This window comes from Amycolatopsis sp. NBC_00348, from assembly GCF_036114655.1.
In the GTDB taxonomy this organism is placed as follows: domain Bacteria; phylum Actinomycetota; class Actinomycetes; order Mycobacteriales; family Pseudonocardiaceae; genus Amycolatopsis.
This window is the reverse complement of record NZ_CP107994.1, coordinates 6,299,195-6,355,522: the sequence shown is the minus strand read 5'-3', so window position 1 is coordinate 6,355,522 and position 56,328 is coordinate 6,299,195. Positions and strand designations below refer to the sequence as shown.

At 71.5% G+C, this 56,328-nt stretch carries 52 protein-coding genes (2 of these 52 only partly in view); 18 read left to right on the top strand and 34 right to left on the bottom strand.

Annotated features, from left to right (window positions below; genetic code table 11):
• Positions 1–696 carry the 5' portion of an aldo/keto reductase gene (locus OHS58_RS27405; RefSeq protein WP_328644473.1) on the bottom strand. It extends 147 nt beyond the left edge of the window, so only the first 696 of its 843 coding nucleotides appear in the window; its start codon is at positions 694–696; its stop codon lies off the left edge, out of view.
• Between the two features lie 100 nt (positions 697–796).
• Between OHS58_RS27405 and OHS58_RS27400 the strand changes: the two genes are divergently transcribed.
• Positions 797–1,642 carry a helix-turn-helix transcriptional regulator gene (locus tag OHS58_RS27400; RefSeq protein WP_328644472.1) on the top strand — a complete coding sequence of 282 codons (846 nt, stop codon included), beginning with the start codon at positions 797–799 and terminating at the stop codon, positions 1,640–1,642.
• A gap of 21 nt (positions 1,643–1,663) precedes the next feature.
• Here OHS58_RS27400 and bdeA read toward each other — a convergent pair whose 3' ends face one another.
• Positions 1,664–2,503 carry a bis(hydroxyethyl) terephthalate hydrolase gene (gene bdeA, locus OHS58_RS27395; RefSeq protein WP_328644471.1) on the bottom strand — a complete coding sequence of 280 codons (840 nt, stop codon included), beginning with the start codon at positions 2,501–2,503 and terminating at the stop codon, positions 1,664–1,666.
• Between the two features lie 292 nt (positions 2,504–2,795).
• Positions 2,796–3,383 (bottom strand): QsdR family transcriptional regulator, encoded by a 588-nt coding sequence (locus OHS58_RS27390; RefSeq protein WP_328644470.1) that lies wholly within the window; start codon positions 3,381–3,383, stop codon positions 2,796–2,798.
• Positions 3,384–3,513: 130 nt separating this feature from the next.
• Here OHS58_RS27390 and OHS58_RS27385 point away from each other — a divergent pair, with 130 nt between their 5' ends.
• Positions 3,514–4,149: a DsbA family oxidoreductase gene (locus OHS58_RS27385; RefSeq protein WP_442788289.1), complete on the top strand. Its 636-nt coding sequence runs from the start codon at positions 3,514–3,516 to the stop codon at positions 4,147–4,149.
• Between the two features lie 6 nt (positions 4,150–4,155).
• Here OHS58_RS27385 and OHS58_RS27380 read toward each other — a convergent pair whose 3' ends face one another.
• Together OHS58_RS27380 and OHS58_RS27375 are read right to left on the bottom strand one after the other, a co-directional pair.
• Entirely contained in the window at positions 4,156–4,341 is a 186-nt protein-coding gene (locus OHS58_RS27380; RefSeq protein ID WP_247056556.1) for a hypothetical protein, read from the bottom strand.
• Positions 4,342–4,469: 128 nt separating this feature from the next.
• Positions 4,470–5,456, bottom strand: a complete 987-nt coding sequence (locus OHS58_RS27375) for a LacI family DNA-binding transcriptional regulator (RefSeq protein ID WP_326951631.1) — start codon at positions 5,454–5,456, stop codon at positions 4,470–4,472.
• Between the two features lie 206 nt (positions 5,457–5,662).
• Between OHS58_RS27375 and OHS58_RS27370 the strand changes: the two genes are divergently transcribed.
• The 5 genes from OHS58_RS27370 to OHS58_RS27350 are packed head-to-tail and all read left to right on the top strand — an operon-like array spanning position 5,663 to position 11,903.
• Positions 5,663–6,487 carry a carbohydrate ABC transporter permease gene (locus tag OHS58_RS27370; protein WP_326960111.1) on the top strand — a complete coding sequence of 275 codons (825 nt, stop codon included), beginning with the start codon at positions 5,663–5,665 and terminating at the stop codon, positions 6,485–6,487.
• Positions 6,487–7,350, top strand: a complete 864-nt coding sequence (locus OHS58_RS27365; protein WP_328644469.1) for a carbohydrate ABC transporter permease — start codon at positions 6,487–6,489, stop codon at positions 7,348–7,350. Before OHS58_RS27370 ends, OHS58_RS27365 begins: the two co-directional genes overlap by 1 nt.
• 29 nt (positions 7,351–7,379) lie before the next feature.
• Positions 7,380–8,717, top strand: a complete 1,338-nt coding sequence (locus tag OHS58_RS27360) for an ABC transporter substrate-binding protein (RefSeq protein WP_328644468.1) — start codon at positions 7,380–7,382, stop codon at positions 8,715–8,717.
• Positions 8,714–10,174 carry an alpha-N-arabinofuranosidase gene (locus OHS58_RS27355; RefSeq protein ID WP_328644467.1) on the top strand — a complete coding sequence of 487 codons (1,461 nt, stop codon included), beginning with the start codon at positions 8,714–8,716 and terminating at the stop codon, positions 10,172–10,174. Before OHS58_RS27360 ends, OHS58_RS27355 begins: the two co-directional genes overlap by 4 nt.
• A complete protein-coding gene (locus OHS58_RS27350) occupies positions 10,167–11,903 on the top strand; it encodes a glycoside hydrolase family 35 protein (RefSeq protein WP_328644466.1) in 1,737 nt (578 codons plus the stop codon). The genes OHS58_RS27355 and OHS58_RS27350 overlap by 8 nt, the downstream gene beginning before the upstream one ends.
• A 190-nt stretch (positions 11,904–12,093) precedes the next feature.
• On the opposite strand, the gene OHS58_RS27345 is transcribed toward OHS58_RS27350, so the two are convergent.
• Together OHS58_RS27345 and OHS58_RS27340 are read right to left on the bottom strand one after the other, a co-directional pair.
• Positions 12,094–13,056, bottom strand: coding sequence for a sigma-70 family RNA polymerase sigma factor (locus OHS58_RS27345; protein ID WP_326943881.1), 963 nt, complete (start codon positions 13,054–13,056; stop codon positions 12,094–12,096).
• A gap of 13 nt (positions 13,057–13,069) precedes the next feature.
• Positions 13,070–13,807 carry an SDR family oxidoreductase gene (locus OHS58_RS27340; RefSeq protein WP_326943880.1) on the bottom strand — a complete coding sequence of 246 codons (738 nt, stop codon included), beginning with the start codon at positions 13,805–13,807 and terminating at the stop codon, positions 13,070–13,072.
• A gap of 126 nt (positions 13,808–13,933) precedes the next feature.
• On the opposite strand from OHS58_RS27340, the gene OHS58_RS27335 reads away from it, so the two are divergent.
• Complete coding sequence (locus tag OHS58_RS27335) at positions 13,934–15,139, top strand: metal-dependent hydrolase family protein (RefSeq protein WP_326958628.1); 1,206 nt, start codon at positions 13,934–13,936, stop codon at positions 15,137–15,139.
• On the opposite strand, the gene OHS58_RS27330 is transcribed toward OHS58_RS27335, so the two are convergent.
• From OHS58_RS27330 to OHS58_RS27320, 3 genes are all read right to left on the bottom strand, one after another.
• Positions 15,136–16,209 carry an aldo/keto reductase gene (locus OHS58_RS27330; protein ID WP_328644465.1) on the bottom strand — a complete coding sequence of 358 codons (1,074 nt, stop codon included), beginning with the start codon at positions 16,207–16,209 and terminating at the stop codon, positions 15,136–15,138. The genes OHS58_RS27335 and OHS58_RS27330 overlap by 4 nt on opposite strands.
• Before the next feature lie 105 nt (positions 16,210–16,314).
• A complete protein-coding gene (locus OHS58_RS27325; protein ID WP_328644464.1) occupies positions 16,315–16,578 on the bottom strand; it encodes a hypothetical protein in 264 nt (87 codons plus the stop codon).
• Between the two features lie 163 nt (positions 16,579–16,741).
• Positions 16,742–17,347, bottom strand: a complete 606-nt coding sequence (locus OHS58_RS27320) for a TetR/AcrR family transcriptional regulator (protein ID WP_328644463.1) — start codon at positions 17,345–17,347, stop codon at positions 16,742–16,744.
• Positions 17,348–17,402: 55 nt separating this feature from the next.
• Here OHS58_RS27320 and OHS58_RS27315 point away from each other — a divergent pair, with 55 nt between their 5' ends.
• On the top strand, positions 17,403–17,939 hold the full coding sequence (locus OHS58_RS27315; RefSeq protein ID WP_328644462.1) for a GNAT family N-acetyltransferase: 537 nt from the start codon (positions 17,403–17,405) through the stop codon (positions 17,937–17,939).
• Positions 17,940–17,988: 49 nt separating this feature from the next.
• Here the strand turns inward: OHS58_RS27315 and metK are convergent, their stop codons facing one another.
• Entirely contained in the window at positions 17,989–19,185 is a 1,197-nt protein-coding gene (gene metK / locus OHS58_RS27310; RefSeq protein WP_328644461.1) for a methionine adenosyltransferase, read from the bottom strand.
• 176 nt (positions 19,186–19,361) lie between these two features.
• Entirely contained in the window at positions 19,362–20,081 is a 720-nt protein-coding gene (locus tag OHS58_RS27305) for an LmbU family transcriptional regulator (RefSeq protein WP_326958638.1), read from the bottom strand.
• A 941-nt stretch (positions 20,082–21,022) separates the two neighbouring features.
• On the opposite strand from OHS58_RS27305, the gene rfbA reads away from it, so the two are divergent.
• The 5 genes from rfbA to OHS58_RS27280 are packed head-to-tail and all read left to right on the top strand — an operon-like array spanning position 21,023 to position 26,180.
• Positions 21,023–21,895: a glucose-1-phosphate thymidylyltransferase RfbA gene (gene rfbA, locus OHS58_RS27300; protein WP_247063580.1), complete on the top strand. Its 873-nt coding sequence runs from the start codon at positions 21,023–21,025 to the stop codon at positions 21,893–21,895.
• Between the two features lie 4 nt (positions 21,896–21,899).
• A complete protein-coding gene (locus OHS58_RS27295) occupies positions 21,900–23,006 on the top strand; it encodes a class I adenylate-forming enzyme family protein (RefSeq protein ID WP_326943872.1) in 1,107 nt (368 codons plus the stop codon).
• Positions 23,003–24,529: an aromatic amino acid ammonia-lyase gene (locus tag OHS58_RS27290; protein WP_326943871.1), complete on the top strand. Its 1,527-nt coding sequence runs from the start codon at positions 23,003–23,005 to the stop codon at positions 24,527–24,529. Before OHS58_RS27295 ends, OHS58_RS27290 begins: the two co-directional genes overlap by 4 nt.
• Positions 24,526–25,539 (top strand): hypothetical protein, encoded by a 1,014-nt coding sequence (locus OHS58_RS27285; RefSeq protein ID WP_328644460.1) that lies wholly within the window; start codon positions 24,526–24,528, stop codon positions 25,537–25,539. The genes OHS58_RS27290 and OHS58_RS27285 overlap by 4 nt, the downstream gene beginning before the upstream one ends.
• Positions 25,540–25,565: 26 nt before the next feature.
• Entirely contained in the window at positions 25,566–26,180 is a 615-nt protein-coding gene (locus tag OHS58_RS27280; RefSeq protein ID WP_326958646.1) for a hypothetical protein, read from the top strand.
• Between the two features lie 75 nt (positions 26,181–26,255).
• Here the strand turns inward: OHS58_RS27280 and OHS58_RS27275 are convergent, their stop codons facing one another.
• The 22 genes from OHS58_RS27275 to OHS58_RS27170 form a co-directional block, all read right to left on the bottom strand.
• A complete protein-coding gene (locus OHS58_RS27275) occupies positions 26,256–27,500 on the bottom strand; it encodes a nucleotide disphospho-sugar-binding domain-containing protein (RefSeq protein WP_328644459.1) in 1,245 nt (414 codons plus the stop codon).
• Positions 27,497–28,714, bottom strand: a complete 1,218-nt coding sequence (locus OHS58_RS27270) for a nucleotide disphospho-sugar-binding domain-containing protein (RefSeq protein WP_328644458.1) — start codon at positions 28,712–28,714, stop codon at positions 27,497–27,499. The genes OHS58_RS27275 and OHS58_RS27270 overlap by 4 nt, the downstream gene beginning before the upstream one ends.
• Complete coding sequence (locus OHS58_RS27265) at positions 28,711–29,973, bottom strand: nucleotide disphospho-sugar-binding domain-containing protein (protein WP_328644457.1); 1,263 nt, start codon at positions 29,971–29,973, stop codon at positions 28,711–28,713. The genes OHS58_RS27270 and OHS58_RS27265 overlap by 4 nt, the downstream gene beginning before the upstream one ends.
• A 56-nt stretch (positions 29,974–30,029) precedes the next feature.
• Entirely contained in the window at positions 30,030–31,256 is a 1,227-nt protein-coding gene (locus tag OHS58_RS27260) for a nucleotide disphospho-sugar-binding domain-containing protein (protein WP_328649865.1), read from the bottom strand.
• Between the two features lie 5 nt (positions 31,257–31,261).
• Positions 31,262–32,497: a nucleotide disphospho-sugar-binding domain-containing protein gene (locus tag OHS58_RS27255; RefSeq protein ID WP_328644456.1), complete on the bottom strand. Its 1,236-nt coding sequence runs from the start codon at positions 32,495–32,497 to the stop codon at positions 31,262–31,264.
• Positions 32,497–33,831 carry an activator-dependent family glycosyltransferase gene (locus OHS58_RS27250; RefSeq protein WP_326958658.1) on the bottom strand — a complete coding sequence of 445 codons (1,335 nt, stop codon included), beginning with the start codon at positions 33,829–33,831 and terminating at the stop codon, positions 32,497–32,499. Before OHS58_RS27250 ends, OHS58_RS27255 begins: the two co-directional genes overlap by 1 nt.
• Before the next feature lie 16 nt (positions 33,832–33,847).
• Complete coding sequence (locus tag OHS58_RS27245; protein WP_328644455.1) at positions 33,848–35,083, bottom strand: activator-dependent family glycosyltransferase; 1,236 nt, start codon at positions 35,081–35,083, stop codon at positions 33,848–33,850.
• A 70-nt stretch (positions 35,084–35,153) separates the two neighbouring features.
• A complete protein-coding gene (locus OHS58_RS27240) occupies positions 35,154–36,416 on the bottom strand; it encodes an activator-dependent family glycosyltransferase (RefSeq protein WP_328644454.1) in 1,263 nt (420 codons plus the stop codon).
• A 70-nt stretch (positions 36,417–36,486) separates the two neighbouring features.
• Entirely contained in the window at positions 36,487–37,728 is a 1,242-nt protein-coding gene (locus tag OHS58_RS27235) for a nucleotide disphospho-sugar-binding domain-containing protein (RefSeq protein ID WP_328644453.1), read from the bottom strand.
• A complete protein-coding gene (locus OHS58_RS27230) occupies positions 37,725–38,984 on the bottom strand; it encodes an activator-dependent family glycosyltransferase (RefSeq protein ID WP_326958666.1) in 1,260 nt (419 codons plus the stop codon). The genes OHS58_RS27235 and OHS58_RS27230 overlap by 4 nt, the downstream gene beginning before the upstream one ends.
• Positions 38,985–39,048: 64 nt before the next feature.
• The gene (locus OHS58_RS27225; protein ID WP_328644452.1) at positions 39,049–40,287 is read right to left on the bottom strand and encodes an activator-dependent family glycosyltransferase; all 1,239 of its coding nucleotides are present in this window, start codon (positions 40,285–40,287) and stop codon (positions 39,049–39,051) included.
• Position 40,288: 1 nt separating this feature from the next.
• On the bottom strand, positions 40,289–41,554 hold the full coding sequence (locus OHS58_RS27220) for an activator-dependent family glycosyltransferase (RefSeq protein ID WP_328644451.1): 1,266 nt from the start codon (positions 41,552–41,554) through the stop codon (positions 40,289–40,291).
• 14 nt (positions 41,555–41,568) lie between these two features.
• The gene (locus OHS58_RS27215; protein WP_328644450.1) at positions 41,569–41,808 is read right to left on the bottom strand and encodes a hypothetical protein; all 240 of its coding nucleotides are present in this window, start codon (positions 41,806–41,808) and stop codon (positions 41,569–41,571) included.
• Positions 41,805–43,061 carry an activator-dependent family glycosyltransferase gene (locus tag OHS58_RS27210; protein WP_328644449.1) on the bottom strand — a complete coding sequence of 419 codons (1,257 nt, stop codon included), beginning with the start codon at positions 43,059–43,061 and terminating at the stop codon, positions 41,805–41,807. The genes OHS58_RS27215 and OHS58_RS27210 overlap by 4 nt, the downstream gene beginning before the upstream one ends.
• Positions 43,062–43,129: 68 nt before the next feature.
• Positions 43,130–44,365 carry an activator-dependent family glycosyltransferase gene (locus OHS58_RS27205; protein WP_328644448.1) on the bottom strand — a complete coding sequence of 412 codons (1,236 nt, stop codon included), beginning with the start codon at positions 44,363–44,365 and terminating at the stop codon, positions 43,130–43,132.
• Positions 44,362–45,600 (bottom strand): activator-dependent family glycosyltransferase, encoded by a 1,239-nt coding sequence (locus tag OHS58_RS27200; RefSeq protein ID WP_328644447.1) that lies wholly within the window; start codon positions 45,598–45,600, stop codon positions 44,362–44,364. The genes OHS58_RS27205 and OHS58_RS27200 overlap by 4 nt, the downstream gene beginning before the upstream one ends.
• 95 nt (positions 45,601–45,695) lie before the next feature.
• Positions 45,696–46,964 carry an activator-dependent family glycosyltransferase gene (locus tag OHS58_RS27195; protein WP_328644446.1) on the bottom strand — a complete coding sequence of 423 codons (1,269 nt, stop codon included), beginning with the start codon at positions 46,962–46,964 and terminating at the stop codon, positions 45,696–45,698.
• A gap of 10 nt (positions 46,965–46,974) precedes the next feature.
• Complete coding sequence (locus OHS58_RS27190) at positions 46,975–47,979, bottom strand: NAD-dependent epimerase/dehydratase family protein (protein ID WP_328644445.1); 1,005 nt, start codon at positions 47,977–47,979, stop codon at positions 46,975–46,977.
• Positions 47,980–48,103: 124 nt separating this feature from the next.
• Positions 48,104–49,087 (bottom strand): aldo/keto reductase, encoded by a 984-nt coding sequence (locus tag OHS58_RS27185; protein WP_328644444.1) that lies wholly within the window; start codon positions 49,085–49,087, stop codon positions 48,104–48,106.
• A gap of 89 nt (positions 49,088–49,176) precedes the next feature.
• The gene (locus OHS58_RS27180; protein ID WP_328644443.1) at positions 49,177–50,733 is read right to left on the bottom strand and encodes a PH domain-containing protein; all 1,557 of its coding nucleotides are present in this window, start codon (positions 50,731–50,733) and stop codon (positions 49,177–49,179) included.
• On the bottom strand, positions 50,730–51,269 hold the full coding sequence (locus tag OHS58_RS27175) for a PH domain-containing protein (protein WP_326943850.1): 540 nt from the start codon (positions 51,267–51,269) through the stop codon (positions 50,730–50,732). Before OHS58_RS27175 ends, OHS58_RS27180 begins: the two co-directional genes overlap by 4 nt.
• Before the next feature lie 144 nt (positions 51,270–51,413).
• On the bottom strand, positions 51,414–51,764 hold the full coding sequence (locus OHS58_RS27170; protein WP_326943849.1) for a hypothetical protein: 351 nt from the start codon (positions 51,762–51,764) through the stop codon (positions 51,414–51,416).
• 398 nt (positions 51,765–52,162) lie between these two features.
• On the opposite strand from OHS58_RS27170, the gene OHS58_RS27165 reads away from it, so the two are divergent.
• The 4 genes in view from OHS58_RS27165 to OHS58_RS27150 are tightly spaced (at most 49 nt apart) and all read left to right on the top strand, a layout consistent with a single transcriptional unit that may run on beyond the window.
• Positions 52,163–53,272, top strand: a complete 1,110-nt coding sequence (locus OHS58_RS27165; protein WP_247056471.1) for a DegT/DnrJ/EryC1/StrS family aminotransferase — start codon at positions 52,163–52,165, stop codon at positions 53,270–53,272.
• Between the two features lie 36 nt (positions 53,273–53,308).
• Complete coding sequence (locus OHS58_RS27160; RefSeq protein ID WP_326943848.1) at positions 53,309–54,715, top strand: NDP-hexose 2,3-dehydratase family protein; 1,407 nt, start codon at positions 53,309–53,311, stop codon at positions 54,713–54,715.
• Between the two features lie 39 nt (positions 54,716–54,754).
• Positions 54,755–55,867: a nucleotide disphospho-sugar-binding domain-containing protein gene (locus tag OHS58_RS27155; protein ID WP_328644442.1), complete on the top strand. Its 1,113-nt coding sequence runs from the start codon at positions 54,755–54,757 to the stop codon at positions 55,865–55,867.
• A gap of 49 nt (positions 55,868–55,916) precedes the next feature.
• Positions 55,917–56,328: the 5' portion of a dTDP-4-dehydrorhamnose 3,5-epimerase family protein gene (locus OHS58_RS27150; RefSeq protein WP_326943846.1), read on the top strand. 257 nt of this gene lie beyond the right edge of the window; only the first 412 of its 669 coding nucleotides appear in the window; it begins with the start codon at positions 55,917–55,919; the stop codon falls past the right edge of the window.

The window sequence follows — 56,328 nt, the reverse complement described above, 5'->3', positions numbered from 1 at the left end:
CGAGACGGTCGCGCCGTGCCGCGCGGCGATGGGCTCGACCACGCGGCGGACCGCGTCCGGCCCGGCGGTGTCCGTCGGTGCGCCCGGGACGGACAACGACACCGGCTGCCACGGGACGAAGACCGCGCCGGCCTCGGTGGCGGCGTCCAGCAGCGGCTGCTCGTGGCGGTCCGCGACGTTGTAGTGCGCGGTGACGGCGGCGACGTCGACGATGCTCTGCGCGGTGCGGAGCTGCTCGAGCGTCACGTTCGACAGGCCGATGTCGCCGATCACGCCCTCTTCCCGCAGCTCGGCGAGGGTAACGACCTGCTCCTCGAACGACGCGTCCCGCGCCCAGCCGCTGTGCAGGTAATAGAGGTCGATTCGCTCGACGCCGAGACGCCGCGCGCTCAGCTTCGCGGACTGGCGGAGGTACTGGCGGTGGCCGAGCGCGGCGATCGTCGAGATCTCCGGGCCGCTGCGGACGAACCCGCCCTTGGTCGCGATCCGCAGGTGCTCCGGGTACGGGTGGAGCGCGTCGCGGATCAGCAGCTCGTTGGTGTGCGGGCCGTAGACGTCGGCGGTGTCGATGAGCGTCACGCCGGCGTCGGCGACCTGGCGCAGCAGCTTGACGCCGCCTTCGCGGTCGGGGTAGTCGCCCCAGTGGCCCGGCCCGGTGAGCCGCATCGCGCCGTAACCGATTCGTGGAGTGGTCATGACCCCACCGTCGGCCTTCCGGGGGCGCCTGACCAGGGAGGGTGCTGCCTATGCACGCGCGTACCAGGCAGCCGGCCGCCGACCGGCGGACACTGGAGGCATGGATGGCACCGAACTGGGCGAGTTCCTGCGGGCCCGCCGCGCCGCGCTCGACCCGCGCCGGGCGGGGCTGCCCGACGACGGCCGGCCGCGGCGGGTGCCCGGCCTGCGGCGGGAGGAGCTGGCCCAGCTCGCGCACGTGAGCACGGACTACGTGATCCGGCTGGAGCAGGGCCGCACCCGGCGGGTGTCCCGCACGATCCTGGACGCGCTCGCGGCCGCCCTCCGGCTGGCCCCGGACGAGCGCGCGTACCTGTTCACCCTCGCCGACGTCGCGCCGCGCACCTCACCCCGGCCGCCCACGGCGGATCGGGTCGCGGGCCCGTTGCGCCGCCTGCTCGACGGCATGCCCGACATCCCGGCGCTGGTGCTGAACCGCCGGCAGGACGTGCTGGCGTGGAACCGCGCGGCCGTCGCGCTGCTGATCGACTTCGGCGCGCTGCCACCGGCCGAGCGCAACCTGATCCGGCTGACGTTCCTCGACGCCGGTTACCGCTCCCGCTACGCGGACTGGCCGCGGGCGGCGCGCGCGTGCGTCGAGGTGCTGCGGATGGAGGCCGGCCGGGACCCCGCCGACCCGGTGCTGGCCGCGCTGGTCGGCGAGCTGGTGCTGAAGGACGCGGAGTTCCGGTCGTGGTGGAGCAGCCACCAGGTGCGCGGGCCGCGGGAGCTGACCAAGACCTACGTGCACCCGGTGGCGGGCGCGGTCACCTTGGACGTCCAGCAGTTCTCGGTGGAGACGCACCCGGGTCAGCGGCTGGTGGCCTACACCGCCGAGCCCGGGTCCGACTCCGAATCCGCGTTGCGGTTCCTGCTGCAGTGGGCCACCGAGCCCGCGCGGCGGTGAAGCGCGGGCCCGGCGGACCGGTCAGCCGGCGTGCGGGCAGTTGCCCCGGTAGTCGGAGATCGTCGTGCTGGTGCCCGGGATCGGGCACAGGAACTGCTCGTACCGGGTGTCGTCGTCGATGAACCGCTTGAGCCACGACAGCGTGTACTTCGCGATCGTCGTGTTCGCCGAGTTCGGCGCGAAGTGGCTGGCACCGCGCAGTTCCAGGTACGCCTTGTCCAAAGAGGACGGCAGGCTCGTGTAGAACGGGATCGAGTGCGACGCCACCGGCGCGACGGTGTCCGCCTGGGCCCCGACGACCAGCGTCGGCACCCGCACGGTCGACCAGCTCTTCGTCAGGTTCCAGCCGGTCAGCGGGATGGCCGCCTGCAGGGACGGCCGCGAGCGCGCCGCCTCCAGGGTGCCGCCGCCGCCCATCGAGTGCCCGACGACGCCGAGCCTGCTGCTGTCGATCCGCGACCGCACCGAGCTCTGCTGGGTCAGGTAGTCCAAAGAGGACAGCAGCTGCCTGCCCCGGCTGTCGGGCTGATCGCTCGTGGTCAGCGTGTCGATGGTGAACACCACGAACCCCTGCGACGCGAGCCGCGGGCCCAGCCAGGAGATGCTCGACTGGGTGGCCGTGAAGCCGGGGGCGATCGAGATCGCGCCGAACGTGCCGGCGGTCGTGCTGGTCGGGTAGTAGATGGTGCCGCCGCCGAAGCCGGAGACGGCCAGCCGGGACACCGTGGTGGTGCCGGTCGCGAAGCTGCCGCGGCTGGCTTCGATGCTGGACGTGGTCGGTGCCGGACCCCGTTCGTAGGGGTTCGCGGCGGCCGGGGCCGGCGCGACGACACCGGTGGTCAGCGCCAGCGCGGCCGCCACGACACCGGCGGCCTTGCTGCGCCAGCCGAGGCGGCGGGTTTCTCACCCGAGCCAGACGACGTCGGCGGGCTGGTGAGTACGGACATGGATCGCTCTCTTTCCCCGGGCAGGCGAAAGTGCGCCCGGATACGGACGGCGGATCGATGGAACCGTTGCACGGCAGGGGAACGCATGCCGCGTGCGAGGAGTCGGAGTGGGCCGCTCCCGTCGCCCATGAAACACTTCGTCGAAATGTTCCACAACGGCCGAACGGGTGAGGAATTGTCCGGTTGTTGGTGAATGAGCGTCAGACCTAGCGTTCGAGGGCGCCTTGGACGAGCTTGTCGAGCAGCGTCGTCGCCACCGCGAGGTCGACCGCGCGGGCGGCCAGGACGTCGGAGTAGAGGAACGACTCGCCCAGGCGGACCACGGCGAACGCCAGGTCGGGCAGCGGGACCAGCGGGGTGAGCCCGGCGGCCTCGGCGTCGGCGCGGAACAGGTCGACGTGCGCGTCGACCAGGGCGGGCTGGACGCCGCCGCGCGGGTCGGTCAGGACCCGCAGCGCGACCGTCGACTCGGTCGCGAACAGCTTGCGCATGCCCTCGTTGCCGGCGACCTCGCGGCGGTACTCCTCCATCACCCACAGGCAGCGCAGCCGCCCGTCCGGGCCGCGGACGTCGTCGCCGTGCTTCGCGTGCCAGCGCTCCAGCGCCTGCTGCCAGGTGCGGTCGGACAGCAGCAGGAGCCCGGCGCCCATCAGGTCGTCGCGGTTGCCGACGCGGCGGAAGAACGTCGTGCGCGAGATCCCCAGCTCGGCGGCCATCCGGCCGAGGTCGAGGCGGGTGCCGGCGAACAGCAGCCGGGCCGCGTGCCGGACGATGTCGTCGGTCGAGACAGTCACCGGGCGCAGCCTAGTACCCGCCCGGATCCCGCTGAGCGCAGGGAATTCCCCGCAGGTCGCCGACGGTTACGTTGAAGTGCGTGGCGCTCCGTGGTTACGGTGGTGGGAGTTCCCGATCAAGGAGTACGTCGTGCGCGTCGACATCTGGTCCGATCTCGTCTGCCCGTGGTGCTACCTCGGCAAGCGCCGGTTCGAGCAGGCCGTGGCCGAGCTCGGTGTGGACGTCGAGGTGGTGCACCACTCGTTCCAGCTCGACCCGTCGTTCCCGCGCGGGACGTCGCGGCCGACGCGGGAGCTGCTCTCGGAGAAGTACGGCCGGACGCTCGAAGAGGCCGACGAGATGGAGGCGCAGATGGAACAGCGCGCCGCGGCCGACGGGCTCGAGTACCACCTCGACGGTGTCCACATGGGAAACACCGTCGACGGCCACCGGCTGGTCCACCTCGCCGCCGATCGCGGCCTGGCCGACGAGGTCGTCGACCGCTTCTACCGCGCGCACTTCACCGAGCGGCGGTCGCTGTTCGACCGCGACTCGCTGGTCGAGCTGGCCGCCGAAGCCGGCCTGGACGCCGACGAGGCCCGCGCCGTGCTGGCGTCCGGCGCCTACGAAGCGGAAGTCGAGGCGGACGGCGAGCAGGCGCGGGCCCTCGGGGCGACCGGTGTGCCGTTCTTCGTGATCGACAGCCGGTTCGGCGTCGCCGGCGCGCAGACACCCGAGGTGTTCACCCAGGTGCTGCGCCGGGCCCTGGAGCCCGCGGCGGGCTAGCGGGGGTCAGCGGCGACGACGGCTCCGGCTGAAGCGCGAGCGGTCGGTGGCGACACCGGCCAGGTGCAGCGCGACGCACAGGAGCCCGGCGGTGGTCAGGGTGCTCGTGGTGATGACCGGGCCGAGGCTGAACCCGGCGAGCTCCATGATCAGGGCGATCCCGAACAGCACTGCGGCGACGATGGCGAGCATGACGTCCTCGTTTCCTTGGTGGACACCGCTGAATGGTCCACACCACTACGGCATTTGCGTTACCGGGCAACAAAATCGCCGTCCGGCTGGTGGCCAGTAGTTCCCCCTGGGACGCGGGGTGAAACCGGCTATTCCGGCGGCGGTGCCGTGCTGGCGCGCACGACCAGTTCGGTCGGGACGGTCACCGGCGCGCCCGCTTCGACGTCCGCCGCGATCTCGGCGAGCAGGGCCGCCACCGCGTGACGGCCGACCGCCTCGAACGACTGGCGGATCGTCGTCAACGGCGGCCAGAAGTGGGCGGACTCGTCCATGTCGTCGAAGCCCACGACGCTCACCTCGCCCGGCACGCTCCGGCCGGCCTCGTGCAACGCGCGCAGCAGGCCGAGCGCCATCTGGTCGTTCGCCGCGAACACCGCCGTCACCGCCGGGTCCGTGGCGAGCCACCGGCCCGCGCGGTAGCCCGATTCGGGGGACCAGTCGCCGGTCAACGCCGGCGGCACTTCCCGCCCGGCCCGCTCCAAGGTGGCCTGCCACGACTTCCGGCGCCGCTCGGCCGCGTACGACTGCGGCGGGCCCGCGATGTGCCAGACCGTGCGGTGCCCGAGGTCGAGCAGGTGCCGGGTCGCGGTCGCCGCGCCGTCGGCCTGGTCGGTGTCGACGACCGGGTAGTCGTAGCGGGCGCTGGAGTCGATCACCACGACCGGGAGGCCGTGCGGCAGCTCGATCTCGCTCTGGTCGAGCTGGTGCTGCTCGATGAGGATGACGACGCCGTCGACGGCCTGCTCGTTGAGCTTGCTGAACGCGCCGGTGACCTCGCCCTGCGTCGGGCGCGTCACCGGCATCAGGATGATCGAGAAGCCCTCCGCGACGACCGCCGCCGCGATGGCGTCGAGCGTGCGGCTGTTCCCGAAGGTCGGCAGCGCCGAGATGATCACGCCGATGCTGCGGAACGTCCCGTTGCGCAGCGCGCGGGCCGCGCTGTTGGGCCGGTAGCCGATCCGGCGCATCGCGGCCAGGACGCGTTCGCGCGTGGCGTCGTCGACGTTCGTCCGGCCGTTCGCCACCCGCGAGACCGTCTGGCCCGAGACACCGGCCTCGCGGGCCACGTCCGCCATCGACGGTCCACGGCGGGCGGGTGCAGCCGACACGGGTGACTCCTCGGTGTCCTGGACATGTTTACGTCAACACGTTACCCTCCCGATCGTCCATGTTGACGTAAACATCAGCACGAACCGCCGGAGGGACGATGACGTCCACAGTGGCTTCACTGCCCCGCAGGTCTCGGCGGCAGTGGCGTGGCTGGCTCTTCGTCGCCCCGTTCATGGTCGTGTTCGCGCTGACGTTCCTCGCGCCGATCATCTACGCGTTCGGCCTCAGCCTCTTCCGCGACCAGGCCTTCTTCGGCGGGACGACGTTCGTCGGCGCCGCCAACTACGCCGACGTGCTCGCCGACGCGAAGTTCTGGGCGTCCTTCCTGCGGGTGCTGCTGTTCCTCGCCGTCCAGGTGCCGGTGATGCTGCTGCTCGCGCTGGTCGCGGCGCTGGCGATCGACAGCGCCCGGCTGCACGCGGCCGGCTTCTTCCGGATCGTGATCTTCCTGCCCTACGCCGTGCCCGCGGTGGTCGCCGCGCTGATGTGGGGCTTCATCTACGGCGACCACTTCGGACTCGCGGCGGACCTGAACCACCTGCTCGGCCGCGACGTCGTGAAACCGTTGTCGGACCACTGGATGCTCGCCTCGATCGGCAACGTCGTCACGTGGGAGTTCGTGGGCTACAACATGCTCATCTTCTACTCCGCGCTGAAGGTGATCCCGAAGGAGCTGTTCGAGGCGGCGGCGATCGACGGCGCGGGCGCGTTCCGCACCATCACGAGCATCAAGCTCCCGGCGCTGCGGGGCGCGATCGTGATCGCCACGATCTTCTCGATCATCGGCAGCTTCCAGCTGTTCAACGAGCCGAACATCATGCGGACGCTGGCACCCAACGTGATCGGCACGTTCTACACACCGAACATGTACGCCTACAACCTCTCCTTCGGCGGCCAGCAGTACAACTACTCCGCCACGGTCGCGATCGTGATGGGCGCGATCACCGCCGTCATCGCCTACGTCGTCCAGTTGCGCGGCGCTCGGAAGGGGATGTGATGACGACGGTCTCCGTGACGCGCCCCCGCCGCTCGCGCGTGCTCACCACGGTCATGGCGCTGTACCTGCTCTACACCCTCGTCCCGCTGGTGTGGCTGGTGATCAACGCGACCAAGACGCAGGCCGCGCTGTTCACCAGCTCCGGCCTGTCGTTCGGCGGCCCGTTCGCGCTGTTCGACAACATCGGGCAGACGTTCACCTACGACAACGGGATCTTCCTGCGCTGGCTGGGGAACACGCTGCTCTACGTCGGCGCCGGGGCCGGCGGCGCAACGATCCTCGCCACCGCGGCGGGGTACGGGATGGCCAAGTACCGCTTCCCCGGCCGCAAGGCGGTCTTCGCCGTCGTCCTCGGCGCGGTGGCCGTGCCCGGGACGGCGCTCGCCGTGCCGACGTTCCTGATGTTCAGCAAGCTCGGCCTGACCAACACCCCGCTGGCCATCATCATCCCGTCGCTGATCAGCCCGTTCGGGCTCTACCTGATCTGGGTGTACGCCACCGAAGCCATCCCCGACGAGCTGATGGAGGCGGCGCGGATCGACGGCGCGGGGGAGCTCCGGATCTTCTTCACCGTGACGCTGCGCCAGCTGATCCCCGGCGTCGTGACCGTCGCGCTGTTCACCATGGTGTCCACCTGGAACAACTACTTCCTGCCCCTGATCATGCTCAGCGAGCCGAAGTGGTACCCGCTGACCGTCGGGCTGAACCAGTGGAGCGCGCAGGCCTCCGGCGCCGGCGCGCAGCCGGTGTTCAACCTGGTGCTCACCGGCTCACTGCTCACGATCATCCCGCTCGTCGTCGCTTTCCTGCTCCTGCAACGCTTTTGGCAGTCCGGGCTCAGTGCGGGCAGCGTCAAGCAATAAACCGTCACACCGTCGTGAAGGGACACTCGATGTCACGCACCCGTAGTCGCGCCAAGGCGTTCGGCGCCGTCGCGCTGGCCGCACTGCTGGCCGTCGGCTGCTCGTCCGGAAGCTCGTCCGGGCCGGCCGGCGCCACCGGTACCCAGGACTCCGTCGACGCCGCCCTGAAGGCCGGCGGCGAGATCACCTACTGGAGCTGGACGCCGTCGGCGAAGGACCAGGTCGCGGCGTTCGAGAAGGAGTTCCCCAACGTCAAGGTCAACTACGTCAACGCGGGCACGAACAAGGACGAGTACACCAAGCTGCAGAACGCGATCAAGGCCGGCTCCGGCGCCCCGGACGTCGCGCAGGTCGAGTACTACGCGCTGCCGCAGTTCGCGCTGACCGATTCGCTCGCTGATCTCGGCCAGTTCGGCTTCCAGGCGTTCGAAAAGGACTACAGCGCGTCGACCTGGGCCCAGGTGAAGAACGACAACGGGCTGTACGGCCTGCCACAGGACTCCGGCCCGATGGCGTTGTTCTACAACAAGGAGGTCTTCGACAAGTTCGGCATCACCGTGCCGAAGACCTGGGAGGAGTACGTCGCCGCGGCGAAGAAGCTGCACGCGGCCGACCCGACGAAGTACATCACCTCCGACACCGGTGACCCCGGCTTCGCGCTGAGCATGATCTGGCAGGCGGGCGGGCACCCGTTCACCACCGACGGCCGGAACGTGAAGATCAACCTGGCGGACGCGGGCGCGAAGAAGTGGACCGCGCTGTGGGACCAGCTGATCGCGGGCAAGCTGCTCGCCCCGGTCAAGGAGTGGTCCGACGACTGGTTCCGCGCGCTCGGCGACGGCACCGTCTCCTCGCTGGTCACCGGGGCCTGGATGCCCGGCAACTTCAAGTCCTCGGTCCCCGGCGGCGTCGGCAAGTGGGCGGTGGCGCCGATGCCGACCTACGACGGGCAGCCGGTCACCGCGGAGAACGGCGGCAGCACGCAGTCGGTGCTCAAGCAGAGCAAGAACCCGGCGCTGGGCGCGGCGTTCGTGCGCTGGCTCAACCACGGCAACGGCGTCAAGCCGTTCATCGAGAGCGGCGGTTTCCCGGCCACCACGGCGGACCTGACCTCGCCCGCGTTCGTCGACGAGGCCGTGCCGTACTTCGGTGGCCAGAAGGTCAACCAGGTGCTGACGCAGGCGTCGAAGGACGTCGCGAAGGGCTGGACGTACCTGCCCTACCAGACCTACGCGAACAGCGTCTTCACCGACACCGTCGGCCAGGCCTACCTCAACGGCACGAGCCTCGAGGCCGGGCTGGCCGCGTGGCAGAAGGCGCTGGTCGACTACGGCAACCAGCAGGGCTTCACGGTCACCGCGGGATGAGCGTCCGGATCGAAGGTGACGTGCGCGAGGCTGTCGGTCCGGTCCCGCGTCGCCTCTTCGGCTCATTCGTCGAGCACCTGGGCCGGGCCGTGTACACCGGGATCCACGAACCGGGACACGCCACTTCGGACAGTCGTGGTTTCCGCGGCGACGTCCTGGAGCTGGTCCGGGAGCTGGGCCCGACGGTGGTGCGCTACCCCGGCGGGAACTTCGTCTCGGCCTACCGCTGGGAGGACGGCGTCGGGCCCGACCGGCCGGTCCGGCTCGATCCCGCGTGGCACAGCGTCGAATCGAACCGGTTCGGGCTGCACGAGTTCGCGGCGTGGGCCGAAGCCGCGGGCGTCGAGGTGATGTACGCGGTCAACCTCGGCACCCGCGGGATCTCCGAGGCCGCCGACGTCCTGGAGTACTGCAACCACCCCGGCGGCACCGAGCTGAGCGAGCGGCGGCGCGCGAACGGCGCCGACCGCCCGTTCGGCTTCCGGCTGTGGTGCCTGGGCAACGAGATGGACGGCCCCTGGCAGATCGGGCACAAGACGGCCGACGAGTACAGCCGGCTGGCCGCCGAGACCGCGCGGCTCATGCGGATGATCGACCCGGACGTCGAGCTGGTGGTCGCGGGCAGCTCCCACGCCGACATGCCGACGTTCGGCTCGTGGGAACGCACGGTGCTGCGCCACACCGCCGGGCTGGTCGACCACATCTCGCTGCACGCCTACTACCAGGAGCTCGACGGCGACACCGACAGCTACCTCGCGAGCGCGTCGGCGCTGGACGCCTACATCCGGACGGCGGCCGGGATCATCGACGAGGTCGGGAGTCCCGTCGGGATCAGCGTCGACGAGTGGAACGTCTGGGACCTGCGCCGCTGGACCGAGACCGACCAGCCGCGGCTCGTCGCCGGAGGCTGGCGAGAGCATCCGCCGCTGCTCGAAGACACGTTCACCCACACCGACGCGGTGGTCGTCGGCTCGCTGCTGGGTTCGTTGCTGCGCAACGTCGACCGCGTCACCATGGCCAGCCAGGCGCAGCTGGTGAACGCCATCGCGCCGATCCGCACCGAGCCCGGCGGCCCGGCCTGGCGGCAGCCGACGTTCCACCCGTTCCGGCTGGTCTCGTCGCTGGCCCGGGGCGTGAGCCTGCGGTTGTCCGTCGGGGGCGACCGGATCCGCACCGCCCAGCACGGCGAGGTCGATCTTGTCGACGTCGCCGCGACTCTCGACGGGGCCGCCGGTGCGGTGTTCCTGACCAATCGCGCCACGAAGACGAGCACCGACGTCGAGATCCGGCTCCGCGGCGGGCGGTTCGCGGTCGCCGCCGCCGAAACCCTCGGTGCCGCGGGCCCGGTGCCGCTGCCCGGCCCGGGAGCGACGTCCGACGCGAAGGGAACCGTCATCACCGCGACGCTGCCGCCCCTGTCCTGGACCGTGCTCCGGCTGGCGGGCGCGGATGCCTGAGTTCGCCATCGGGGACACGGACTTCCTGCTCGACGGCCGGCCGTTCCGGATCCTGTCCGGCGCCCTGCACTACTTCCGGGTGCACCCGGACCTGTGGGCCGACCGGATCGACAAGGCGCGGCGGATGGGGCTCAACACCATCGAGACGTACGTGCCGTGGAACGCGCACGCGCCCGAGCCCGGCACCTTCGACGTCACCGGCGGCCTCGACCTCGACCGGTTCCTGCGCCTGGTCGCCGACGCCGGGATGTACGCGATCGTCCGGCCCGGCCCGTACATCTGCGCGGAGTGGGACAACGGCGGGCTGCCGGCGTGGCTGTTCCGGGACCCCGCGGTGGGCGTGCGCCGGTTCGAGCCGCGGTACCTCGCAGCCGTGCGCGAGTACCTGACGCGGGTGTTCGAAGTCGTTGCGCCGCACCAGATCGACCGCGGCGGGCCGGTGCTGCTCGTCCAGGTCGAGAACGAGTACGGCGCGTTCGGCGACGACAAGCGGTACCTGAAGGCGCTGGCCGAGTACACCCGCGAGGCGGGGGTCACGGTGCCACTGACCACAGTGGACCAGCCGGACATGCTCGAAGCGGGCGGCCTGGACGGGCTGCACCGGACCGCGTCGTTCGGTTCCGGCGCGGCGGCCCGGCTGGCGGTCCTGCGCGCGCACCAGCCGACCGGGCCGCTGATGTGCGCCGAGTTCTGGAACGGCTGGTTCGACGACTGGGGCACCCACCACCACACGACGTCCGCCCCGGACGCGGCGGCCGAGCTCGACGCGCTGCTCGCCGCGGGCGCGTCGGTCAACCTGTACATGTTCCACGGCGGCACCAACTTCGGCCTCACCAGCGGCGCCAACGACAAGGGCGTCTACCGGCCGATCGTCACGTCGTACGACTACGACGCGCCGCTCGACGAAGCCGGCGACCCGACGCCGAAGTACCACGCGTTCCGGGAGGTGATCGCCCGCTACCACGACGTTCCGGACGCGGCACCGCCCCCGGCGCGGGCCGCCCCGACGCCGTCGGCGGCGCTGGGTGACCCGGTGTTCCTGCTCGACGCCCCGGAGCGCTGGGGCACGTGGCAGTGGTGCGAAGAGCTGCCGGTGTTCGACGAGCTGTCCCCGGTGCCGCGGCTGGCGCTGCTGCGCACCTGGGTCGACGGGCCGGGTGTGCTGGTGTTCGGCGAGGTCCGCGACCGGGCGACGGTGTTCCTGGACGGCGTCCGCGTCGGCACGCTGCTGCGGGAGCACCACGACCGCGCGGTGCGGCTGCCGGCGTCGGGGAAACTGCTGGTGCTGGTGGAGGACCAGGGCCGCGTCGACTACGGCCCGCGGATCGGCGAGCCGAAGGGCATCGTCGGCGGCGCCTCGGTGGCCGGTTCGCCGGTGCTGGGCTGGGAAGTGCTGCCGATCGACCTGGCCGCGCTGCCGGGGCCTGCGGAGCCGTCCGCTCAGGTTGCGGGTCCGGTGGCCGGGCCGGTGCTGCTGCGCGGGTCTTTCGACGTCCCCGAGCCGGCCGACCTGTTCCTGGACACGGCCGGGTGGGGCAAGGGAATGGTGTGGTGCAACGGTTTCCTGCTCGGCCGGTACTGGCGGCGCGGGCCGCAGCGGACGCTGTACGTGCCACGCCCGGTGGTCCGGAGCGGGGCCAACGAACTCGCGGTCCTCGAGCTGGACACGCTGCTGGACCCGGCGGTCCGTTTCGTACCGCGCCCGCTGCTGGGACACACCGAGGCCTGAGCGGCGCCGGAGTACCGGCGGGCTGTTCGTCCAGGTCGTCGCCGCCGACGTCGGGCGACCAGCCGTGGTGGTTCTCCTGTTCGGCCATGACGGCCTCCTCGATCACCGCATCCGGGGCGTACCTGGTGCGGGGCGCGACAAACGCCCCGCCGGGGAGCGAAGGGTTCGGTACCGGTTCGGCCCAGCGCGGTCACGCGTCGGGTACCGCGGGCCGGCTGCTCCATGCCGGCGCCAGGCCGAACGCCGGGACCAGCGCCGGGTCGTTGAACGCCGTGATGCGCGCGATCCGGTCGCCGGCGAGCGTCAGCACCTGGACGCCGTGGGCCTCGAAGCCGCTCCCGGTCCTGGCGTACTCCACCAGCGCCGGCTGGCCGTTGGCGCGCGTCGGGACCAGGTGCCAGCGGCCCTCGCGCAGCACCCGGCTCGCGAGGAACCCGACGACCGCGTCCCGGCCGGTGAACCACGTCGGGATCGGGGGCATCTCCAGCTCGACGTCGGCGCGCAGCAGCGTCACCAGCGCGCCGGGGTCGGCGCGGACGAACGCGTCGACGTAGCTGTCGAGCAGCGTCCGGCGGGCGGGTTCACCGGGCTCGGCGAGGTCGTCTTCGGCCAGCGCCGCCTCGGCGAGCCGGGTGCGGGCACGGCGCAGCGCGCTGTCGACGGCGTCGGTCGTCGTGTCGAGGATGCCGGCGACGTCGGCGGCCGGGAACGCCAGCACGTCGCGCAGGGTCAGCACGGCCCGCTGCCGGGCGGGCAGCAACTGCAGCGCGGCGATGAACGCCAGCCGCACGCCGGCCCGGCCCGCGGTGATCGCCGCCGGGTCGAGCAGCGCGTCCGGCACCGGCTGCAGCCACGGCACCGACGGTTCCGCGTCCGCGACGGGCACCCGGTGGTCGTCGGCCGGCGCGCCCAGGCCCGACGGCAGCGGCCGCCGGGCCCGGGTCGCCAACGCCGTCAGGCAGGCCGTGGTCGCGATCTTGTACAGCCACCGCCGCACCGAGGACCGGCCTTCGAACCGGCCGAACCCGCGCCACGCCCGCAGGTAGGTCTCCTGCACGAGGTCCTCGGCGTCGTGGATCGAGCCGAGCAGGCGGTAGCAGTGCGCGAGCAGCTCCGGCCGGAACGGCTCGGTCTCCGCGGCGAAGTCGGTCATGGTCCCGTCCACGTTAGAGCGCGCGCAGCCCGGAACCGTCGACCTGGTACTCCGCGGCGCTTCCGGCGTCCGAAGCGACGTCGAGGACGGCCTTCGCGACCTGCTCCGGCGTCAGGACCGGCTGCAGGCCCTCGATGAAGGCGTCGCGGTCGACGCCGGCGCGCGCGGCGTAGCCGGTGACGCCCGCCGCGCCGACACCCGCGGTCGGTGTCAGCTGCGGCAGCAACGTGACGAACCGCAGGCCCAGCGCGGCGCGGTCCGACTCGCCGGCGGCGTACCCGCGCAGGTACCGGACCGCGGCCTTCGCGCTGGCGTACCCGCCGCTGAGCGGCGACCCGCCGAGCGCGGCCCCGCTCGACATCGACACGACGACCCCACCGGGCGCCAGGGGCTCCCGCAGCGCGGCGCGCGTCCAGGCGAAGACGTGCCGGGTGTCGACGTGCCAGTTGCGGCTGAAGGTCTCCCAGGTCTGTTCGTGGATCGGCGCCATCGGCGGCACGGCCCCGGCGTTGAGCACGAGCAGCGCCGGCCGGTGCTCGTGGATGACGTCTCGCGCGAGCGCGTCCTCGGTCGCGTCGGCGGCGACGGGCACGAAGCGCTCGCCGAGCTCGTCCCGGGCCGCGTCGAGGTCGGCTTCGCTGCGCGCGATGCCGACGACGGTGTGGCCGTCGGCGACGAGCGCGGCGGCGATCGCGCGCCCGAAGCCGCGGCCGGCTCCGGTGACGACGGCGGTCTTACTGGAGTGAGACATCGGGCCCTCCGGGGGTGGTGCGGTGCGGTCGGGATCAAGACCGGCGGGAGCGCCGGAAACCGTCGCCACAACGACGTGAGCTGGGTCACAGTTGAATCCGGGGCGGCGGCCCGATCCAATGGCGTGGTGACCTCTTCGCTGCTCCTGCGCAACGCCCGCCTGCTCGACCCGCTGACGGGGGAGTACACCGAAGGGGACCTGCGGTGCGCCGACGGCCGGATCGCCGAGGCCGGGCCGGGGCCGGCCGCCGCCGACGTGCGGACGCTCGACCTGCGCGGCGCCGTCGTGCTGCCCGGGCTGATCGACGCGCACGTGCACGTCGCCGCGTCGACCGCGGACCTCGGCTCGCTGCCGGCGCAGTCACCGGCCTACGCGGCGGCTCAGGCAGCGCGCATCATGAGCGCGATGCTCGACCGCGGTTTCACCACGGTCCGCGACGTCGCGGGCGCCGACTACGGCCTCGCCGACGCGCAGGCGGAGGGGCTGTTCCGCGGGCCGCGGCTGCTGTTCTGCGGCAAGGCGCTGAGCCAGACCGGCGGGCACGGCGACAGCCGCACCCGCGGCACCCACGTCCGGGACGACCACCCGTGCTGCGCGGGCCTCAACCGGATCGCCGACGGCGTCGACGCGGTCCGCGTCGCGGCGCGCGACGAGCTGCGCAAGGGCGCCCACCACCTCAAGGTGATGGCCTCGGGCGGCGTCGCGTCCCCGACCGACCGGATCGACTCGACGCAGTACTCGGCCGACGAACTGCGCGCGATCGTCGAGGAGGCGGAGGCGGCGAACCGGTACGTCGCCGCGCACGCGTACACCGCCCGCGCCGTCAACCGGGCGCTGGAGCTGGGCGTCCGCTCGATCGAACACGGCAACCTCCTCGACGACCGCAGTGTCGAGCTGTTCGTTTCGCAGGACGCGTACCTCGTGCCGACGCTCGTGACGTACTGGGCCCTGAAGGAGGAAGGCCGCGAGCACGGCCTGCCGGAATCGAGCTGGCGCAAGGTGGACGAGGTCCTCGACGCGGGCCTCGCCGCCCTGGAGCGAGCGGCCCGCGGCGGCGTCAAGCTGGTCTACGGCACCGACCTCCTGGGCGGCATGCACCGCCACCAGAACCACGAGTTCCGCCTGCGAGCCGAAGTCCAGTCACCCCTGGAGGTGATCCGCGCGGCAACGTCGACGGCGGCGGACCTGCTGAACCTGACGGGCGAGATCGGCACTCTCGCCATCGGCGCGCACGCGGACCTCGTGGTGGTGGACGGCGACCCGCTGGCGGACATCGGGGTGCTGACCCGGCCGTTCCGGCACGTGGTGCAGGGCGGGGAAGTGGTGGCCTAGACCCAGTTCCGCACGCTCGGCGCGTAGCCCTCGGGCTTGTCACCGACCTTCAGGTTCGGGGTGACGATCCAGCTCTGGTAGCCCGGGGTGAACATCTGGTAGACCGACGCCGGCGGGAGCGCGCTCGCCTCGTCGAGGAGCGTGCGCAGCTCGGCGGGGATCTCGAAGTCGAGGGCGGCCATGCTCGCGCCGAGCTGATCGGCGCTGCTGGCGCCGACGATCGCGGACGCGATGCCCGGCTGGGTGGCGACCCAGTTGAGCGCGACCTGGGCCATCGTCACGCCGAGCTTGCCCGCGACCTCTTCCAGGGGCTTGAGCAGCGCCCAGTCCCGTTCGGTCCAGGCCGGGCCGGCCGTGGCGGTGTAGCGGCCGGTGCCGGCGTCGCGGTACTTGCCGGTGAGGAAACCGCCGGCCAGCGGGCTCCACGCCGTGACGCCGAGGCCGAGTGTCTGGCCCAGCGGGATGTGCTCGGTCTCGATCTGGCGCTGGACCAGGGAGTACGGCAGCTGCAGGTTGATCACGGGTGTGAGCGCGTTCGCCTCGGCGTAGGTCTGGGCGCGCGAGGCGTACCAGGCGGGCACGTCGGAGAGGCCAGCGTAACGGATCTTGCCCGCGCGGACGAGGTCGTCGAACGTGCGCATGACCTCCTCGACCGGGGTGAGCCGGTCCCAGGTGTGCAGCAGGAAGAGGTCGACGTAGTCGGTGCCGAGCCGGCGCAGCGACGCCTCGAGGGCGCGGATCATGTGCTTGCGCCCGTTGCCGCCCGCGTTCGGGTCGCCGTCCGCGACGCTGTTGGTGAACTTGGTGGTGAGCACGACTTTTTCGCGGACGTTCGCCTCGGCGATGAGCTTGCCGAGGATGGTTTCGCTCTCCCCGGCGGTGTAGAAGTCGGCGGTGTCGATGAAGTTGCCGCCGCCGTCGAGGTAACCGCGGAAGATCGGGCGGGCCTCGTCCTCGGTCTTCCCGTAGGCGGCGTGGAAGCCACCGGTGCCGAAGTTCATCGTCCCCAACGCGAGCCGGCTGACGCGCAGCCCCGAGCGGCCGAGGAGGTAGTACTGGTCGAGTGCCATGGGGAAGTGCTCCTGTGCAACGGAAATCTGGTGGACTCCTCCAGGGTGCCGAGAGTTTTTTGGACCGGCAAGTCCAGTCATCGGGGTTCGTTGTGGACCGGCGTGTCAGGCGAGTTCGGCCGAGACGACCGTCGGGAGTTCGCGCAGGCGGTCGAGCAAGCGGTCCGTCTCCTCGTCCGGGAGCAGGAGCGCGCAGGCCAGTGAGCTCTCGCGGACGCCGTCGCGGATGTCGACCGAGAGTTCGTGGATCATGCTTGCCTGCTGGGTGAGGGTGCCGACCAGGGCGGGGATTCCCGCGGCGCCGCCCGTGAAGTACGTGGCGATGCGGCGGCGGACCAGCAGGGAACTGGCGAAAGACGTGGGGGCCATGACGGATCTCCGGAAGTCGGGTTCTCAGGGGATCCGGGCCAGGCCCCGGGGGCAAAACATGGGTCGTCAGCGCTGCGCGCCGGCGACCTGGTTCAGCCGGCGCGCCGGGTTACGAGTCGCGAGGACGTCATCAGGCGCTGCACGGCGACAGGCTAACACGGACTCACCCGTTCGCCGGGAAATGCGGGTCCACCAGGGTCGCGAGGTGGTCGTCGAGCAGATCGGCCTGCCGGTCCGGTGGGAACGCGCGCGGGTCGAACAGTGCTTGGACGACCAGTCCGAGCGTGAACGCGAGCGCGCCCGCGGCGATGCGCTCGGGGTCGCCGGGGCGCAGCTCGCCTAGGCGTTGCGCCTCGACGACGAGGTCGCGTAGCCGGTCGCGGCTCTCGCCGTACTTCCGTGCGTACGCGACGCTCAGCGCCGGGTCGGCCAGTGCGGTGTCCCAGGAGGACACCCAGATCCGGTTGCCCGTGGTCGCGTCGGCGGTCAGCGGCAGGATGTCCAGGAGCCTCGCGCGCATCGCGGCGAGGCCCGGGCCGGTGGTCCGGCGGGCGCGGGTGCTCGTGCGCTCGTCCAGCAGGTCGAGCGCGTGCGCGAGCAGCTCCTGTTTGCCGCTGAAGTAGTGGGTGAGCAGGCCGGTGGTGGCGCCCAGCTCGGCCGCGACGGCGCGCATCGTCAGGCCGCCGAACCCGTGTGCGGTCAGGACGCGCCAGACCGCCTCGGAGACGTCGCGGCGGCGGGCTTCGTGGTCTCCCTTGGGGCGCGGCACGCGTGTTAGCATAACAGTCGTTGTGTGAATGGGGGCAGCTGTGTTCTTCAGACCGTTGACCGAAAACGCCCGGCTCGAGCCGCTGGAGCCGTGGCAGGCCGAGGAGTTCGCCGGGCACCTCGAGCGGGCGCGCGAGCACATCCGGCCGTGGGTCGGGCCGGCGTTCGTCACCGACGACGTCGAGGGCGCGCGGGCGACCCTGCGCCGGTACGCCGAGCGCCAGGCCACGGGCGGCGGCCGGCTCCTCGGGATCCGGCTCGACGGCGCGCTGGTCGGCGGCGTGATGTTCGTGGAGTTCGACGCGGGTGTGGGCTCATGCGAGATCGGCTGCTGGCTGGAACCGGGCGCCGAGGGCCACGGCCTGGTCACACGGGCCTGCGAGGTCCTGCTCGACTGGGCGTTCACCACGCGCGGCCTGCACCGCGTGGAGTGGCGCTGCCGCGCGGACAACGTCCGCAGCTCGGCGGTGGCCGAACGCCTCGGCATGGTCCGCGAAGGCGTCCTGCGCGAGTACTGGCCGTACGACGGTGCCCGCTACGACAAGGAAATCTGGGCCATCCTCGCCCCGGACTGGGCCGACCGAACGTCGTGAGGGGCACCTTCAGGGCTTATACGTCCCTGAAGGTGCCCCTCACGGCAGGTCAGGCGCCGGTGGCGGCCTTCAGGTCCGCGGCGCGGGCGGTGCTCTCCCACGGGAGGTCCAGCTCGGGACGGCCGAAGTGGCCGTACGCGGCGGTCGGGGCGTAGATCGGGCGCAGCAGGTCCAGATCACGGATGATCGCCGCCGGCCGGAGGTCGAAGACCTCGGTGATGGCCTGCTGGATCTTCGACGGGTCCACCGTCTCCGTCCCGAACGTCTCCACGAACAAGCCGACCGGGGCCGCCTTGCCGATCGCGTACGCGACCTGCACCTCGGTCCGCGTCGCCAGCCCGGCCGCGACGACGTTCTTCGCCACCCAACGCATCGCGTACGCCGCCGAGCGGTCCACTTTGGACGGGTCCTTGCCCGAGAACGCGCCACCACCGTGACGGGCCATGCCGCCGTAGGTGTCGACGATGATCTTGCGGCCGGTCAGACCGGCGTCACCCATCGGGCCGCCGATCACGAACCGGCCCGTGGGGTTGACCAGCAGCCGCGCGCCGGACGTGTCGATCCCGAGGTCCGACAGCTCCGGCTCGACGACGTGGTCCTTCACGTCGACGCCCAGCATGCGGTCGAGGTCGATGCCGTCGGCGTGCTGCGACGAGACCACGACCGTGTCCAGCCGGACGGGCCGGTCGCCCGCGTACTCGATGGTCACCTGGGTCTTGCCGTCGGGACGCAGGTAGGGCAGCACGCCGTCGTTCCGAACTGCGGTCAAGCGACGGGAAAGCCGGTGGGCGAGCGCGATCGGCAAGGGCATCAGCTCGGGCGTGTCGGAGCAGGCGTAACCGAACATCAGGCCTTGGTCACCCGCACCCTGGCGGTTGATCTCGTCCTCGTCGGACTCCACGCGGGACTCGTAGGCGGTGTCGACGCCCTGGGCGATGTCGGCCGACTGCGACCCGATCGCCACGTTGACGCCACACGAATTGCCGTCGAACCCCTTCGCCGACGAGTCGTACCCGATCCGCAGGATCACATCCCGCACGATCGTCGGGATATCGGCGTAAGCCTCGGTCGTCACCTCACCGGCGACGTGGACCTGCCCGGTGGTGATCAGGGTCTCGACCGCGACGCGGCTGCGCGGGTCCTTCGACAGCAGCCCGTCCAGGATCGAGTCGCTGATGGCGTCGCAAATCTTGTCGGGGTGCCCTTCGGTCACCGACTCCGAGGTGAACAACCTGCTGCCGGACATGACGGGTCCTCGCTTCCGTGGAGTTTCGTCGGGAGTTTCTTCGGGAGTAATAGACAGCGGCAGGCACTCCCGCACGGAATGCCTGCCGCTGGTGGTGAACCCGAGTTAAAGTCTTTCCCCAGTCCCCAGTGAACTTCGGTCGAACTCGGTTTCCCCGGTGGTGCGTCGGAAGGCGGTCAGCCTTCCTTCTTCCCCGATATCGCGTGGTCGTCGCCCGGCAGCCCGATCACGGTGTCCGCCGCGTTGTCCAAAATGGACACGATCCACGAGAGCAGGTCCTGCTTCGTCGTGCTGGCGGCCTCGAGCCATCGCTGCTTCCGGTCCGCCGGCACGTTCATCTCGATGCTGAGGACGTCGCTGCCGCCCTCGTCGTCCGCCGCCCGCGCCGCCTTGCGGCTGGCCCGGACCCGGTTGCGCAGCTCGTTGCGGGACCAGCTGAACTTCTCCGCCCGATCGAGCCAGTTCTCCTGCTGTTCCTCCGGCAGGCTCGCCAGCTCCGCGTGGTGCTGGAAGCTGAGCGCCGGCCGGCGGCGGGTCACCGAGTACCGCCGCGCCACCCACGCGTAGTTGCGGAGCGTCTGATAGTCCAGCGACGTCTTCGCGATCGCGTGCATGTAGCGGTCGGGGTACTGCGCCTGGCCGTAGATCAACCAGTCGCCCAGCCACCACGTCGAGGACTCCGAGATCACGAAGATCTCGTGGCCGATCCTGCTCCACTCGTCGAGCGGGATCTGGGGTGGCAGGTTGAGGCTGGTCCGCCTGGTCAGCATCCCGTCGGTGAACGGCCGGCCGGCCAGCCGGCCCGGGGGCGACGCGACCGGTGACCGGTCGGTGTCCCGCGGGCTGCCGGCCGGTTCGGCGTGCCGCGGAATGCTGCCCTCTTTGCTCGTCATCATCACCATTCGTCTCCTAGGCGTCATCGACATAGACGACCTCGGCCCGGCGAACGTGATCGCCGGGCCGCCCTGTACTCCTCCCCATTGGCCTTCTCCTCCTTCCACGATCGGGTGAATTCCTTGGTGTCAGCACCCTACACGCGGGCATGGTGTGGGGCGGGTTTTCCGGGATTCCGCGGGGCGGCTTCGCGCGCCGTTCCGGAATGCGGGCGGTGCCGCTCACCGGGGTGCCCGGCCGCGGGGATCGGAACGGCGCGCGGCCGCCCTCGCCGTCCCATTCCGGGATAGCACCACAACGGTGTGGTGGATTGGAAAAGTGATCCCGGGCACACGTCCCGCCGCCCGGACGGGGTCCTGCCGGTTAGTCCACGCCGTGGACTAAATGAAGATCATTCGGGTTTGTCCGTTGGCTCCCCGGCCCGGCGCGCGCGTCCGCGTCCGCCGCTGCCGGTCGTGCACGAGCCTCGTGCCGAAACGGTCGTGTCCAAAGCGCCCCCAGGTGCCCCAGTGGTACGGGCCTCTTCGGGGCCCGCGTCCGGCCGACGGTGGCCCGGGTGCGCGGGCGATGCCGCGCAGAGGCGGACCACCTCGGTGACCAGGTGGATTCTGGCACCGCTGTAGGCCTTTGACAAGTTGGGCGGGCTGTGTCCACGTCGGACTCGGCGCCGGTTCCGCGCCGGTCCGCCGGGTGCCGCGCGCGGGCCCGGCGTCCCGCCGGCGGGACGTCCGGCCCGCGGCGGCGCGTTCCCGGACCGGCTGGGAGCGCGACCGGAAATCGCCGCCGCGCGGCCATCGGGGAGAAGCGCTTCGATGCGGTGCCCGCACCATTGACGCCCCCGCGTCGCCTTGCCTAGTGTTCCCGATATCCACATCGCGGCATTCTCATTCTCGCCTCGCGGTCGACGTATATCGACGAATGGACCCAGAAAATGAACAAGGCCATGAAAGGAATCGTTCTCGCCGGCGGAACCGGTTCGCGGTTGTACCCCCTGACGAAGGCGACGTCTAAGCAGCTGCTCGCGGTCTACGACAAGCCGATGGTCTATTACCCGCTTTCGGTGCTGATGCTCGCCGGCATCCGGGAGATCCTGGTCATCTCGACGCCCGACAGCATCCCGGCCCTGCGCGCGCTGCTCGGTGACGGCTCCGACCTGGGGCTCGACATCAGCTACGCCGAGCAGGACCAGCCGCGCGGCATCGCCGAAGCGCTCTTGATCGGCGCGGACCACATCGACGGGAATCCGTCCGCGTTGATCCTCGGCGACAACATCTTCCACGGTGCCGGGTTTTCCCGAATCCTGCGCGCCGCGCGCGAGCGCCTCGACGGCTGCACGCTGTTCGGTTACCCGGTCTCCGATCCCGAGCGCTACGGCATCGGCGAAACGGACGAGCGCGGCTCCCTCGTGTCGATCGAGGAGAAACCGCTGCGCCCGCGTTCCGACAACGCGATCACCGGGCTGTACCTCTACGACTCCGACGCCGTCGAGATCGCCCGCGGCATCGAGCCGTCGGCGCGGGGCGAGCTGGAGATCACCGACGTCAACAAGGCCTACCTCAAGGAGGGCCGCGCGCAGCTGTGCCGGCTCGGCCGCGGGTTCACCTGGCTCGACGCCGGGACGCACGACTCCCTGCTCGCCGCCAGCCAATACGTTCAGGTGATCGAAAAGCGCCAGAGCGTGCGGGTCGCCTGCCTGGAGGAGATCGCGCTGCGCATGGGCTACATCGACGCCGAGCGGTGCCGGGCCTCCGGCGAGGCGATGAAGAGCTCCGAATACGGCAAGTACCTGATCCAGCTCGCCGAGACGCTGGGCTAGGGGGATGGGATACGCGGAGCTGACCCCGCACGAGCTGCTCACGCCCGGGTTCGCGGCGCCGGAGGTGACCGGGCGCGCCTGGCACGTCCGGTGGGACCGCGAGCCGGCGATCGGGCCGGACGCGCTGCCCGCCGTCGTCGACTTCCACACCTCGGGCACCACCGGGCCGCGCCGGCAGTGGCGGCGTCACGGGCCGAAGGTGTGGGCCGAGGCGGGGATGCTCGCCGACCTCGTGGCGCCCGGGCGGCCGGACGCCGTCGTCTCGTTCGTGCCGCCGGTCCACCTGTTCGGCGCGCTGGCCACGGTGCTCGTTCCGGCCCGCCTGCGCGTGCCGGCGTGGTACCGCGACGGCTTCTACGGCACCCTGCCCGACATCGGCGGCCGCCCGGTGGTGATGGCGACGCCGTGGATCTTCGAGCTGCTGCTGCGCCACCTGGACTGGGTGCGCGGGCTCGACCACCTCACCGTGCTCTACGGCGGCGCCATGCTGCCGGCCACCGCCGGTGACCTGCTGCGCGAGCTCGGCCCCGAGCGGGCCCTGCTGGTCGAGGTGCTCGGCTCCACCGAAGCGGGCGGCATCGCGACGCGCACCTGGCGTGAGGGCGAGCCGCCGGAGTGGCAGCTGTTCCCGGACGTCGAATTCGCGGGCCGGGCGACGCCGGGTGCCGAGGTGCCGCTGGCCGTCACCAGCCCGCGGCTGGCGTTCCGGCCCGGCGAACCGGAGCCGGCGTCCTGGGAGGCCGACGACCGGGTCGTGCCGCTCGGCGAGCGCTCGTTCCGGCACGCCGGCCGGGCCGGCCGGCTGGTCAAGGTCAACGGCCGCCGGATCAACCTGGACGACGCCGAGTACGCCCTGCGGGCCGTGCTCGACTGCGCCGACCTGGCGCTGCTGCCGGTCACCGACCCGAAGATCGGCGAGCACGTCGAACTGCTCGTCGCCCTCGCGCCCGGCACCGAGGTCGCCGACCTCGATCTCGCGGCCGCGTTCGCCCGCCTGGGCGTCCGGCCGCGCAAGCTGCACGTCGTGCCCCGGATCGACCGGTCCGCCCTGGGCAAGCTGCGGCACGTTCCCGCCCCCACCACACCCGACGAGGAGGTCGCAGCGAGGTGACACCGATCGCCGAAAGCCAGGGCCGCGAGCTGACCAGTTCCCTTTACCTGGGCGAGATCGTCTGGAGCGCCGACTGGGACGCGAAGATCGACCCGTGCGACGACGCGGACATCGCCCGGATGCGGGCGAGCGCGCGCACCATCGAGGAGCACCTGACCGCCGACAAGCCGGTGTACGGGCTCACCCAGGGCTTCGGGCCGCTGGTGGTGTTCGACGCCGACTCCGAGATGGAGCAGGGCAGCTCGCTCATCTCCCACCTCGGCACCGGCCAGGGCGCACCGCTCTCGCCCGACGTCTCGCGGCTGATCCTGTGGCTGCGCATCCAGAACATGCGCAAGGGCTACTCCGCCGTCACGCCGCGGTTCTGGCAGATCCTCGCCGACCTGTGGAACAAGGGCTTCACCCCGGTGATCCCGCGGCACGGCACGGTCAGCGCCAGCGGGGACCTGCAGCCGCTGGCGCACGCCGCGCTGGCGTTCGGCGGGCAGGGCCGGGCGTGGCGCCGTGACGGTGGCGGCCGGTGGATCACGGTGCCCGCGAAGGACGCGCTGGCCGCGCTGGGCCACGAGCCGGTCGACTGGCCGGTGCGGGAGGCGCTGGCGTTCGTCAACGGCACCGGCGCGAGCCTCGCCCAGTCGATCGTCAACCACCAGTCGTCGCTGCGGCTGGTCCAGGCCGCCGCGATGCTGACCGGCCGGCTCGCGAGGCTGCTGGGCGCCAACCCGGAGCACTACGACGCCGGGCACGGCATCGCGCGCGGCCAGCTCGGCCAGCTCACCGCGGCCGAGTGGATCCGGCGTGAGCTGCCGGACAACCAGACCCGCGACCCGAAGCGGCCGCTGCAGGAGCCCTACAGCCTGCGCTGCGCGCCGCAGGTGCTCGGCGCGGTGCTCGACCAGCTCGACAACGTGGGCAACGTGCTGGCCCTGGAGGTCGACGGCTGCCAGGACAACCCGATCACCTTCGAGGGGCGGCTGCTGCACGGCGGCAACTTCCACGCGATGCCCGTCGGGCTCGCCTCCGACCAGACCGGGCTCGCCATGCACATGGCGGTCTACCTGGCCGAACGGCAGCTGGGGCTGCTGTTGTCCCCGGCCACCAACGGCGACCTGCCGCCGATGCTGACCCCGCGCGCCGGCCGCGGTTGCGGGCTGGCCGGCGTGCACATCAGCGCGACGTCGTTCGTGTCGCGGATCCGGCAGCTGGTCTACCCGTCGTCGCTGACGACGTTGCCGACCAACGGCTGGAACCAGGACCACGTCCCGATGGCGCTCAACGGCGCCAACTCCGTGGCCGAGGCCCTGGAGCTGGGCTGGCTGGTGATCGGCTCGCTCGCCCTCGGCGTCGCGCAGCTGGCCGTGATGACCGACGCGCCGCCGCCCGACGGCGGGATCTGGGCCGAGCTCGCCGGGATCTCCCCGCCGCTGGCCGAGGACCGGCCGATGGCGGCCGAGGTGCGGGCCGCGCGCGACCTGCTCAACCGCTACGCCACCGACGCCCTGGCCAACGGCGACGCGGGATGAGCCTGCGGATCAAGGGGATCTCGCTGCAGGTCGACGAGGTGAGCGAGGAGGTCGCCGCGCACGACCTGCGCGCGATCAGGGAGCAGCTGCACTGCACCGACGTCATCCTGATCGGGATGGACCTGCCGAAGCTGTTCACCGCGGCGCACAACGCCCTGGCGGCCGGCCTCGACGTCTGGATCGAGCCGCACCCGGTGGACATCGGGCGGCGCAAGGTGCTGCGCACCCTCGAGGTCGCCGCGCTGGCCGCCGAGCAGCTGCGGCGCGGCTTCCCCGGCCGCGTCAACCTGGTCGTCGGCTGCGAGTTCTCCCTGCACCTGGCCGGGATGATCCCCGGCAGGCCGGAAGCGATGCGGCTGCTCGTCACCATCCACTGGCGGCGACGGTTCGAAAAGCGGATCAACCGCAAGGTGAACCGGCTGCTGGCGCGGGCGCTGGGCCGGGTCAAGCCGGTGTTCGGCGGCCCGGTCACCTATGCGGCGGCGTCGTGGGAGGACGTCGACTGGTCCGGCTTCGACTACGCCGGGGTGAACCTCTACCGCACGGCGTCGAACTCCGCGCAGTTCGAGGTGCGGCTGAAGGAACGGCTCGCGCGCGCCGGGAAACCGCTGCTCATCACGGAGTTCGGCTGCGGGGCCTACGTCGGCGGCGCGCAGCGCGGGCCGGGATCGTTCAAGATCGTCAACTGGCTCTCGGTGCCGCCCAAGATCCGCAAGGGCAACATCCGCAGCGAGCGGGTGCAGGCCGCCTACGTCGGCGACATGATCGACGTCTACGCGCGCAACGACGTCCACGGCGCGTTCGTCTACACGTTCGCGTTGCGCGACTACCCGCACTTCGCGGATCCCTTGCGGGACCTGGACATGGCGTCGTTCAGCGTCGTCAAGATCGATCCCGACGACCTGGACCGCTGGGAACCGAAGGACGTGTTCCACGAGATCGCGCGCCGGTACGCCGTTCCCGCGGTTCAGCTCGCCGGGGGTGGCCGCGCTAGCATCGAGCAACCATGATCGGTTAGACCGCTTACGGGGGACCCATGGAAATTCACCAGCTGCAGAAGCACGATCGGTTCCACATCCGGCAGAAGCAGAAGCTGATGGTCATCCGCTACCACGTCTACGCGGACGACGGTCAGGGCCAGCCGGGTGACCTGGTCGCCTTCATCGAGGAGAAGCGCCTCACGTTCAAGGAACACGCGACGTTCTACACCGACGAGAGCAAGGAAACGGTGCTCGCGAAGTTCCGTTCCCACAAGGTGGAAGAGCTGTCCAGCGCGTACCAGGTGCTGGGCGCCGACGGCGACGAAGAGGTGCTCGGCCTGTTCGGCAAGAAGTTCGGCAAGTCCTTCTACCGCTCGACCTGGGTGCTCGACCAGGACGGCCGTGACCGCTTGACGGTCAGCGAGCGCAGCCAGGGCATGGCGGCGTTCCGCCGGATCTGGAAGCTGGTCCCGTGGCCGGGCGACGTCGAGGTCCCGTTCTTCTGGAAGTACCACTTCGACTTCACCCGCGGCGAGGACCAGGTCGTCGGCGCGGTGGAGAAGACCGCGCGGCTGTCGGACAACTACCTGCTGCGCCTGGAAGACGACGAGATCGACCGCCGCCTGGCCCTCGGCCTCGCGATCGGCCTGGACGCGTTGCAGTACAACTGATCCTCCCGTTCAAAGCCGTGAATGCCACATTGAGGGACACTAGGTCCCTCAATGTGGCATTCACGGCTTTACGGCTCAGGTGAGCTGGTGCTTGCGGGTGAGCTGCTCCAGCTGGGCGACGAGGTCGTTCGGGCCCGGCTGGGCCTCGATTTCGGCGCGTAGCGCCTGGGCTCGGGTGCGGAAGCCCGGCTCTGTCAGGAGTCGTTGTAGCGCGTCGCGGACGGCTGGGCCCGTTGCGTCGTCCGAGTGGACTGTGAGGCCCGTTCCCTGTTCCTCCAGTTTGCGGGCCAGCAGGGGTGCGTCGAAGTCGTACGGGAGCGTCAGCTGGGGGACGCCGTGGCGGGAGAACGTCGCCAGGGTGCCGAAACCGCCGTGGTGGATGGCCGCCGTGCACGTGGCCGCCAGGGCGTCCAGGGGGACGTACGGGACCACTCGCGCGTTCGACGGGATCGGGCCCAGAGATTCGGGATCCGCTATCGTGGCCACCACCTCGATGTCCATTGTGGACAATGCGACCAGGATGTCGCGGACGTTCACCGTGTAGCCCGAGTACTCCGTCGCCGACGTGCCCAGCGTCAGCGCGACGCGGGGCCGGTCGAGAGGTTTGGTCACCCAGGGTGGGACCACCGCCGCGCCGCCGTACGGGGTGTAGCGGACCGGGAGCGCGTCCAGGGAAACGGCGAGGCTCGGCGGGAGCGGATCGAGGGTGAAGTGCCCGGCCCGCAGGTGATCCTCGTACGGGAGGCCGTGGCGGGACGCGGTCTCCGTGAGCCATTCGGTGAGGCGGTCGGTGGCGGTGAAGCGCCGGATCCAGTCGTGCGTGACGCCCAGGAAGTCCGTGCCGAACAGCACCCGGCCGTGCGCGGCGCCGCACGCGTGGGCCGCCAGGGCGCCGCTGTAGGTGAACGGCTCCCACAGCACCAGGTCCGGCCGCCACGCGCGGGCGAACTCGACCGCGCCGTCCAGCAGCGGCTCGTTGTCCTCGCCGAACGCGTACGTCACCATCATCTCGAACGCCTCGGCGCGCTCGTCGGTCCAGTCGGCGGGTGTCGGCGTGAACTCCGCGAGGTCGTACGGCTTCGGCAAGCCGCGCCGCAACGCGTCGCGCGCCTCCTGCGCCTCCGGCGTGTCGTCCTCGGGGTCGGGCTCCGGGTCGTGGCCGAGCGGGACGGCGGTGAGGCCGGCGCGGGTGATCGCGTCGGTGAACCCCGGCGTGCTCGCCACCCGGACCTCGTGCCCGGCGGTGCGCAGCGCCCACGCGAGCGGCGCGAGCGCGTAGAAGTGCGTCAGCTGGGGCAGGACGCAGCACAGGACCTTCACGGCCGGCCTCCGCGGTGTTTCGTGGTCAGTTCTTCGAGCCGCGCGACGACGTCGTTGGGACTCGGCATCGCGGCGATCTCCTCGGCCAGCGCGGTCGCGGCGGCCCGGATGCCCGTGTTGCCCAGTAGTTGCTCGACGCTCCACCGGATCCGGCGGCCGCTGGCCTGGGCCGGGTCGACCGTCAGCCCGGCGCCCTGGGCCGCGAGCTTGCGGCCGAGCAGGGGCGCGTCGAAGTCGTGCGGCAGGGTCAGCTGGGGGACGCCGTGGCGGGCGAACGTCAGCAGCGTGCCGAACCCGCCGTGGTGGATCGCCGCCGCGCACGTCGGGGCGAGGGCGTCGAGCGGCACGTACGGCACGGCCCGCACGTTGTCCGGCACCGGCCCGTCGACCGTCGCCACGACCTCGACGTCCATTGTGGACAACGCGGCGAGCAGGTCGGTCACCTGCACGGTGTAGCCGCCGTACTCCAGCGTCGCGGACGTGCCCAGGGTGACCGCGATCCGCGGGCGTGACGGGGTTTCCCGCAGCCAGGCGGGAACTTCCGCCGGGCCGCCGTAAGCGACGTACCGCGCCGGGACGTACTCCAGCTCCGGCGAAGCCAGCCGCAGTGGCGACGGCAGCTGGTCGACGGTGAAGTGCCCGGACCGCAGGTCGTCGGTGTAGGGAACATCCAACGAAGCGGCCGTCGAAGTCAGCCACCCGGTGAGCCGGTCGTCCGGGACGTGGGCGTGGATCCACTCGTGCGTGACGCCGAGGAAGTCCGTGCCGAACAGCACCCGGCCGTGCGCCGCGCCGCACGCCGCCGCGGCGAACGCGCCCGCGTAGGTGAACGGCTCCCACAGCACCAGATCGGGCTGCCAGGAGCGGGCGAACGCGACCAGGTCGTCGAGGATCGGCGCGTTGAACTCGCCGAAGGCGTAGGTGACCATCGCGTCGAACGCCTCGGCGTGCCCGTCGGTCCAGTCGGAGCCCGACTCCGCGAGGTCGTACGGCGCGGGCAGCCCGGCGGGGGCCTCCTCGGCGATCTCCTCGTCGTCCTCGGCGTCGGCCGGGCCGACCGCGACGGCGGTGAGCCCGGCGTCCGTCACGGCTTCGGCGAAGTCGGGCGAGGTCGCGTACCGCACCTCGTGCCCGGCCGTGCGCAGCGCCCAGGCCAGCGGCACCGTGGCGTAGAAGTGCGTCAGCTGCGGCAAGGCGCAGAACAGGACCTTCACGAGGCACCGCCGCGGTGCTTGACGGTCAGCGCTTCCAGTTCGCCGACCAGCTGGTTCGGCGTCGGCAGCGCGTGCATCTCGTCGCGCAGCCGCGCCGCCCCTTCGGTGAACGACGGTTCTTCCAGCAACCGCAGCACATTCGCGCGGATCGTGTCCGCGTCGATCGGGATGCCGTGCATGTTCAGGCCGGCGCCGGTCGCGGCGAACCGGCGGCCGATCAGCGGCTCGTCGAAGTGGTACGGCAGGGTCAGCTGCGGGACGCCGTGCAGCGCGAACGTCGAGAGCGTGCCGACGCCGGCGTGGTTGATCGCGACCGAGCACGTCGACGCGAGCGCGTGCAGCGGGATGTACGGCATCAGCAGCGCGTTCTCCGGGATGCTGCGCAGCTTCTCCTGCTCGTCCTCCGGGACGGTCGCGTACAGCTCGACGTCGAGGTCGGCGAGCGCGTCGAGGACGTCCTGGATGTCGATCGTGTAGCCGGCGAAGTGGCCGGTCGCGGTGAGGCCCATGGTGAGCGCGACGCGTGGCTTCTCGGGCTTGATCTCCAGCCACCACGGCGCGATCGCGACGCCGCCGTACGGGACGTTGCGCATGTGCAGGTAGTTGAGGTCGGCTTCGCACTGCAGGCTGGCCGGCATCGGGTCGATCGTGAAGTCGCCGGTGATCAGGTCCTCGGTGAACTCGAAGCCGTACTTGCGGCCGTAGGAGGCGAACCACTTGGCCAGCGGGTCCTCGGCCTGGCCGAAGCCGCGGAAGATCTCGCGGGCGCGGCCGTAGACGTCGGCGCCGAACAGGAGACGGGCGTGGGCGGCGCCGCACGCCTTGGCCGCGATGGCCCCGGCGTAGGTGAACGGTTCCCAGATGACCAGGTCCGGCTGCCACGACTTGGCGAACTCGACGAGCCCGCCGATCATGGAGAAGATCTCGTAGCGGCAGCGCTCGACGTCGTCGACATAGCCGGTGAGCATGCTCTCCCAGTCGGCGCTCGACGGGTCTTCGACGGCGTCGTACGGCGGGTGCAGGCCCTCGCGGGCCTCCTCGAGCATGTCCTCGGTGACCTGCATGGCGACAAGGAGCCGTCGCGGGTCGACTTGGCGACCCGCCGGGACCGCGGTGAGCCCGGCCTGCGTCACCTCCTCGACGAAGTCGGGCTGCGTGGCGACGACGACCTCGTGCCCGGCCGTGCGCAGGGCCCAGGCCAGCGGCACCATCGGCTGGAACATGCTGCCCTGGTTGGCGGTGGTGAACAGGATGCGCATCGGGTCTACCTTTCGTGCGGTGCCGGTCGTGAGTGGTTAGGGCGCTTCTAACCGCCCTAACCACTCACGACCCGGCACCGCGCTAGCTCGTGGGCGAGTTCGTTGGGGGTGGGCAGGGTCCGGATTTCCTTGCGCAGTGCGGCGGCGCGCTCGCGGAACTCCGGTTCGGTCAGCAGCCGTGCGACGTGCTCCCGGATGGCCGTGGGGGTGGCCTGGTCGCCGGGGAGGGTGAGCGAGCCGCCCTGGGCGGCCGCGCGGGCGGCGAGCGCGGGCTCGTCGAACGTCCACGGCACGGTCAGCTGCGGGACGCCGTGGCGCGCGACGGTCAGGAAGGTGCCGGGTCCGGCGTGGTTGATGACGACGTCGCAGGTCGGGGCCAGGACGTCGAGCGGGACGAAGGGGACGACGCGCGCGTCGACCGGGCCCAGGTCGTCCGCCACGGTGGCCACCACCTCGGCGTCCAAAGTGGACAGCTCGGCCAGGATGTCCTTGACGCTCACGGTGTACCCCGCGAACTGTTCGGTGGCCGACGTGCCGAGGGTGAGGCCGATCCGGGGGCGATCCCGCGGCCGTTGCAGCCAGTCCGGGACCGTCGACGGGCCGTTGTAGGGGACGTACTGCATCGAGCGGTAGTCGAGGTCGGCGTCCAGGCGCAGGGACGCGGGCAGCGCGTCGAGCGTGAACTCGCCGGTGACCAGGCTTTCGTCGAAGTCGAAGCCGTACTTGCGGCCGTACCCGCTGAGCCAGTCCTTCAAGGGGTCGGCGCCAGGTGAGAGGGCGAGGAAGCGTTCGCGCGTCACGCCGAAGACGTCGAGGCTCCACAGGAACCGCGCGTGGGCCGCGCCACACGCTTTCGCCGCGATCGCGCCGGCGTACGTCGTGGCCTCCCAGATCACCAGGTTGGGCTGCCACGCGCGGGCGAACTCGACGAGCCCGGGGACGAGCGCGAAGTTGTTCAGCTTGTGGCCGTGTTCGATCATCCGCTCGTACCCGGCCCGCATTTCCTCGACGCCGACCGGGCGCAGCGCGGCGTCGTACGGCGACGGCAGGCCCGCCCGGTCGGCCTCGGCTTCGGCGGGATCCAGGGAAAGCAGCCGCCGCCAGGTGTTCGTGCGTTCCCGGCCGACCGGGACGGCGGTGAGCCCGGCCGCGGTGATCGTGTCGGCGAAGACCGGGGGCGCGGCGACGCGGACCTCGTGCCCGGCCGTGCGCAACGCCCAGGCCAGCGGCACCATCGGCTGGAAGACCGTGGACTCGGGGTAGGTGGCGAACAGGACGCGCATCGGGCTCACCGGTTCTTCTCGACGAGGGCTTCGATCTCCTCGGCGACGTCGTTGGGGGACGGCAGGCCGCGCAGCTCGTCACGCAGGTCCGTGGCGCGAGTCCTGAACGAGGGTTCGGCCAGGAGCCGTTCGACGCCCTCGCGGATCCGGACGCCTGTCGCCCGGTCGCCGCGGATGGTGAGCGACCCGCCCTGCGCGGCCGCGCGGCGGGCCAGCTCGGGCTCGTCGAAGTCCCACGGGACCGTCAGCTGCGGGACGCCGTGGCGGGCCACGGTCAGGAACGTGCCCGGCCCGGCGTGGTCGATGACGACGTCGCAGGTCGGGGCCAGCGCGTCCAGGGGGACGAAGGGCACCACGCGCGCGTTGGCCGGGATCGGGAACGCGGGATCCTTGACCGTCGCGACCACCTCGACATCCAATGTGGACAGTTCGGCGAGGGTGTCTTCGACGCTCACGACGTACCCGCCGAAGTGCTCGGTCGCCGTGGTGCCCAGGGTGAGGCCGATGCGCGGGCGCTGGGTGGGCAGCCAGTCCGGGGTGGCGGCCGGGCCGCCGTAGGGGACGTACTGCATCGGCCGGTAGTCCAGGTCGCCGGCGCGCAGGCCGATCGACGGCGGCACCTGGTCGATGCTGAACTGCCCGGTCGTCATGTCCTCGCTGAACTCGAAGCCGTACTTGCGCCCGTAACCGCCGAGCCAGTCCGCGAGCGGGTCCTCGGGAGCGCCGTTCGCCGTCCGCCGGTAGATCTCGCGGGTCGCGCCGAAGACGTCGAGGCTCCAGAGCAACCGGGCGTGCGCCGCGCCGCACGCCTTCGCGGCGATCGGGCCCGCGTAGGTCAGCGGCTCCCAGATCACCAGGTCCGGTTCCCACGCCCGAGCGAACTCGGCGAGGCCGTTGATCAGCGGGAAGTTCTCCAGCTTGTGGCCCTCGTCGACGGCGACGCGGTGGCCCTCGCGCAGGTCCTCCCAGTCGGCGTTGGCCGGGTCCTCGACCACCCGCCACGGGCTCGGCAGCCCGGCCCGCGCCTGCTCCAGCAGCGCCGGGTCGAGGCTCTCCATCCGCCAGATCGTCGCGTCGCGCCCGACTGGGACGGCCGTGAGCCCGGCCTGCGTCACCACGTCGGCGAACGCCGGCTGGCAGGCCACCCGCACCTCGTGGCCGGCCGTCCGCAGCGCCCAGGCCAGCGGGACCATCGAGCAGAAGATCGTCCGCTCGGCGATGACGGTGAACAGGATCCGCATCAGCGCGTCCGGAACTTCACGGTCAGCTCTTCCAGCTGTCCGACGACGTCGTTGGGCGAGGGCAGCGCGAGCATCTCGTCCCGCAGGTCGACGGCCCGCGCGCGGAACCGCGGCTCGGCGAGCAGGCGGGCGACGCCGTCGGCGACGTCCTTACCCGTCGCGTGGTCGCCGCGGATCATCAGCGCCGACCCGTGCGCGGTGGCGCGGCGCGCCAGCTCCGGCTCGTCGAGGTCCCACGGCAGGGTCAGCTGCGGGACGCCGTGCAGCGCGACGGCCAGGTAGGTGCCCGCGCCGGCGTGGTTGATCACGACGTCGCAGGTCGGCGCGAGGGCGTGCAGCGGCGCGTACGGCACGATCCGCGTGTTGCGCGGCACGGCCGTGAGCCGGCCGCGGACGTTGTCGGCGACCGTGGCGATCACCTCGATGTCGAGGTCGCCGAGCGCGGTGAGGACGTCCTGGACGTCCACGGTGTAGCCGTCGAAGCGGATGGCGGCGGTGCTGCCCAGGGTGAGCGCGACGCGCGGGCGTGTCGGCGCCGCCCACAGCCAGTGCGGCACCGACGCCGGACCGCCGTAGGGGACGTGCTGCATCGGCAGGTAGTCGACGTCGTCGGCGGCCATCCGCAGCGAGCCGGGGAACTGGTCGACGCTGAACTGGCCGGTGACCATGTCCTCGGAGAACTCGAAGCCGTAGCGCTCGCAGTAGCCCTCGTACCAGTCGGCGAACGGGTCGTAGCGCTGGTCTTCCGGCTGCTGCGCCATCAGCCGCCGGTAGTGGGACCGGGTGACGCCGAACGCGTCGAGCCGCCCGAGGAGCCGGCCGTGGGCGGCCCCGCAGGCCTTGGCCGCGATCGCGCCCGCGTACGTCGACGGCTCCCACAGCACCAGGTCCGGCTCCCAGGCGCGGGCGAACTCGACGAGCCCGGCGATCATCGGGAAGTTCTCGGGCTTGTGGTCGGTCCACACCGCGCCCGCGTAGGCCGGCAGCATCTTCTCCCAGTCGGCGCGCTCGGGGTACTCGGCGACGTCGTAGGGCGCGGGCATGCCGGACTCGAGTTTCAGCAGCTCCAGGGCGTCTTCGTCGGAGACGCCCTCGAACTCGGCCTTCAGCTCCGCGTTGTGGTCGAGCGCGCCCATCACGGCGTCGAGACGGCGGTACAGGTCGACGTCGCGGCCGACCGGGACGGCCGTCAGCCCGGCCTGGGTGATCGTCTCGGCGAACATCGGGGCCGCGGCGAACCGGACCTCGTGCCCGGCCGTGCGCAACGCCCAGGCCAGCGGGGCCATCGGCATGAACGTCGTCGGCTCGGGGGTGTCGGTGAACAGGACGCGCATGGGATCTCCTGGGCTTCTACTGGCGGGTGCGGTGCCGGGCGGTGAGCTCTTCGAGCCGCGGCACCAGGTCGTTCGGGCTGGGAGCGGAGAGGACTTCGCCGCGCAGCGCGACGGCCCGGCGGCGGAACTCCGGCTCGGTGAGCAGCCGTTGCACGGCGTCGCGGACGCTCGCGCCGGTCGCCTCGGTGGTGTGCAGCGCGAGCCCGGCGCCGTGCTCGGCCAGCTTGCGGCCGAGGATCGGCTGGTCGAAGTGGTAGTGCACGGCCAGCTGCGGCACCGGGTAGCGCGACGTCGTCAGCAGCGTCGCCGCGCCTGCGTGGTGCACGATCGCCGCGCAGGTCGGCACCAGCGCGTGCCACGGGACGTAAGACACGACCCGGACGTTGTCCGGCAGCGTCCCGAGCTTCTCCTGCTCGGCCTCGGCGACGGTCGCGACGACCTCGACGTCCAAAGTGGACAGGTCGGTGAGGACGTCCCGCAGCGGGACGGTGTAGCCGGTGAAGATCTCCGTCGCGGTCAGGCCGAGGGTGAGGCCGACGCGCGGACGTTCCGGCGGGCGCTTGAGCCAGTCCGGGATCACGGCCGGGCCGCCGTAGGGGACGTACTGCGTGCGCACGTAGTCGAGGTCGGCGTTCTCCTGCAGGCTGGCCGGGAACTGGTCGATCGTGAAGTGCCCGGTGGTCATGTCCTCGGTGAAGGCGAAGCCGTACTTGCGGCCGTACGCGCCGAGCCAGTCGGCCAGCGGGTCTTTCCCTCGTTTCGCCTTCAAGAAGTGCTCGCGGGTCAGGCCGAAGACGTCGACGCTGAACAGCATCCGCGCGTGCGCCGCGCCGCAGGCCTTGGCCGCGATCGGCCCGGCGAGGCAGAACGGCTCCCAGATCACGAGGTCCGGCTGCCAGGCCTTGGCGAACTCGACGAGCCCGGCGAGCATCGGCACGTTGTCCGGCCGGTGGATCGACGCGACGGAGTGTTCCTGCTTCTCGACGAGGTCGTCCTCGTTTCCGTCGAGGACGTCCCACGGCGACGGCAGCCCGGCGCGTGACTGTTCCAGCAGCTCGGGCCGGGTACCGCGCCACTTGTCGACGTCGCGTCCGACCGGGACGGCGGTCAGGCCGGCCTGGGTGATGACGTCGGCGAACCCGGGCTGGCTCGCCACCCGCACCTCGTGCCCGGCGGTGCGCAACGCCCACGCCATCGGCACGAGGTACAGGAACGTGCTCTTCTCCGGGTTGACCGCGAACAGGACGCGCATCACTCCTCCGTTTCCGGGTCTGCCGCGGCTTGTCGTGAGTGGTAATCAGGGTTCTAACCCGAATTGCCACTCACGACCGGGTGCGGTGCTTGGCGGTCAGGGCTTCGATCTCGGGGACCAGGTCGTTGGGGCTGGGCAGCGCGCGGATCTCGGCCTGGAGGCGGCGGGCCGCGGTGGTGAAGGACGGCTCGTTGAGCAGGCGGAGGACGCCTTCGCGGACGTTCGCGCCCGTCACCTGCGTCGGGTCGAGGTTGAGGCCGGCGCCCTGGGCGGCGAGGCGGTGGCCGAGCGTCGGCTCGTCGAAGTGGAACGGCAACGTCAGCTGCGGGACGCCGTAGGGCGCGAACGCCGTCAGCGTGCCGAAACCGGCGTGCGTGATCGCCGCCGTGCACGTCGGGGCGAGCGCGTGCAGGGCCACGTACGGGACGAGCCGCGCGTTGTCCGGGATCCGCGCCAGCTTCGCCTGCTCGGCCTCGGCGACCGTCGCGACCAGCTCGATGTCCAGGTCGGCGAGGGAGTCGAGGATGTCCTGGACGTTCACCGTGTAGCCGGAGAAGTACCCCGTCGCGCTCAGGCCCATGGTGAGCGCGACGCGCGGGCGTTGCGGCGGCAGCTGCAGCCAGCGCGGGACGACCGCCGCGCCGCCGTACGGGATGTACGGCGTCCGCAGGTAGTGCAGGTCCGACGCGGTCTGCAGGCTCGCCGGGATCTGGTCGATGGTGAACTGGCCGACCGTCATGTCCTCGCTGAACTCCGCGCCGTACTTGCGCGCGTACCCGCCGAGCCAGTCCGCCAGCGGGTCGTTCCGGCCGTTGCGGATGGACAGGAAGTGCTGTCGGGCAAAGGCGTAGACGTCGACGCCGTAGAGCAGCCGGGCGTGGGCGGCGCCGCACGCCTTGGCCGCGATCGCGCCGGCCGGGGTGAACGGTTCCCACACGACGAGGTCCGGTTCCCAGTCGCGGACGAACTCGACGAGCGCGGACATGATGGCGAACGTCTCGAACCGTGCGCCCTCGGCGACCTCGGTGAACGCGCGGTGGGCGCGGTCCCAGTCGGTCGAGCCGGGGTCGTCCAGCACCGCGTACGGGTCCGGCAGCCCGCGGCGGGCCTCCTCCAGCGCAGCGCTGTCCATGCCCATGGCCAGCAGCAGCCGCGGGATGCCGAGGTCACGCCCGAGCGGCACGGCGGTGAGCCCGGCCTGGGTGATCTCGTCGGCGAACGCGGGCTGGCTCGCGACGCGCACGTCGTGCCCGGCGGTCCGCAGCGCCCAGGCCAGCGGCACCATGCTGTTGAACACGGTCGTCCCCGGGCTGACGGTGAACAAAACCCGCATTACTCCTCCGTTTCCGGGTCTGCCGCGGCTGGTCGTGAGTGGTAATGAGGGTTAGAACCCTCATTACCACTCACGACCCCCTGCGGTACTGGGCGGCCAGCTGCTCGGCGACCGCGTTGGGTGTGGGCATGGCGAGGATCTCGTCGCGCAGGACCGAGGCCCGGTCTGCGAAGGCGGACTCGTCGAGCAGGCGGGCCACGGCGTCCGCGACCACCTCGCCGGTCGCCTGGTCGGCGCGGACGGCGAGGGCGCCGCCTTGCGCCGCGGCGCGGGCGGCGAAGACCGGGCCGTCGAAGTCCCACGGCGTGCACAGCTGCGGGACGGCGTGGCGCGCGGTCGTCAGGAACGTGCCGAAACCGCCGTGGGAGACGACGGCCGAGCACGTCGCCGCCAGGGCTTCGAGTGGCGCGTACGGCACGATCCGGACGCCGTCGGGGATGCTCGCCAGCTTGGCCTTCTCGACGTCCGGCAGGGTGGCGACGACCTCGACGTCCAGCTTGACCAGGTGATCCAGCACGTCCTGCACCGCGACCGAGTAACCGGCTTCGTGGTCGGTGAGGCTGATCCCCATGCTCAACGCGACCCGCGGCTTCTCGGGCGGCTTACGCAGCCAGTCCGGGATGGACGCCGGGCCGCCGTACGGAAGGTATTGCAGCGGCACGGTTTCCAGCGACGTCGGCAGCCGCAGCGACGCCGGGAGCTGGTCGATCGTGAACTGCCCGGTGACCAGCTCCTCGGTGAACTCGCCGCCGTGCTTGCGCGCGTACGCGCCGAGCCAGTCTCCCAGCGGATCGCCGGCGGCGGGAAACGACCGGGCGACGCCGAAGACGTCGGTGCTCCACAGGATCCGGCCGTGCGCGGCGCCGGACGCCAGCGCCGCGATCGGGCCCGCGAAGCACAGCGGCTCCCACAGCACGAGGTCCGGCTCCCAGGCGCGGGCGAACTCGACCAGGCCGCCGATCATCGGGAAGCACGCGGGCTTGTGCCAGTAGTGCAGGATCGCCGCGTACGACTCCTCGAGGTACTCCGGCGTCGCCTTCTCCGGGAACTCCGCGACCTCGTACGGCACCGGCAGCCCGTAGGCCGGCCGCCACTGGGTGCCGCGGTAGTCGGGGTGGCGCGGCATGAGGTCCCACAGGTCGCCGTCGCGGCCCGCCGGCACCGCCGTCAGCCCGGCCTGGGTGACGACGGGCGCGAACTTCGGCTGGCACGCCACGCGCACCTCGTGCCCGGCGGTGCGCAGCGCCCAGGCCAGCGGCACCATCGGCAGGAAGTGCGCCTTCTCGGGGTTGGCGGCGAAGAGGACCTTCACGCGATGGCCACCTTCGCGACGCGGCGGGCGAGCTGGTCGGCGACGTCGTTGGGTGTCGGCATGGCGAGGATCTCGTCGCGCAGCCGGTGCGCGCCCTCGGTGAACTTGGGCTCGGTGAGCACGCGCAGCAGCCGGTTGCGCAGGACCCCGCGTGCCGACGCCTGGTGGACGTGCAGCGCCAGCCCGGCCCCCTGCGCGGCGACGCGCTTGGCGAGCGCGGGACCGTCGGCGTTCCAGGGCACGATGACCTGCGGTTTGCCGTGCAACGCCGTCGTGGCGAGGGTGCCGTAGCCGGCGTGGTGGATGACGGCGGTGCAGGTCGGGACCAGCGCGTGCAGCGGCACGAAGGAGACCATCCGCACGTTGTCCGGGACCTGGCCGAGCTTCTCCTGGACGCTCTCCGGGATCGTCGCCACGAGTTCCATGTCCACATCGGACAGTTCTTCGAACAGGTCCTTGAGGTCGACCATGTCGCCGCTCGACTCGGCGATGCTGATGCCCATGGTGAGCGCGACCCGCGGCTTCTCGGGCGGCGTCCGCAGCCAGGCCGGGAGCACGGCGGGGCCGCCGTAGGGGACGTACCGCATCGGCACGTAGTCGAGGTCGGCCTCCACGCGCAGCGACGGCGGCAGCAGCGAGATCGTGAACTCGCCGGTGACGAGGCGTTCGCTCCACGGGACGCCGTACTTGCCCGCGGCCGGCGCCAGCCACTCCTTCAGCGGGTCTTCGGCGCCTTCGGGGCTGAGCCGGGTGAAGTGGTCGCGGGTGACGCCGAAGGTGTCGAGGCTGAACAGCAGCCGCGCGTGCGCCGCGCCGACGGCCTCGGCGGCGATCGCGCCCGCGTACGTCGACGGCTCCCAGATCACCAGGTCCGGCTGCCAGGCCTGGGCGAACTCGACCAGGCCCGGGATCAGCGGGACGTTGCTCATCTTGTGCCACTTGGTGACGTGCAGCTTGTAGCCGTCGCGGAGGTACTCGTAGGAGACGTCCTCGGGGCGCCAGTCGACGGTGTCGTAGGGCACCGGCAGGCCGTTGAGCCCGACGCTGAACCAGTTCGTGTCACGCGCCATCAGCTGCCAGAGGTCGCGGTCCGGCCCGACGGGCACGGCGGTCAGCCCGGCCTGCGTGACGACGTCGGCGAACTTCGGCTGGCACGCGACCCGCACCTCGTGCCCGGCGGTGCGCAGCGCCCAGGCGAGCGGCGCCATGGCGAGGAAGTGGGTCTTCTCCGGGTAGGTGGTGAACAGGACGCGCATGTCTCTCCTTGCGAGCGGTGCCGGGGTCGTGAGTGGTAATGAGGGTTCTAACCCGAATTACCACTCACGACCCGCGGCGGGCGGCCAGGTGCCCGGCGACGTCGTTGGGTGACGGCATCGCGAGCATCTCGTCGCGCAGGTGGGCGGCGCCCTTGGTGTACGCGGGTTCGTGCAGCAGCCGGACCAGCGCGTCGCGGATGCCTTCGGTGGTCGCCTCGGTGGCGTGGATGGAGATTCCGGCGTCCTGTGCCGCGAGACGGGCGCCGAGCGTGGGCTGGTCGACGTCCCAGGGCAGGGTCAGCTGCGGGATGCCGCGCAACGCCGTCGATGCGAGGGTGCCGACGCCCGCGTGGTGGATGGCGACCGAGCACGTCGTCAGCAGCGCGGTGAGCGGCACGAACGGGACCAGGCGCGTTCGCGACGGGACCCTGCTCAGCCGGGTCTCGGGGGTGACCGTGGCGACCAGTTCGACGTCGAGGCCGTCGACCGCGTCGAGGACGTCCTGCAGGTCGACCGGGTAGCCGCCGGTGCGGTCGTGGGCGGTCAGGCCCATGGTCAACGCGACGCGTGGGCGCGAGGGTGGCGTCGAAAGCCAGTCCGGGACGACCGCGGCGCCGCCGTAGTTCATGTACCGCATCGGGACGTGCTCCAGCGACGCCCGGTGGCGCAGGGACGCCGGGAGCTGGTCGATCGTGAACTGCCCGGTGACCATGTCCTCGCTGAACTCGCCGCCGTACTTGCGCGCGTACGCCCCCAGCCACTCGCCGAGCGGGTCCGGGGCGCCGTCCGGTCGCAGGCGCAGGAAGTGGTCGCGGGTCAGGCCGAAGACGTCCTCGCCGATGAGGATCCGGCCGTGCGCCGCGCCGCACGCCTTGGCCGCGATCGCGCCGGCGTACGTCGTCGGCTCCCACAGCACCAGGTCCGGCTGCCACCAGCGCGCGAAGTCGACGAGGTCGTTGATCAGCGGGACGTTGCTCGTCTTGTGCCAGCGCACGGCGATGTCGCGGTAGCCGCGCAGCACGTGGTCCCAGTCCGGTGTGGACAGTGCCGCGGTGTCGTAGGGCGCAGGCCAGCCGGTCTCGACGCCGAACAGGTGCTCGGGTCCGGTGCGGCGCAGCAGGTCCCACAGGTCGCGGTCGTGCCCGACCGGGACGGCGGTGAGCCCCGCCCCGGTCACCGCCCCGGCGAGCTTGGGCTGCACCGCCACCCGGACGTCGTGCCCGGCGGTGCGCAGCGCCCACGCGAGCGGCACCATCATCAGGAAGTGGGTGCGCTCGGCGTAGGTGGTCAGCAGGACGCGCATGTCACCGCGCCCGGTGCTTCACGACGAGCTCTTCGATCCGCGGCACGGCCTGGTTCGGGGTGGGCAGCGCGAAGATTTCGTCGCGCAGGGCCACCGCCCGGTCCTGGAACACCTGCTCGGTGAGCAACCGGTCGATCGCCGTGCGGAACTTCTCGGGCGTGACCTCGGAAACGTGGATCGACAGCCCGGCGCCCTGCTTCTCGAGCATCTTGCCGAGCGTCGGCTGGTCGTAGTGGTAGGGCAGGGCGAGCTGCGGCACCGGGTGACGCGCGGTGGTGCCCATGGTCGCGGCGCCGGCGTGGTGCACGACGACCGAGCACGTCGGGGCCAGCGCGTGCATCGGCGCGAAGTCGACGATCCGGGCGTTGTCCGGCGTCTTGCCGAGCAGGGGCTGCTGCGACGCGGCGACCGTGGCGACGACCTCGACGTCGAGGTCGGCGACGGAGTCCAGCAGGTCGCTCAGGGGCACGTTGTACCCGCGGTAGACCTCGACGGCGCTGTTGCCCATGGTGATCGCGATCCGCGGCTTCGCCGGCGGCGTCTGCAGCCACTTCGGGACGACGGACGCGCCGTTGTAGGCGATGTACTGCGTCCGCACGTACTCCAGGTCGGCTTCGTCCTGCCAGCTCAGCGGGAACTGGTCGAGCGTGAAGTCGCCGGTGAACATGTCCTCGGTGAAGTCGAAGCCGTACTTGCGGGCGTAGGCGCCCATCCACTCGGCGAGCGGGTCGCGGCGCTGGTCGGCCGGCTGGGCGTCCCGCAGCTTCACGAACTGCTGACGCACCTTGCCGAAGACGTCGACGCCGAACAGGAGCCGCGCGTGGGCCGCGCCGCACGCCTTGGCCGCGATCGCGCCGGCGAAGCTCAGCGGGTCCCAGACGACGAGGTCGGGCTCCCAGTAGCGGGCGAACTCGACGAGCCCGGAGATGATCGGGAAGTTGCCGTACTTGTGCCACTCGATGCCCTCGTTGGCCATCGTCGAGACCATGTGCTCCCAGGTGGCCTTCTCGGGCTCTTCGTAGACGTCGTAGGGCGCCGGGATGCCCGCGCGCTCGTTCTCGACGCCGCGGGTGCGGGCGGCGACCTTGTGCATGTCGCGGCTGTGCCCGACGGGCACCGCGGTGAGCCCGGCCTGCAGGACCTCGTCGACGAACTCGGGCTGGCTGGCGAACCGGACCTCGTGCCCGGCCGTCCGCAGCGCCCAGGCGATGGTGAACATGTACTTGTAGACGGTCCGGGGCGGGTTGGAGACGAACAGGATGCGCATGGGCTTTCCTCCGGTCAGCGGGCTTCGGATGGCGAGGGAGCGGCGGCCGGCAGGCGCAGCACACTCGCGCGGACGGCGGGGCTCGACGCCCGGGAGCCGCGCCGGTACCGGGTGGCGAGGTCGCGGAGCGCCGGGAAGACGCCGGTGGGAATGCGCGTGTGTTCCTCCGCTCGGCGAGCTTCGAGCACGAGTGCGGCGGCCGTTCCCGTGGCCGGGAAGGTCGGCCGGCCGGGGCGGGGCCAGGTGGTCCTCATGCGTTCCTCCGGGCGACGTGGTCTTCGAGCGCCTGGATGACGTCGTTGGGCGAGGGCGTGGCGGCCATCCGCGCGGCCAGTTCCCGCGCCCGGGTGGTGAACGACGGCTCCGACAGCAGCCGCAGGACGCCCGCGCGGACGGCCTTGCCCGAGACCTCCGAGCCGGTCAGGGTCAGTGCGGAACCGTGGACCGTCGCGCGGCGGGCCAGCTCCGGCTCGTCGAACTCCCACGGCACGGCCAGCTGCGGGACGCCGTAGCGGGCCGTCGTCAGGTAGGTGCCGGGCCCGGCGTGGTTGATGACCGCCGCGCACGTCGGCACGAGCGCGTGCAGCGGCACGTACGGCACGATCCGGGCGTTGGCCGGGACTTCCGTGACCTTGGCGGCTTCGGCGTCCGGCAGCGTGGCGACGATCTCGGCGTCCACATCGGACAGTGCGGCCAGGATGTCCGGGACGCTCACCGTGTAGCCGCCGAAGTGCTCGGTGGCCGTCGTGCCGAGGGTCAGGCCGATGCGCGGCCGGTCGCTCCTGCGCTTCAGCCAGTCCGGGACGCTGGCCGCGCCGCCGTAGGGGACGTACTGCACCGGCAACGTCGGCAGTCGCGTGTCGAGGCGGATCGGGTCCGGCACCGGGTCGATCGTGAACTGCCCGGTGATCAGCTCCTCGTCGAAGGCGAAGCCGTACTTGCGGCCGTACCCGGCGATCCAGCCGGCCAGCGGGTCCGGGCCCGGGCCCGGGCCGAGGGAAAGGAACCGTTCGCGGGCCGCGCCGAAGACGTCGATGCTCCACAGGAGACGGCCGTGTGCCGCACCGCACGCCTTGGCCGCGATCGCGCCCGCGTACGTCGTCGGCTCCCAGATCACCAGGTCCGGCTGCCACGCTCGCGCGAACTCGACCAGACCGGTGACCAGGGGGAAGTTGTTCTGCTTGTGCCAAAGCTCGAGGATCGACGCATAGCCCTCGGCCATCTCCTCGCGCGTGCCCACACCGGAAACGGCGGCGTCATAAGGCGAAGGCAGGCCGACGCGCTCGGCTTCGGCCAGGTCGGGGTAGGCCTCGGTGAGCCGCCGCCAGTTGCCGACGCCGCGGCGGCCGACCGGCACGGCGGTCAGCCCGGCGCCGGTGATGACGTCCTCGAAGCCCGGCTGGGTCGCCACCCGCACCTCGTGCCCGGCGGTGCGCAGCGCCCACGCCAGCGTGACCATCGGCTGGAAGATGGTCTTCTCCGGGTAGGTGGTGAGCAGGACGCGCATGGTCTCTCTTCCGGGGTCTGCCGTGGCTGGTCGTGAGTGGTAATGAGGGTTCTAACCCTCATTACCACTCACGACCCCCTGCGGAACTTGGCGGTGAGGTCTTCCAGGTCGGGGACGATGTCGTTGGGCGACGGCAGGGTGTCCATTTCGGACTGGAGGCTCGCCGCGCCGCGCGTGAAGGACGGGTCGTCGAGGAGGCGACGGACGCTCTCGCGGATTGTGTCGGCCGTGGGTGAGCGGAGGTCGATGCCGGCGCCGGCGCGGGCCAGGCCGGCGGCGAAGATCGGCTCGTCCAGGTGGTGCGGCACGCACAGCTGGGGGACGCCCGCCCGGGCGAACGTGGCGAGGGTACCCAGGCCGCCGTGGTGGACGGCGGCCGCGCACGTCGGGGCGAGGGCGTGCAGCGGGACGTACGAGACCAGGCGGACGTTCGCCGGGACGGTGCCGAGGCCCTGCGCCGTCGCCACCACCTCGACGTCCACATCGGACAGTGCGTCGAGGACGTCGGGCAGCGACAGGTGGTAGCCGCCGAAGATCTCGGTCGCGCTCAGGCCCATGGTGAGCGCGATCCGCGGGCGCTCGGCCGGCCGTTGCAGCCAGTCCGGCACCGAAGCCGGGCCGCCGTAGGGGACGTACTGGAAGCGCAGGTACGGCAGGTCGGCCTCGATCTGCAGGCTGCCCGGGAGGTGGTCGAGGGTGAAGTCCCCGGTGACCATGTCCTCGCCGAACTCGAAGCCGTACTTGCGGCCGTAGCCGGAGAACCACGCCTCGAACGGGTCCGGCTCGGCGCCGCGCAGCCGCAGGTAGTGGTCGCGGACGCCGCCGAAGAGGTCGATGCTCCACAGCATCCGCGCGTGGGCCGCGCCGCACGCCCGCGCGGCGATCGCGCCCGCCTGGCTCAGCGGCTCCCAGACGACGAGGTCCGGCTTCCAGGCCCGCGCGAACTCGACGAGGTCGGCCACGATGGGGAAGTTGCTCACCCGGTGCCAGCCGCGCACCGCCTCGGTCAGGCCCGGCTGCAGGTAGCCGAGGTTCTGCTTGGCGACGTCGTCGAAGGCGTCGTAGGGCGGCATGATCCCTTCGCGCATCGCCTCCGTGCCGCCGGCGCGCGTCTCGGTGATCCGCCAGAAGTTCCGGTCGGATCCGACCGGAACCGCGGTCAGCCCGGCCTGCGTGACGACCGGCGCGAACTTCGGCTGGCACGCCACGCGCACCTCATGCCCGGCCGTGCGCAGCGCCCAGGCGAGCGGGACCAGGTGGTAGAAGAACGTCTTCTCCGGGTAGGTCGTCAGCAGGACTCTCATCGGACGCGCGCCTCGATCTCCGGCACGATCGCGTTCGGCGACGGCAGCCCGAGGATCTCGTCGCGCAGGTCCGCGGCCCGGTCCTTGAAGGACTGCTCGGTCAGCAGCCGTTCGACGCTCTCGCGGATCCGCGCGCCGGTCGCGCGGTGGGTCGGCAGCTCCAGCCCGGCGCCGTGCTCGGCCAGCTTGCGGCCGAGGAACGGCTGGTCGTAGTGGTGGTGCAGGGCCAGCTGCGGCACCGGGTGCCGGGACGTCGTGGCCATGGTCGCGGCGCCGGCGTGGTGGACGACGACCGAGCACGTCGGGGCCAGCGCGTGCCACGGCACGTACGAGACGATCCGCGCGTTGTCCGGGATCCGCGTCAGTTCCGCTTGGGCCTTCTCCGCGACGGTCGCGACCAGGTCGATGTCGAGGTCGGCGAGCGCGTCGAGGGCCTCCTGGACGCCGACGGTGTAGCCGTTGAAGTGCTCGGTCGCGGTCAGGCCCAGGGTCATCGCGACGCGCGGGCGCTCCGGCGGCTTGGACAGCCAGCCGGGCACCACGGCCGGGCCGCCGTACGGGATGTACTGCGTGCGCAGGACGTCCAGCTCGGTCGCCGGCTGCAGGCTCGCCGGGAACTGGTCGATGGTGAACTGCCCGGTCGTCATGTCCTCGGAGAACTCGGCGCCGTACATCCGCGCGTACCGGCCGAGCCACGCGCCGAGGTGGTCGACGCGGCCGGGTTCCTCGGCCAGCCGCCGCCGGTACTGCTCGCGGGCCGCGCCGAAGACGTCGACGCCGAACAGGAGACGTGCGTGGGCGGCGCCGCACGCCTTCGCGGCGATCGGCCCGGCGTAGCAGAACGGCTCCCAGACGATCAGGTCCGGCTGCCAGGCGCGGGCGAACTCGACGAGCCCGCCGACCATCGGGTGGTTCGTCAGCCAGTGCCAGCCGCGCACCGCGTCGGCCATGCCGGGCTCGAGGTACTCCCAGGTGGCGCGCTCGTAGTCGTCGAAGACGTCGTACGGCGCGGGCAGCCCGGCGCGCCCCTCTTCCCGGCCGTCGACGTCGTTGAGGCGGCGGTTGCGGGTGTGCCCGACCGGCACCGCGGTGAGGCCGGACTGCGTGATCACGTCCGTCAGCGCGGGCTGGCTCGCGAAGCGCACTTCGTGGCCGGCGGTGCGCAGCGCCCACGCCATCGGCGCCAGGTACAGGAAGACGCTCTTCTGCGGCGTGGTGGCGAACAGGACGCGCATGGTGCTCCTTTCCGTTCGACCCGGCACTTTCGGGTGAACCTGAATCCGGAGGTCGTAACTCCGGAACACTTTCTCGGCGAAAGTGCCGCTTGGGGTCAGCGGGTGCGGTGCTTGGCGGTCAGCTCTTCGAGCGTTCCGGCCAGTTCGTTCGGGGTGGGGAGCGCGAAGATCTCGTCGCGCAGGTCTGCCGCGCGGGCTTTGAAAGCAGGTTCGGTGAGCAGGCGCGCGACGGCGTCGCGGACACCTCCGCCGGTCGCGTCGCCGGTGTGGATCTCCAGCCCGGCGCCGTGTTCGGCGAGCTTGCGGCCGAGGTAGGGCTGGTCGAAGTGGAAGTGCAGGGCCAGCTGCGGCACCGGGTGGCGCGCCGTGGTGGCGAGGGTCGCCGCGCCCGCGTGGTGCACCACCGCGGCGCACGTCGGGGCGAGCGCGTGCCACGGCACGTACGGCACCATCCGGACGTTGGACGGCATCGGCGGCAGCGTCCGCTGCACGTCCCCGGCGACCGTCGCGACGACCTCGACGTCCAATTCGGACAGTCCTAACAGGATTTCCGACAGCGGCACGTTGTAGCCGCCGAAGACCTCGGTCGCGGTGAGGCCGAGGGTCAGCGCGACCCGGGGACGCTCCGCGGGCCGCTTCAGCCAGTCCGGTACCACCGCGGCCCCGCCGTAGGGCACGAACTGCACCCGCACGGTGTCGAGCCCGGCGTCCAGGCTCAGCGACGCGGGCAGCTGGTCGATGGTGAAGTCGCCGACGGCGAGGTCCTCACCGGCGTCGAAGCCGTACTTGCGGGCGTAGCTCCCGAGCCAGTCGGCCAGCGGGTCGACGCGGTCCGCCGGCGCCTGCCGGGCCTGCGTCCGCAGGTAGTCGACGCGGGTGGCGCCGAAGACGTCGATGCCGAACAGCAGCCGGCCGTGCGCCGCGCCGCACGCCTTGGCGGCGATCGCCCCGGCGTAACAGAGCGGCTCCCACAGCACGAGGTCCGGCTCCCAGTACCGGGTGTAGGAGACCAGGTCGGCGAGCATCGGGAAGTTCGTCAGCCGGTGCCAGCCCTTGACCGCCGCGGTCATCCCGTCACGCAGGTAGTCCCACGTGGCCGATCCGGGGACGTCGTACAGGTCGTACGGCGCGGCCACCCCGGCCCGCAGCGCGGCGCGTTCCTCGGGCCGGTTTTCGGTGATGCGCCACGGGTCCCGGTCGTGCCCGACCGGGACCGCCGTCAGCCCGGCCTGGGTGATCGTGCTCGCGAACCGCGGCAGGCTCGCCACGTGCACCTCGTGCCCGGCGGTGCGCAGCGCCCAGGTGACCGGCACCAGGTAGTTGAAGATGCTCTTCTCGGCGGGCAGGACCAGCAGGACGCGCATCGCCGGCCCCTCAGACGCCCGACGAGACGGCGTCGCGCGCCATCGCCGCCGCGAGGTTCTCCAGGCCGTGCTCCAGCGAGACGCGCGGCGCCCAGCCGGTGGCGTTCCGGAAGCCCGACGGGTCGAGCACGAAGTCGAGCAGGTCGGTCGGCATCGAGTGGTCGGCCGGCGGCACCGACACCACCGGCACCGGCTCCCGCCCGGTCTGCGCGGCGACGGCCTTCGCGACCCCGCCGAACAGGTCGCCGACGCTGGTCGCCAGCCCGGTGCCGACCAGCCACGGCCGGCCGTCGACGGCGTCCGGCTGGTCGAGCGCGGCCAGGAAGGCGCGCGCGACGTCGTCGACGCACACCAGGTCCCGCTTCACGGTCCCGTCGTGCCACATGGTGAGCGCCTCGCCGGCGAACGCGCGGCGCATCATCGCCGAGACGACGCCGCGGTCGAGCGCGGGGGAGTCGGAGCCCTGGGTGTAGAGCGTGGCCAGCCGGAGCGACGCGCCCCGCAGCAGGCCCGTCTCGACGGCGTCGCGGATCGCGTGCTCGGCGTCGAGCTTCTGCCGGTCGTAGGTGGTGAGCGGCTGGTCCGGCTCGGTGCCGTCGATCCGGCCCGAGATCGAGCGCCCGGCCTGCGACATCGACCCGGCCAGCAGGACCACCGGCGGGTGCACCGGCCGCTGGTTCTTCACGGCGGCGACGAGGTCGTGCACCAGGCCGACGTTGACGCGCTCGGCGACCGGGTCGTCCGACGACACCCGCCAGGTGCTGGCCCCGGCGATGTGCGCGACCAGGTGGATCACCGCGTCGGCGCCCTCGACGGCGTCGGCGACGGCACCGTCGGCGGTCAGGTCGGTGGTGCGGACGTCGATGTCGGCCCGTGCCCCGGCCGGGACCGTGGTCGGCCGGCGCCCGGCGAGGCGCAGGCGGACCGGCCGGGCGGCCAGTTCGCGGGTGATGGCGGTGCCCAGGAGCCCGGACGAGCCGAGCACCGTGATCAGCGGTCGTGCCTGTTCGCCCACGGCTTCTCCTCCAGTTTCGCGTGAATGGTTGGAATGGCTCTTCCGGGAATAGCCGGAACGTCTCGGCCGGTGAGCTGTCCGCAGTCTAAGTCAGCTTCGCCGCCGTATCCAAAGAATTGCGCGGTCATTTCGACACGACGGCTTCGCGGTGTTCGTCCCAGCGCTTTTCGCCGGTCGCCACGGGCAGTGTGTCGATGTCGCGGAGGTCCGCCGCGCTCAGCCGGATCCCGGCCGCGCCGACGTTCTCCGCCAGCCAGCGCAGCCGCCGGGTGCCGGGGATCGGCACGACGTTGTCGCCGTGCGTGGTGAGCCAGGCGATCGCCACCTGCGCCGGGGTCGCGCCGTGCCGCGCGGCGACCCGCCGCAGGCCGTCGACGATGCGCTGGTTGTCGGTGAGCGCGCCGGCCTCGAACCGCGGGTCGCGCCGCCGCGAGTCGCCGTCGACGAGCTCGTCGACGGCGACCTGCCCGGAGAGGTAACCGCGGCCGATCGGGCAGCAGGCGAGGAAGCCGACGTCGTTCTTCCAGGTCCACGGCAGGATCTCGTCGAGGTTGCGGCGTTCCCAGACCGACAGCTCGTACTGCACCGCGGCGATCGGGAACAGCGCGTGGATCTGCTCCAGCTCCTCCACGGTCGCGTGCGAGATGCCGAGGCCGAGGACTTTGCCCTCGGTGACGAGCTCGGCCAGCGCACCCCACGACTCGGCCAGCGGCACGGCGGGATCGACGCGGTGCAGCTGGTAGAGGCCGATCGCGTCGACGCCCAGCCGGCGCAGCGAACCTTCGCAGGCCTCGCGCAGGTATTCCGGGCGCCCGTTGCGTTCCAGGGTGCCGTCGGGCCGCAGGATCAGGCCGACCTTGGTGGCGATCGTGGTCCGCGCGCGGTACGGCGCGAGCACCTCGCCGAGCAGTTGTTCGTTCGTGAACGGGCCGTATACGTCGGCCGTGTCGAACACGGTGACGCCCAGGTCGACCGCGTGCCGGAGCACCCGGGCCGACTCTTCGTGGTCCCGCGCGGTCCGGGCGGGCCCGTAACCGTAGGACATCGAACTGCAGCCGAGCCCGATTTCACCGACGGAAAGCGTTTCGGTGAGCCGTGTGTGCCGCATATTCACCTCCGAGTGTCGGAACATCGCTTTCGGGGGCTCCGGGTGGCGAAGCCCCCGGCCCGGGGCGAAGCCCCGAATGTCACGGCGATTCATGAAGCGTCCGATCGCGGGGCGAAATGCGAGTCGGCCGGGGGTGTCCCGGTGCCGGAAAGGAATTCGTGCGCGAGGTCCGGGTCGGCGCCGGCGACGAACGCGAGGGCCTGTTCGGTGCCGGCGTCGATCGCGCGGTAGTAGCGGTCGCCGGCCGCGGTCGGGACGCCGATCGTCATCCGCGAGCCCAGGCGCTGGAAGATCGTCTGCCGCAGCCGCCAGCCGATCACCGCGCGGGTGCGCAGCACGGTCGTCGAGCGGCCGGCCGCGCCGCTGCGCACGACCAGGTACGGCCCGACCAGCGCGTGGCCCAGCGTGCGGTAGGCGACCCAGGCCAGCGCCCAGGTCAGCGGCAGGAGCAGCAGTGGCAGCGGCCACCACGACGCCGGCACGACGCCGGTCGCGCCGAGCCAGGCGAGCAGGCCCGCGACGGCCGCCGGGCCGTAGGTCGCCCAGTAGAGCCGGCGCCGGAACGCGCCGGCCGGGTGCCGCAGCAGCGGCGCTTCGAGGGGCTGGTGGCCGTCCGGGAAGACGAAGCTCGCCGCGTGCCGGGCGTCGTGCAGCGGGGTGCGCGGCAGGATGTTGGCCGACTCGTTGAGCGAGGCGTTGAGCCCGGTCGTGATCACCTTGGTCTCGGCGAGGCGCATCCACCGCCACAGCAGCGGTTCGTGCAGGTGCACGCCCCGGATCCGGCGGTCCTCCCGGTGCACGGTCTTGGTGGTGAACAGGCCTTGCCGGGTGCGCAGCTCAGTGCCGTCTTCGCCGTTGGTCGTGCGGACCAGCTCGAAGTTCCAGTGCTTCGCGGCGAAGTCCAGGCCGAGCGAGAAGTAGCCGAGGACGAACGTGATCACGACGGACGCGCCGATCGTGCGCCACACGCCCAGGTTCGCCCAGTGGATCAGGCCGGCGATGACGTCGATCAGGTCGACGGCGAACGTCTGCATCGTGAAGTACAGCGACACGAGGAAAAGCACCCCGGCGAGGATCGCCCAGACGTGGAAAACGTTGTACCACAACCAGATCCAGCGCAGCCGGGCGATGACGACCTCGCGTTCCGCCGGTGCTTCGGCGTCGCGGGGGATCAGGTCGCGCCGCAGCTGGGCGGCCGTCTCCTTCGACAGCGCGTCGAGCTTGAACGCGGGTGAGAAGTGCTTGCCCTCACCCGATCCGATGTGGACGACGCGCAGCTTCACCAGGCGGTGCCGCAGTTTCGCGCTGCTGCTGACGCTGCGGATGCGGTCGCGCCCGACGTGCCGCTCCTCGCGGACCAGCAGGCCGGTGCGGCGCTCGACGCGTTCGGGCGTGACGCGGTAGCGGGTGAACAGCCAGCGCCACAGGTCCCGCAGGGTCATCAGCGCGCTGATGCCGCTGACCACCAGCAGCGGCCAGACCGGGCCCGAGTCGTAGAGGAAGTAGCTCGTGATGCTGATGGCGAAGGAGATCGTGAACTTGGCCGCGTTGACGTAGAAGAGCTTGATGTCCAGGCGCAGCCAGGGAAGTTCGCTCTCTTCGGCCGGCGCGGGCGTCACGGGCTCGGCCGTCGTTTCCGCCGTCACGTCGCGTCCCCGGGCGTGGCCTGGGCGATCTCGTTGAGCCGGCGGACCGCCTCCTCGGCGATCGGCGTCTCCAGGCCTTCGATCTTCACGTGCCCCTCGTGCGAGGCCGTCGTGACCTTGATGGTCGAGAGGCCGAGCAGCTGCTCGATCGGGCCCTGCACGGTGTCGATGCTCTGGATCCGGGACACCGGGACGATCCGCCACTCCCGGGTGATCCAGCCGCTGAGGGAGTACACGGCCTCGTCGGTCGTCTCCCAGCGGTGCACCAGGTAGCGGTAGGTCGGCATGAACAGGAAGTTCGCCGCGAAGATCGCGCCGACGCCCCAGGTGATCGGGTCCAGCCAGGTGCGGATGCCGGCGAAGATGATGTGGAGCGTGACGAACACACCGAGCACGCCGATCGCCCAGAACAGCGTGTTCAGCGTGCGCCACAAGATGAAGCGGCGCGCGAGCCGGTGCCGCGGCGGCCGGACGGCGAGGGGTTCGGGCCGGACCGGGAGCACGGGCCGTGAAGAATCCGTGGTGGAGTGGTCCATCGGCTGAGCGTCCGATCTGTGAGGAGAACCGTGTCTCGCCGGCGGGACCCGGTGTGCGGACCCGGGGCGCCCGCACACCGGCGTCTGCCGCGGCCGGTCGTGAGTGGTTAGGGCGGTTCTAACCGCCCTAACCACTCACGAGCCCTAGGCCGGGGCGTCCGGAGCGGCGGCGTCGGGGGCCGCCGTTTCGGCTGTGGGAGCCGGGGTCTCGGCCGGGGCCGCGTCCTCCTCGGCGACGATCTTCACGATGTAGGCGGCCAGGTCGCGGAACTCCTCGCCCTCGGTGAAGTCCTCGAACTTCTCCAGCAGCTTGCGGTCGGTCGTGTTCTCGACCTCGAGCAGCACCTGCACCACGGAAAACGAGTCGAGGTCGCGCAGGCTCTCCGGCTCGGGCATGTCGGGCTGCTCGGCGCAGATCATCCGGGCGATCTCCCGGACCATCTCCTCGACGTCGTCGACATTGGTGAGGTCGACTTTCGTGGCGTTCTCTGACATGACAATTCAGCCCTTCCGCTTAATCGTCCGTGTGGCCGCGCGGCGAATCCTTCCCCTGATGCGGGGTGACGCGCTCCGGGCGAATGCCCCCAGTCGGCAGCCGGAACCCGGCCGAGGTTAGCCAGCACTCCGGCCCCGGTCAACAACACCGTGGCGGCCGTTGTCCCGCCGGCGGGACGGGCCGGTCAATGCGCGTCGAATGATGGCCGGCAAGGCTGTGACAGCCGAGCGGAAGTGTGCTTCCATGACTCCGGCGGCGCTGGGCAGCAAAACGAATAGGCGTCGCGTCGAATAGCCCATGTGTTGCGGCGTCCCGGAAGTTCACCGGGAATTCGCCCGCGTCGTACGAGCCCTGTCCGGTCGTGCCACGGCCGATCCCCTGGAGGTGACCCGCCCTGATGGCTCAATATGTCTGGGGTTATTTGCCGGAGTACGAGAAAGAACGGGACGACATTCTCGACGCCGTCGACACGGTCTTCCGCTCCGGCAAGCTCGTGCTCGGCCCGAGCGTGAAGGCGTTCGAAGAGGAGTTCGCCGCCTACCACGGCGTCGAGCACTGCGTCGGCGTCGACAACGGCACCAACGCCATCGTCCTCGGCCTGCGCGCCCTCGGCGTCGGGGCCGGCGACGAGGTGATCACGGTGTCCAACACCGCGGCGCCGACCGTGCTGGCGATCGACCAGATCGGCGCCGTGCCGGTGTTCGTCGACGTCCACCCCGGCACGTACCTGATGAACGTCGAGCAGGTCGAGGCGGCGATCACCGAGCGCACGCGCTGCCTGCTGCCGGTGCACCTGTACGGCCAGTGCGTCGACATGGCGCCGCTGGAAGCGATCGCGGCCGAGCACGGCCTGCCGATCCTGGAAGACTGCGCGCAGGCGCACGGCGCCCGCCACCACGGGAAGATCGCCGGGTCGATGGGCAAGGCCGCGGCCTTCTCCTTCTACCCCACCAAGGTGCTCGGCGCCTACGGTGACGGCGGCGCGACGATCACGTCGGACGCCGAGGTCGAGGCGAACCTGCGGCGGCTGCGCTACTACGGCATGGAGAAGGTCTACTACGTCGTCTCCACGCCGGGGTACAACAGCCGGCTCGACGAGGTGCAGGCGGAGATCCTGCGCCGCAAGCTGACCCGGCTCGACGACTACCTCGTCCGCCGCCGGCTCATCGCCGAGCGCTACGCCGAGGCGTTCGCCGGCACCGACCTCGTGACGCCGGCGCTCGCTCCGGGCAACGACCACGTCTACTACGTCTACGTGGCGCGGCACCCGTTGCGGGACAAGATCATCGAAGCGCTCAAGCCCGAGGGCATCGAGCTGAACATCAGCTACCCGTGGCCGGTGCACACGCAGTCCGGCTTCGCGAAGCTCGGCTACCGCGAAGGTTCGCTGCCCGAGACCGAGGCGGCGGCCCACGAGATCTTCTCGCTGCCGATGTACGCCTCGCTGTCCGACGTGGACCAGGAACGGGTCGTGGAAAAGGTGCGGGCGGTGCTGGCGAAGCTCTGACCCACCCGGTGGTCCGACAGACAGGAGAGCACGAGCATGAAGCGACTCGCGGTGCTGCACCGGGAACTCAACCCCGGGCCCGGAACCACCGGCGGCAGCATGATGTCCATGGTGGAGTTCCACGACTGGTGGGCCGAGCGGACGGCGGCCGGGCACTTCGCCGTCGACCGCATCCCGTTCGCCGAGCTCGGTGACTGGGCGTTCGAGGCCGGCACCGGGAACCTCGGGCACAAGAGCGGGCGCTTCTTCACCATCGAAGGCCTGCAGGTGCGCGAAGGCGGCGTCCCGACGTGGTCCCAGCCCATCATCAACCAGCCCGAGATCGGCATCCTCGGCATCGTCGTCAAGGAGTTCGACGGCGTGCTGCACTGCCTGATGCAGGCCAAGATGGAGCCGGGCAACGTCAACACGCTCCAGCTGTCGCCGACGGTGCAGGCCACGCGCAGCAACTACACGCAGGTGCACCGCGGCGCGACCACGCGCTACCTGGAGTACTTCGTCGGCGCCGGCCGCGGCCAGGTGCTGGTGGACGTGCTGCAGTCGGAGCAGGGCGCGTGGTTCTGGCGCAAGCGCAACCGCAACATGGTCGTGCTGGTCACCGGCGACGTCGAGCTGCACGAGGACTACTGCTGGCTGAGCCTGGCCCAGATCGGCGAGCTGTCCCACCGGGACAACCTGGTGAACATGGACGCCCGCACGGTGCTCTCGTGCATCCCGTTCGCCCTCCCGGACGGCGACGGCGCGACCGGCGAGGACTTCCGGGACGCGCTCGTGCGCTCCTACCAGTACGCCGCCGAGGACGCGCCGGGCCCGGCCCTGCACACCGCGGGGGACATCCTCAGCTGGTTCACCGAGGCCAAGACGCGCTGCGACTGGTCCGCCCGGCTGACGCCGCTGTCGGCGACGACGGGCTGGCACCGCGACGACGAGGAGATCGCCGACGACGCGGCGGCCAACTTCCGCATCATCGGCGTGCGGGTCGAGGCGGGCACCCGGGAGGTCAAGGCCTGGCGGCAGCCCCTCCTCCACCCCAGGGGGGAGGGGCATGCCGCCTTCCTCGCCCGGCGCGTCCGCGGCGTGCTGCACCTGCTGGTGCAGGCCCGCCCGGAGTACGGCCTGATGGACATGGTCGAGATGGCGCCCACCGTGCACCTGCTGCCCGGCCAGGACGCGTCGTCGATCAAGGAGCCGTTCCTGCGGGACGTGCTCGAGGTCGGCGGGGTCAAGACGCACTACGACCAGAAGCTCTCGGAGGAGGGCGGCCGGTTCTACCACGCGCTGACCCGCTACCAGCTGATCGAGGTGGGCGAGGAGTTCCCGGTCGAGGTACCGCCGAACTACTGCTGGATGACCGTGCGCCAGCTGATCGACCTGCTGCGCCACGGGCACTACCTGAACATCGAGGCCCGCAGCCTGCTGGCCTGCATCCACAGCCTCTGCTGACCCGCCTGGCCGGAAACCGCACAGGGAAAGGAAGTTCGCGTGCGATTGCTGTTCACGACCGCGCCGTTGCGCGGCCATCTGTTCCCCCTCGTGCCGCTCGCCTGGGCGGCCCGGGCGGCCGGGCACGAGGTCCTGGTCGCCACGACCGAGGCGTTCGCGCCGGTCGTGCTCCGGTGCGGGCTGCCGGTCACGTCCTGGGGTGCCGCGCCCGACTTCGTCGAGCTGGTCGGCGGCGAACCGCCGGTGACGGCCGAGAGCACCGTGCTGCGCCGCGCCGAGCACGGGCACGCGTTCGGGCAGATCGCCCGGGCCTGCCTGCCCGGCGCGCGGAAACTGGTGGACGCGTGGCGGCCCGACCTCGTCGTCAGCGAGCGGGCGGAGTTCGCCGGCCCGCTGGCGGCCGCGGCCGGCGACGTCCCGGTCGTCGCCTACCACTGGGGTGTCGCCCCGCTGACCGAGTACGCCCGGGCGGCGGCGATCGAGCTCGCCGCGGCGCCGCCGGACCCGGTCGCCACGCTCGACCCGTGGCCGCCCGGGATGCGGCTGCCGCACGCCGCCGGGCACGACGGCGTGCGGGGCGGGTCGTTCAACGGCGACGTCCACCTGCCGGACTGGGTGTTCGAGCCGCGCGAGCGGCCGCGGGTGTGCGTCACCTTCGGCACCGTGCTGCCCGGGATGGCCGCCCTCGGGCTGCGCGAAACCGTGGCACCGATGCTGAAACTGCTCAAGGAGCTCGACGTCGAGCTGGTGGTGGCCGCCGCCGACGACGTGCTGGCGGACTGGCCCGAGCTGGCCGCCGCGGCCGACCGCGCCGGGCGGCTCCCGCTCGCCCAGGTGCTGCCGGCCTGCGAGGCCATGGTCAACCACGGTGGCCAGGGCACCGTGCTCACCGCGCTGGAGGCCGGCTGCCCGCAGCTGGTGCTCCCGCAGTTCGACGACCAGTTCGACAACGCCGCGGCCGTGGCCGCGAGCGGCGCGGGCCTGCAGCTCTCGCTGGACGAGGTGTCGCCGGAGCGGGTGGCCGAGCGGTGTCGCGCGCTGCTGGACGAACCCGCCTTCACCACCGGCGCGGTGCGCGCCGCCGCCGCGGTCCGGGCCCAGCGCTCGCCCGCGGAAGTCGTGGGCCTGCTGGAGAAACTGGTCGCGGCATGACGAACTCTTTCTGGGACGAATTGGGGAGCTGGTAGCTATGCCGGGCGGAATGCGGATCGAAGAGACCAAGGTCCCGAATGCCTTCAGGCTGTTCCCGGAGCAGTTCCCGGACCAGCGGGGCCGGTTCCACGAGGCGTTCCGCGCGGACGCGCTCTCGGACCTGATCGGCTACCCGTTCGTGGTCAACCAGGTGAACTACTCCACGAGCCGCCGCGACACCGTGCGCGGCATCCACGGCACGACGCTGCCACCGGGCCAGGCGAAGCTGGTCACGTGCGTGCGCGGCGCGGTGATGGACGTCGTGGTGGACCTGCGCGTCGGTTCGCCGACGTTCGGCGTCTTCGACGTCACCTACCAGGACGAGGACTCCGGCACGGCGGTCTACCTGGCCGACGGCCTGGGCCACGCCTTCCACGCCCTGACCGACGACGCGTGCATGAACTACCTGTGCTCGCAGAACT

Coding starts and splice junctions, on each gene's coding strand:
- OHS58_RS27225 (WP_328644452.1), bottom strand. CDS start 40,287: ATGCGCGTCCTGCTGACCACCTACGCCGAGCGCACCCACTTCCTGATG.
- OHS58_RS27200 (WP_328644447.1), bottom strand. CDS start 45,600: ATGCGCGTCCTGTTCGCCACCACGCCGCAGAAGAGCGTCTTCCTGTAC.
- OHS58_RS27165 (WP_247056471.1), top strand. CDS start 52,163: ATGGCTCAATATGTCTGGGGTTATTTGCCGGAGTACGAGAAAGAACGG.
- OHS58_RS27295 (WP_326943872.1), top strand. CDS start 21,900: ATGGGATACGCGGAGCTGACCCCGCACGAGCTGCTCACGCCCGGGTTC.
- OHS58_RS27260 (WP_328649865.1), bottom strand. CDS start 31,256: ATGCGCGTCCTGTTCGCCACCTACCCCGAGTCCACGGTCTTCCAGCCG.
- OHS58_RS27255 (WP_328644456.1), bottom strand. CDS start 32,497: ATGCGGATCCTGTTCACCGTCATCGCCGAGCGGACGATCTTCTGCTCG.
- OHS58_RS27330 (WP_328644465.1), bottom strand. CDS start 16,209: ATGGCACTCGACCAGTACTACCTCCTCGGCCGCTCGGGGCTGCGCGTC.
- OHS58_RS27185 (WP_328644444.1), bottom strand. CDS start 49,087: ATGCGGCACACACGGCTCACCGAAACGCTTTCCGTCGGTGAAATCGGG.
- OHS58_RS27265 (WP_328644457.1), bottom strand. CDS start 29,973: ATGCGCATCCTGTTCACCACCGCCAACCAGGGCAGCATGTTCCAGCCG.
- metK (WP_328644461.1), bottom strand. CDS start 19,185: ATGTCCGGCAGCAGGTTGTTCACCTCGGAGTCGGTGACCGAAGGGCAC.
- OHS58_RS27245 (WP_328644455.1), bottom strand. CDS start 35,083: ATGCGCGTCCTGTTCGCGGTCAACCCGGAGAAGAGCACGTTCCTGTAC.
- OHS58_RS27340 (WP_326943880.1), bottom strand. CDS start 13,807: ATGTCTCACTCCAGTAAGACCGCCGTCGTCACCGGAGCCGGCCGCGGC.
- OHS58_RS27350 (WP_328644466.1), top strand. CDS start 10,167: ATGCCTGAGTTCGCCATCGGGGACACGGACTTCCTGCTCGACGGCCGG.
- OHS58_RS27230 (WP_326958666.1), bottom strand. CDS start 38,984: ATGCGCGTCCTGTTCACCACCTACCCGGAGAAGACCCACTTCCTCGCC.
- OHS58_RS27325 (WP_328644464.1), bottom strand. CDS start 16,578: ATGGCCCCCACGTCTTTCGCCAGTTCCCTGCTGGTCCGCCGCCGCATC.
- OHS58_RS27305 (WP_326958638.1), bottom strand. CDS start 20,081: ATGATGACGAGCAAAGAGGGCAGCATTCCGCGGCACGCCGAACCGGCC.
- OHS58_RS27400 (WP_328644472.1), top strand. CDS start 797: ATGGATGGCACCGAACTGGGCGAGTTCCTGCGGGCCCGCCGCGCCGCG.
- OHS58_RS27160 (WP_326943848.1), top strand. CDS start 53,309: ATGAAGCGACTCGCGGTGCTGCACCGGGAACTCAACCCCGGGCCCGGA.
- OHS58_RS27240 (WP_328644454.1), bottom strand. CDS start 36,416: ATGCGGGTTTTGTTCACCGTCAGCCCGGGGACGACCGTGTTCAACAGC.
- OHS58_RS27280 (WP_326958646.1), top strand. CDS start 25,566: ATGGAAATTCACCAGCTGCAGAAGCACGATCGGTTCCACATCCGGCAG.
- OHS58_RS27195 (WP_328644446.1), bottom strand. CDS start 46,964: ATGCGCGTCCTGCTGGTCCTGCCCGCCGAGAAGAGCATCTTCAACTAC.
- OHS58_RS27285 (WP_328644460.1), top strand. CDS start 24,526: ATGAGCCTGCGGATCAAGGGGATCTCGCTGCAGGTCGACGAGGTGAGC.
- OHS58_RS27380 (WP_247056556.1), bottom strand. CDS start 4,341: ATGCTCGCCATCGTCGCCGCAGTGCTGTTCGGGATCGCCCTGATCATG.
- OHS58_RS27170 (WP_326943849.1), bottom strand. CDS start 51,764: ATGTCAGAGAACGCCACGAAAGTCGACCTCACCAATGTCGACGACGTC.
- OHS58_RS27375 (WP_326951631.1), bottom strand. CDS start 5,456: ATGGCGGACGTGGCCCGCGAGGCCGGTGTCTCGGGCCAGACGGTCTCG.
- OHS58_RS27210 (WP_328644449.1), bottom strand. CDS start 43,061: ATGCGCGTCCTGCTCACCACCTACCCGGAGAAGACCATCTTCCAGCCG.
- OHS58_RS27250 (WP_326958658.1), bottom strand. CDS start 33,831: ATGCGCGTCCTGTTCACCGACACCCCCGAGCCGACGACGTTCATGCCG.
- OHS58_RS27175 (WP_326943850.1), bottom strand. CDS start 51,269: ATGGACCACTCCACCACGGATTCTTCACGGCCCGTGCTCCCGGTCCGG.
- OHS58_RS27215 (WP_328644450.1), bottom strand. CDS start 41,808: ATGAGGACCACCTGGCCCCGCCCCGGCCGGCCGACCTTCCCGGCCACG.
- OHS58_RS27360 (WP_328644468.1), top strand. CDS start 7,380: ATGTCACGCACCCGTAGTCGCGCCAAGGCGTTCGGCGCCGTCGCGCTG.
- OHS58_RS27345 (WP_326943881.1), bottom strand. CDS start 13,056: ATGACCGACTTCGCCGCGGAGACCGAGCCGTTCCGGCCGGAGCTGCTC.
- OHS58_RS27220 (WP_328644451.1), bottom strand. CDS start 41,554: ATGCGCATCCTGTTCGTCTCCAACCCGCCCCGGACCGTCTACAAGTAC.
- OHS58_RS27370 (WP_326960111.1), top strand. CDS start 5,663: ATGGTCGTGTTCGCGCTGACGTTCCTCGCGCCGATCATCTACGCGTTC.
- rfbA (WP_247063580.1), top strand. CDS start 21,023: ATGAAAGGAATCGTTCTCGCCGGCGGAACCGGTTCGCGGTTGTACCCC.
- OHS58_RS27365 (WP_328644469.1), top strand. CDS start 6,487: ATGACGACGGTCTCCGTGACGCGCCCCCGCCGCTCGCGCGTGCTCACC.
- OHS58_RS27205 (WP_328644448.1), bottom strand. CDS start 44,365: ATGAGAGTCCTGCTGACGACCTACCCGGAGAAGACGTTCTTCTACCAC.
- OHS58_RS27355 (WP_328644467.1), top strand. CDS start 8,714: ATGAGCGTCCGGATCGAAGGTGACGTGCGCGAGGCTGTCGGTCCGGTC.